Raw genomic sequence first — 55,237 nt, 5'->3', positions numbered from 1 at the left:
CTTTCACTTCGCCAAGACCTACCGTGCGCTGACCGGGCATGCGCCGATTCAGGAGTTTATTCAGCTAAAAATGGCCCACGCCTGCCGCCTGCTTGATGAAGGCGAGCAGGGCATTCGCCAAGTGGCGGAGCAACTGGGATATGACGATGTGTATTACTTCTCGCGGCTGTTTCGCAAAGTCGTGGGCATGGCGCCCAGTCATTACCGGGCGCTGCATCAGGGCTAAGTTCGCTGTTAGCCCGCCGCGAGAGTGCGGCTGTCGGCCATCTACAGCGCTGTTAAGCCCTGGCGCCTGGAGTGCCGCGCGCGTTCTTCTTCTGCAGGATCATCGACGCTTCGTCGTAGGCCTTTTGGAAGGCGTCACCGCCGATCCACTCCACCGCAGTGTCTTCGTCTTCATCATGGAATATCCCGCGATAGGTGATCAGCAGGCCCATCATAAAGTCGGTGGCCGCATCTTCCGCTTCCTCCGCCACCACCAGCTCCAACACCGGGTATTGCAGGAACACCACGCACATGGCGAGCAGGCTGATGCCTTCGCCAACTTTCATCGCTTGGAACAAATCGTCGAAGTGCGCCGGGTCGAAACCGTTCTCTTCGATGTCTTTGAAGTCGAAGGTGCTCAGGTCGATGTCGACATCATCGAACGGCTCGTTAATCAACGGATTGGCCAGCACCGGATGCACGACAGTGGCTTTGGGCTTACCTGCGCGGTTTTGCTTGGCCTTGGTTTTGGCTCGCTGGGCGCGTTTGTGCTGTTTGTCTGGGGAAGCCATTCAGGCGAGTTCCTTGTGCGTGCAGCCATGGTTATGGCCCGGGATAATCGGGGGCGTAGTGTATTCAGTCTTGGTGGGGTTAGGTCGTTCAAAGGGGGGTGTATTTAGTTTTTCTGGCCTGAATGTACGGTTTCGTTCAGGCGCAGCCTCTCAGTATCAATTTCGCAGTCTGGCCCGATTTCAGCGCATGCGTAGGATGGATTGAGTGAAACGATACCCATCAGGTTCACAGACGAACCAAGGTGCTGAGCCGGCAGCAGTATGGGTATCGCTGCGCTTAACCCATCCTACGAGCTATTTAGGCGATGTCGCCCCTGGCTTCGTATGCCCCCAGCGCTTAGTCATGCGCATGACCGTGGCTTTCAACATCAGACTGAGTTTCCGGTTCACCGCCGCCACATGCGGACAGTAAGCCCAGCAGGCCAAATAACAGCAGGCAACGACTCAGGGCAGTTGTGGTTGTCATCGTGTAATCCTTTCAATTCCGATCATGGTTGTAGATGCCCCTGCGCCCGATGGCGAAGGGGCATGCGCCTTAGATGACTCGCTTGAGGCTCAGGTACTCGCCCTTGGTCTTTAGCGTGATGGTCACGTCGCTGTTGCTTCGATTACGCCAGAACCAGCCGTGGGTGCCGTCGAAGATGGCGGTGAATTCGCCTTTGTCACCCTTGACCTGCTTGCCCTTGCTGTAGCTGTGAAAATAACCACTCGGGCCGTTGTAGGGCTCACCGTGGGTGTCGTGGTTGACCGGTACGCCATTAGTCGTCCACTCGTAGCTGACCATGGCCTTGTCCAGCATTTCCAGCTTGATTTCACTGGCCTCGCCCGGCTTTAGCGTGACAGTCACCTCATCGGACTTCAGGGCTAGCTGAGGCTCTGCTGCCGGTTCAGCCACGGCTGCTGCCGCAACGTGTTGTTGAGGTGCCGGCTGAGCAGGCGCGGGGGCCTGTACGACGGGGGCCGTCGCTGGCTGAGCAGCTGCATCCGCTGCCGCTTCTTCGGACAGGGTTATTTTCAATTCGCCCATCTGGGTCAGGCCGAGCATGCGGCCAGCTCCGGTTGGGTCGATGGCGTATTCCGCTGGCATCACCACGGTGCCCAATAAGACGGCGGCAACACCCAAGGCGATCACGGTAGAGCGCAGCAGTTGGCGGCTGGTCGGCAATTCGCTGTGGGTTGGAAGCTTGGTATTGAACATGCGGAGAATTCCTTATTGAGACACGATCAGGGCGGTGAGCTGGTAACCCATCAAGAGGAAACCGGCGCTCATCATGGCGACGTTGGCGGTGTAGGCATGACGCCAGAAGCTGGCGGTGCGCCGCCAATAGCCCATAACAATCAGAATGGCGCTCAGGGCCAGCAGCTGGCCGATCTCGACGCCGACGTTGAAGGCAATCAGGTTGGGGATCAGGCCATCTGCCGAAATCTCGTACTCCTGAATTTTGGTCGCCAGACCGAAGCCGTGGAGGAGACCAAAGAGCAGCGTTGCCGCCTTAGTGTTTGGTTGGTAGCCGAACCAGCGCTGGAACGCGCCCAGGTTATCCAGCGCCTTGTACACCACCGAGAAGCCGATAATGGCGTCGATCACGTAAGAGCTGATGCTGATTTCCGCCAATACGCCGAGCAGCAGCGTCACGGTGTGCCCCACGGCGAACAGGGTGACGTAGAGCCCTACGTCTTTCAGGCGGTAGAGAAAGAAGATCACCCCGAAGAGGAACAACAGGTGGTCGTAGCCGGTGATCATGTGCTTTGCGCCCATGTAGATGAACGGCAGCGCCATCACCCCGGAGCTTTCCTGGATAAAGCCCTTGTCGCCCTCGGCAACAGCGTGGGCCAATGCTTCAGGTATGCCGAGAAACAGCAATGCCGTGAACAGCAGCAACAGTAGTAACGAGCGATTCGGGCGCACGGCAGATGCGTCCATTGCGCCCATAGATAGCGAATGCATGGTTGAGTCCTAAATTAAAGGGGTCTTGGGCCGCACGGCGGCCAGTGTCAGAGCACGAATATGGGACGTGGTGGCCGTTCGATCAGAAAGATCGGGCTGGGGGGAATGGAGTAGCGAGGGGCTTCTATCGGCTGCGCACGATCTGGCCGTGTAGTGATACTCAGCAGCGTGGTCAGGTGCGGCGTTTCATGCAGATGATCAGCTGTCAGCGAGGAGTGGTAATGATCCGAGCATACTGCGCAGGCAAATGCGCCGTCGCCGTGCGCATGCGAATGAGCACTGTCATTGCCGCCCCATGCTGGCTGGCTCGATCCCATAAACAGCGCAGATGTATGCCCAGCCCAGGCCAGCAAGATGGCGAGAGCAAGGGCAAAAATCACCTGGGTGCTGATGGGGCTGCTGAGCATGTTTGGGTTCTTTCAATGCCTAGACTGTTGGCTTTTCTGGAGGGGTTACAGGTTTGACCATATCCCCCCAGGGGGGATAGGATGCGAGCGTAATTCATCGACGCATGAGACTCAAGGCATGAGCGATCACGAACACGGCCATCAGCACCAAAGTCATAGCGATATCGTCAAAAGGTTGAAGCGTGCGGAGGGCCATCTGCGCAGCATCGTCACCATGATCGAAGACCATCGGGCCTGCGTCGACATCGCTCAGCAGTTGCATGCTGTGGAAAAAGCCGTCTGCCAGGCCAAGCGTGTGCTTATCCAAGATCACATCGACCACTGTCTGGAGCACACAGTCGAAGCACTCGCGGCAGGCGAGCGCACATCCCTTGAAGACTTCAAGCAAATCACCAAGTACCTCTAGCAAAGAGCACCATCAACAGTGTCCTGGGAGGTACAAGATGACCTGGGTTATCAGCAAATATTTTCTGACTGCAATCGTGGTAGTCGTCGTTTCAGAGGTGGCGAAACGTAGCGATAAATTTGGGGGGTTGATTGCAGCTTTACCACTAATCACCGTTCTGACACTGATCTGGCTAAACGTTGAAAACCAAGCCACAGACAAAATTGCTAATCATGCCTGGTACACCTTTTGGTACGTATTACCCACTCTACCGATGCTGCTCGCGTTCCCCTTTCTTCTACCTCGATTTGGTTTCTGGCCAGCGCTGCTGATCTACATTGTTGCCACCGCGGGTTGTTTCGGTTTGTTTGCCCTGTGCGTCCGCCGGTTCGGTGTTGATTTGCTCTGATCAATAAACGGTGATGGGTCGATATAACTAAACAGCTGCTCTGGGTCGAAAACAGCCCATCACTCAGGTTCGCGGTGGGTGATCTCTGAACGCTAGCTTCGGCGAGATTAATCGCACTGGTCGTTGGGATTTGCCATGCACCGCGTTGCTCGACAAACTCTCGCTCCGCTGCGGCCACAGGTGCCGGATGCCGATGCTGAAAAGGGGCTGGAGTTGAACGAACAGACATTGTCTATGCGCCTAGAGCGTGTGGCTGCGTATGTGCCAGCAGGTGCGCGCTTGGCTGATATTGGCTCGGACCACGGCTATCTGCCGGTGGCGTTGCTGGGTCGTGGTGCCATCGCGGCTGCGGTGGCAGGGGAGGTGGCCTTGACGCCATTCCACGCGGCGCAACGCACTGTGCGCGAGAGTGGCCTGAGCCAACTGGTCAGCGTACGTCTGGCAGATGGTTTGGCGGCGATCGAGCCGGGAGATGCCATCACTGCCATCACTCTCTGCGGCTTGGGTGGCGAGAAGATCCGCGACATCCTCGACAGCGGTAAGGCCCGCCTGAGTGGTCAGGAGCGGCTGATTCTGCAGCCCAACGGCGGTGAGCAGCCGCTGCGCCAATGGCTGATGGACAATGGCTACCGCATCCTCTGTGAGGAAGTGCTACGGGAAAACCGCTTTGCCTACGAAATCATCGTTGCCGAACGCTCCGGGCCGGTGATTTACAGCGCCGAAGAGCTGTACTTTGGCCCGTTGCAGATGCAGAGGCGCAGCCCGGCGTTCCTGGCCAAGTGGCAACGTATGTTACGTTTGAAGCAGCAGACCCTGGCCGACCTCGCTCAGGCGCGACAGGCGGTGCCCGAGGAGAGGGTGCAGAAGGTTACTCGACAGACGCAGTGGATTATTGAACTGCTAGCGTGAGCTTGGTGCAGGCGGCGAGGTGATAGCAGCGCACCAGGCGTATATAACGCTAGGCATCGGTCTGGTGCAGCGCGTGATCAGCGCCAGTGGATGGCTTATGCGAAGCCATGCGGCATGGCCGTTCGCCTTGACTTGCCCGGGCACCTTCCTTAGCGTGCCGTCTCCGTTGGTACAGGCAGGACACAGGCATGAGCGCTGCAGATAACGTCAAACTCGAAGCCGGCTGGAAAGCCGCGCTGCATGATGAGTTCGAGAAGCCCTATATGCGTCAGCTGGGCGACTTTCTGCGGGCGGAGAAGGCGGCGGGCAAGGAGATTTATCCGCCGGGTGCGCTGATCTTCAACGCATTGAACTCCACGCCCTTGGCCGAGGTTAAGGTGGTGGTGATCGGCCAGGACCCTTATCACGGCCCGGGGCAGGCCCATGGCCTGTGCTTCTCGGTGCAGGCGGGCGTGAAGACGCCGCCGTCGCTGCTCAATATCTACAAAGAGCTCAAGCGCGACCTGAATATCGACATCGCCAGCCACGGCAATCTGCAGCACTGGGCGGAGCAGGGTGTGCTGCTGCTCAACACGTCATTAACCGTGGAGCATGGTATTGCCGGCTCCCACGCCAAGATCGGTTGGCAGACGTTTACCGACAAGGTGATCGAAGTGGTCAGCCAGGAGCAGGCGCGGCTGGTGTTTCTGCTGTGGGGCGCGCATGCGCAGAGCAAGGAAAAGCTCATCGATAGCAGCAAGCACCTGGTATTGAAATCCGTGCACCCGTCGCCGCTGTCGGCGCATCGCGGCTTTATCGGCAATGGTCACTTCAGCCGCTGCAACAAGTTTCTCCAGCAGCATGATTTGCCCCCGGTGAGTTGGCGTTTGCCTGAGGCTTAAGTGCTTTTGCGCAGATAAAAAAAGCCCGCACAGGGCGGGCTAAACGTGGTCTTTAACGGGCTTAGCCGTTGCGTTGCCAGAGCCTGAACAACGGCTCAGCGAGAAACATCACCAGAAACAGCCGCAGCACCTGCAGCGCAGTGACCACGGCCACCGACAGTTGCAGGGCTTCGGCCGTTAAACACAGTTCAGTGATGCCACCGGGCATCATGCCGAGCATCAGCGAACGCTGGTTTTCCCCGGCCAGCCAGCCTAAGCCTTGCCCTAGGCCGGCGGCAGCGAGCATGGCGAGCAGGCAGAACAGCAGAATGCGCGCGAGAAAGCCCGGCGCGCTGCGAAAGAACGTGCGGTCGAAGTGACAGCCCAGGGCGCAGCCGATCAGCCACTGGCCGATTTGGCCCAGGCCATTGGGCAAACCCAGGTGCAGGTCGAAGCTGACGCTGGCCACCGCGCACACGGTTAACGGCCCGAGCATCCATGGGTTGGGCTGGCCTAAGCGTCCCCACAACCAGGCCAGCAGCGCGCCAGCGGGCAGCAGCACGGCTAGCCATGGCCAGCTCACCGGTGCCGGCAGCGGTGGCGCGATCGGTGGCATGCTCCAGGTGAAGATGGCTGGGATCAGCAGCACCACCAGCAGCAGGCGCAGGCTGTGCGCAGCGGCCACCTTGGCGGTTTCGGCGTTGTGCCGCTGGGCCAGGTTGACCATCTCACTGGCGCCGCCCGGCATGCTGGCAAAAAATGCGGTGGCGCGGTCGAGGCCCGCGCGGCGCAGCAGGGTGATGCCGATCAGGCTGAGCAGCAGGGTGATCAGCGCGCCAAGCAGAATGATGGTGAAGTGGCTGAGCAGTTCAGTGAACACTTCTTGGGTGAAGTGCAGGCCGATAGCGCTGGCGACCAGCCACTGACCGGTCTTGCGCCCGCCTGGTACTTCGCTGACCAGCCAGCCACTGCAGCGCGCCACAATAACCGCTAGCAGAGAGCCGATGATCCACGGCAAAGGCCAGCCGATCAGGCTGGCCAAGGTGCCGCCGGCCAGGCCGATCAGCGGGGTAGCCCACCAACCGTGCCAGCCGGTGAGCACAGCGTGCTTAGGCACTAGCCAGTTGCGCGGCACGACGGGCGCGCCACCAGCGTAGCCCTGGCATGCCCAGCATCAATGCAGTCAGGGCCCACAGGCACAGGCTGATCGGGCTGCTCCAGAGGATGTTCAGGTCGCCTGCCGAGATCGACAGGGCGCGACGCAGGTTGTCTTCCATCAGTTCACCGAGGACGAAGCCGAGAATCAAGGCCGACAGGGGGAAGTCCAGCTTACGCAAGATATAACCGAATACGCCGAGGCCGACCATCAGCACCAGGTCGAAGGTGGTGCTGTGCACCGCGTAGACGCCGACCATGCTGATCACGGTAATCGCCGGTACCAGCACCCAGTTAGGCACGCTGAGCATGCGCGAGAACAGGCCGACCAGCGGGATGTTCATCACCAGCAGAATCACGTTGCCGATAAACAGCGAGGCGATCAGGCCCCACACCACATCCGGTTGCTGCTCAAACAACAGCGGGCCGGGGGTGATGTTGTACAGGGTCAACGCGCCGATCATCACCGCCGTGGTGCCGGAACCCGGTACGCCGAGGGTTAGCATGGGGATCAGCGAGCCGCAGGCCGAGGCATTGTTGGCGGCTTCTGGAGCGGCGAGGCCGCGCAGGTCGCCGTCACCGAATTTACCGTTGCTGCCGGCCATGCGCTTTTCGGTCATGTAGGTCATGGCACTGGCGATGGTCGCGCCGGCACCCGGCAATACGCCGATAACGAAACCGGCCAGGGCGCTGCGCACCATGGTCCAGAAGGTGAAGCAGAACTCTTTGAAGTTGAACAGCAGGCGGCCGCTGGCTTTCACGGCTTTCTGGCCGTTGTGGGTTTTTTCCAGCATCAGCAGCACTTCACTGACGCTGAAGAAACCGATCACCACGATCACAAACTGGATGCCGTCGGACAGGCTGACGCTGCCGAAGGTAAAGCGGTAGACACCGGTGGTGGAGTCCACGCCGACTGTGGCCAAGGCCAAGCCGATGAGCGCCGCCATCAGGGTTTTTACCGGTTTGTCGCCGACCATGCCGCCGAGGCAGGCGATGGCGAAGATCATCAGCACAAAGTATTCGGCGGGACCAAAGGCCACCGCCCACTTCGCCAGGATCGGCGCAAACAGCACCACCCCGCAGGTGGCGATGATGCTGCCGATAAACGAGCTGACCGCCGACAGTGACAGGGCGATCCCGGCCTTGCCCTGGCGGGCCAGCGGGTAGCCGTCGAGGGTGGTCATTACCGCGGCGGCGTCGCCCGGCACGTTGAGCAAAATGGCGGAAATGCGCCCGCCGTACTCACAACCCAGGTACACCGCAGCCAGCAGAATCAGCGCGGTTTCCGGCGACAGGCCCAGGGCAAAGGCCAGTGGCAGCAGCAGTGCCACGCCATTGATTGGGCCCAGGCCCGGCAACAGGCCGACGATGGTGCCAACAAAGGCGCCGAACAAGGCGACCAACAGGTTTTCCGGTCGGGTGGCGACCTCAAAGCCCTGCATCAAGAAATTCAGCGTTTCCATTTTCAGCTCTCCACAAAGGCTTCGAACAGGCCGAGGGGCAGCGGCACATCCAGCAGGTAGTCAAACAAGCCATACAGCAGCACGCCCATCAGCACGGCGCTGATGGCGCAAGGAATCAGGCGGCCGGTAAACAGCAGGCCAAGGGCAAAGGCGGCGAGGGCGGTGCTGATGACAAAACCGAGGGTTTCAAACAGCAGGGCATAGGCCAGCAGCGTCAGTACACAGAGCGTGGCGCGTAAGGCCGCACGGCTGTTGAGCTGCTGTTCAAGCATGCCGGGCTTGAGCAGCAACCACAGGCTGCCCGCAGCCATCAGCGCCAGCAGCAGCAAAGGGTAAGCGCGTGGACCCACCGGGTCGTAGGCGAAGGGCGCCTGGAAGCCCCAGGCAATAACGGCGAGCACGGCGCAAAACAACAGCCAGCTCGCGGCGAACAGGCGAACGTACATGGCGGGTTACCTAGTCGGAAATCGGGAGGAGCGTGGAGTCGTAGGATGGGTTACACCGCTGCGCGGTTAACCCATCCTACGAATTGCACGTTTGGCGTTACTGAACCAGGCCGAACTCACCAGCCAGCGCCTTGTATTCTTCAACTTGCTTGAAGACCAGGGCTTGCAGTTCATCACCGGTGACGGCGAGTGGCAGCAGGTCACGCTGTTCGCGCAGGGTGGCGAAGTCTTCACGGGCGAGCAGGGTGTCGAATTGCTGCTTCCACCAGTTGTACTGCTCGTCAGTCACCTCTGGGCCCATGTAGAAGCCACGGATCACCGGCCAGCTGATGTCGTAGCCTTGTTCCTTGGCGGTCGGGATGTCGGCCAGTTTGCCCGGCAGGCGCTCATCGGCGAGTACCGCGAGAATGCGTACCTTGTTCGCTGCCAGTTGCGGGGTGACTTCGCCCAGGCCGCTTGAGGTGACCTGTACATGGCCGCCGAGCATGGCGGTGAGGGTTTCGCCGCCGCCTTCGAACGCTACGTAACGCAGGTTTTTCGGGTCGATGCCGGCCAGGCGGGCGATCAGTGCGGTCTGCATCCAGTCCTGGCCACCGATGGTTGCGCCGGCGCCGAAGACGATGCTGCCCGGGTCTTTTTTCAGTGCTTGCACCAGGTCATCCAGGCTCTGGTAAGGCGAGTCAGCCCGCACGGTGATCGCGCCATAGTCGGTGCCGACAGCCGCCAGCCAGCGCACGCCAGTTTCGTCGTAGCGGCCGAACTTGCCTTGCGCCAGGTTGAGCAACGAGCCGCTGGAGAAGGCCGTGATGGTGCCCGCGTCATCGGCGCGCTGGGCAATCACCGCGTTATAGGCCACCGCGCCAACGCCGCCGGGCATGTAGGTCACGCGCATCGGCGCTTTCAGCAGGCCGCTGTCTTTCAGGCCGCTTTGCGCCAGTTTGCAGGTCAGGTCGAAGCCGCCGCCTGGCTTGGCCGGGGCAATACATTCCGGGCGCTTGGGTTCGGCGGCTAACAGCTGGCCGGCAAAGGTCAGGCAGGCGGTGGCAAGGGCAATACGGGTGAGGGCAGTTTTCATTATTGAATCCTCTAAATTGTTATTTTTGATCAAAAAATCGGCAGGGTGTAGCCGATGACTACACGGTATTCGTCCGAGTCGCGGGCGAAATCGGAGCGGAAGTTGGCGTTACGCAGACGCACGAAGAGATTCTTCACCGGGCCGCTTTGCACCACGTACTTGACCTCGAGGTTGGTTTCCTTTTCGTCGCCGCGTTCGTTGCTGCCTATGATTCGCGCGTCACTGCCTTTGATATAGCGAGCGTAGGCCGTCAGGCCAGGCACGCCCAGGGCGGCGAAGTCGTAGTCGTAGCGGACTGACCAGGATTTTTCCTCAGGGTTGGCGTAGTCGTTGGCGGAATCGTTGACCAGATAGGGGTCGCTGCCCGCGATATAGGCATAGCCGGTGTCGCCGCTCATGTCCTGATAGCCCAGGCTCAGCTTGTGGCCGCTGTGGGCGTAACTGAGCACACCGTTCAGTGCGCGGTTGTCCACTTCGCCGGCCTTGGCTGCGCCACTTTCGTCGCTGAGCATCAGGCGCAGATCGGCAGCCATGGTGCCGCCGGCCAGGGGGTAGGAGGCCAGCACATTGAAGAAGTTCTGCCGGTAGACATCCTCAAGTTCGCCATGGAAGTAGCGGCCTTTGAGGTTCTGGTTGAACTCGTAGTCGAAACCCAGCAGGTCGAGGTGGTCGGCGGTGACCCCGGCGTAGCGTCCATTCTTGCTTTCGAGCTGCAAATCCTCGGCGTCGGTCGAGGCGCGGTCGATGGCCTTGCCCAAACGCCCGCCAGTGAAGGTCAGGCCCTTCACCTCGGAGGAAGTCAGCAGGCCACCCTCGAATACCTGCGGCAGCAGGCGGCTGTCGTTGGCCACTACCACCGGCAGGACGGGGCTGTGCGAACCGTAGCGCAGCTCGGTGGCAGAGACCTTGACCTTGGCGGTCAGGCCCAGACGACCAAACGCATCCGGTGCCTTGCCATCGTCATGCCTTGGCAGTAGGCCGGTTCTGGTGCGGTCGGCGCTGGAGTCCAGTTTGATGCCGAGCAGGCCCTGGGCGTCGAGGCCGAGGCCGACTGGGCCTTCGGTGTAACCGGACTGTACGTTAAGCCAGAAACTCTGGCCCCACTCCTCGCGCTTGTTCTGGCCGGTGCCTTCGCGATAGTCACGGTTCAGGTAGATGTTGGTGGTCTTTAGGTTGGCAGAACTGTCGTCGATAAAAGCGGCCTGCGCTGCAGGGGCGAGCAGAGCAGTGGCGATTGCCAGGCTAAGCAGATGAACAGGCGAAAGTGCCCGATTTGATGCAGTCGGCATCTTGTGGTCTCCATTGTTGTTTTTGTCACGGCTGCGCGCCACAGCGTCAGTCGTTCAGGTAGGTGGGTCGAGCCACCTAAAATCGATGCTAGAAGGTCAAACTTTCACCAAGCTTTCAGCTTGAAAGAAAGTGCCTAGAACGTTCGCGGCAGCCTTTGCACCGTTACACTTGGCGCATAACAACAAGTTCGTGGAGTACTACTACCGTGCGAGTCCTATTAGTCGAGGACCATCTGCCCCTGGCTGAAAGCGTGGCCCAGGCCCTGCGTGGCATCGGGCTTAACGTGGACATGCTGCACGACGGTGTGGCCGCTGACCTGGCCTTGAGTAGCGAAGAGTACGCCTTGGCGATTCTCGATATTGGCTTGCCGCGCCTCGATGGTTTTCAGGTATTGGCGCGGTTACGTGAGCGTGGCAAAACCCTGCCGGTGCTGATGCTCACCGCCCGTGGCGAGGTCAAGGATCGGGTGCATGGCCTTAATCTGGGGGCTGACGATTACCTGGCGAAACCTTTTGAGCTGAGCGAGCTGGAAGCGCGGGTCAAGGCGTTGCTGCGCCGCACTGTGCTGGGCGGTGAGCGACAGCAGCGCTGCGGCAATCTGCTGTATGACCTGGATACCCGACGCTTCACCCTGGCCGATGGGCTGCTGGCCCTGACTTCCCGCGAGCAGGCGGTGCTGGAGGCGATGATCGCCCGGCCTGGACGGGTGATGAGCAAGGAGCAACTGGCCGCCCTGGTGTTTGGTTTGGACGAGGAGGCCAGCAGCGACGCCATCGAAATTTACGTGCATCGCCTGCGTAAAAAGCTTGAAGGCGGCGGGGTGAAAATCGTCACCTTCCGCGGTCTGGGCTATTTGCTGGAGGCACTGGGTGACAGCGCACAGTAAGCCCACAGTGGCTGCGCCCGGGAGCTTGCGTGGGCGCTTGATCCGCCGTCTGGCGTTACTGCTGACGTTGATTCTGCTGGTCAGCAGCCTGAGTGCTTACTGGAGTGCACGGCAGGCCGCCGATACCGCCTATGACCGCACCTTGCTGGCCTCGGCGCGGGCGATTGCCGATGGCCTGTACACCACGGCAGGGCGCTTGAATGCCAATGTGCCCTATGTGGCGCTGGACACCTTCGCCTATGACAGCGCCGGGCGCATCTATTACCAGGTGCTGGATGTGCAGGGCGCGCTGGTCTCCGGTTATGAAGGTTTACCGCCAGCCCCGCCTGGCACCAAACGTACCGATGATTACCCGGCCTTGGCGCATTTCTATGACGCGGAGTACCGCAGCCAGGGCGTGCGGGTGGTCAGCCTGTTGCAGCCCGTCAGTGAGCCGGGGCTCAATGGCGTCGCGGAAATTCGCGTGGCGGAAACCCAGGGTGCACGTGAGCGCATGGCCCGCGAGCTGCTGCTCGGCACCCTGTGGCGCATGGGGTTGCTGTCGTTGAGTGCCTTGCTGCTGGTGTGGTTGGCGGTGAGTGCCGCGCTGCGCCCGTTGGATGCCTTGCGTCGCAGTGTGGCGGAGCGTACCAGCGACGATCTGCAGCCATTGTCAGAGCTCGGCATGCCGCGTGAGCTGCGCCCGTTGATCGATGCGCTGAACCAGTTCAATGAACGCCTGCGTAATCTGTTTGAGCGCCAATCGCAGTTTATTGCCGATGCCTCCCATGAACTGCGAACGCCGCTGGCCGCGCTCAAGGCTCGGGTTGAACTGGGGCTGCGTACTGAAGAGCCCGCCGTGTGGCGCAGTACGCTGGAGGACGCCGCGCAGAACACCGATAAGCTGACCCATCTGGCCAATCAGTTGCTCTCATTGGCGCGTATCGAAAGCGGTGCGCGGGCCATTGCCGAAGGAGGTGCGCAGCGTCTGGATTTAAGTCAACTGGCCCGCGAACTGGGGATGGCGCTGGCACCGTTGGCCCACGCAAAAGGCATCGCCCTGGCGTTGGAAGCCGAACAGCCGGTATGGCTTAGCGGTGAGACAACCTTGCTCAACGAACTGCTGTGCAACCTGCTGGATAACGCCCTCGCACACACCCCGGCCGGCGGCAATGTGGTGCTGCGGGTGCTGCCGAATGCGGTGCTGGAGGTCGAGGACGACGGCCCAGGTATTCCGCCGGAGGCGCATGAGCGGGTATTTGCCCGCTTCTATCGGCACAGCAGTAAGGGTTCGGGGGCGGGCTTGGGGCTGGCGATTGTCGGTGAGATTTGTCGCGCTCATCAGGCGCAGATCAGCCTGCATCAGGTGCAACCACAGGGGTTGCGGGTGCGCGTTGAGTTTGCTGCAGCGGCCGAGTGAGTGGGCGCTGCAGCAACCGTGCGGGCTGTGCTGCGCCGTTACTGCAGCATGCTCATGGCCGCTTCCATCGCCGCTGACAGGTCTTCGTCGTCATTGATGTTCTGGCTCGGGTCTAGGCCGAGCTTGCGGAACGCGGGGATCTGGCTCCAGTCCAGCTGAGTGTAGGGGTGCTCGCTGCCCAGGTAGCTCTGCAGGGTGGCGACCTGGACGATATCGACATAGTCGACCTTGGCGCTGTCGCGGGTGAAGTCGAGGTACTGGCTGGGCACCATGGCAATCTGCTCAGGGAAGTCCCAGGCGCGCAGGATCTTGTCACCGATCAGCGGGTGGATCTGCTCAATCACATGGTTGAGGCTGATCGAGTCGGCCAGCAGTTCGCTGTGTTCTTCGGCGTAGGTGAGGATCGGCAGGACGCCGATCTGGTGCACTAAGCCCGCGAGCGTGGCTTGGTCGGGCAGCAGGCGGGTGTAGTGCTTGCACAGTACGTGGCAGATGCCGGCGATTTCCGTGCTTTTATTCCACACTTCGCGCATTTTACGGTCAACCACGTCGCTGGTTGCCTGGAACATCTGCTCCATGGCGAGGCCCGTGGCGAGGTTGCAGGTGTAGTTGATGCCGAGACGACCTACGGCCATTTGCAGGTCGGTGATTTCTTTGTTGGTGCGCAGTAGCGGGCTGTTGACCACCTTGATGATGCGCGCCGTCAGCGCCGCGTCGTTGCCGATGACTTTGCTCAGTTGCGCAATGCCGATATTCGGGTCCTCTGCTGCCTCGCGGACTTTTAGCGCGACCTCCGGCAGGGTCGGCAGTACCAGTTCATCGTTGTCGATGGCCTGGCTCAGTTCCTTCTGGACTTTCTCGGCAAGCTTACTCATGGACAATTCTCTTTAGGCGGTGAGGCAAGTAAAAGTAATAAGAAATGCGCGATGCTCAGCGCTGTATGTCGCGGTCTGAATCCAGGGTATACGGCAAATCAAGCACGCTCAGCGGGCTGCCCTCGGCAGAGCCTAGATGAACCTGGCCATTCAGTGCGGCATCGTCCTGCAGCACGGCCAGCAGTTCGACACCCGTTTCACTGCGGGCCGCCAACACGACCTCACCGACACTGGATGCATGGCTGGGCGAGAACAGCCCAGTAGCCGGCTCTGGCACTTGCTTGTCATGCAGCTCAAGGCGATACAGGCGGCGTTTGAGTTTGCCCAGGTATTGCATGCGCGCGACGATTTCCTGGCCGGTGTAGCAGCCTTTCTTAAAACTGACCCCGCCCACCGCCTGCAGGTTGATCATCTGCGGGATAAACAGCTCGCGGGTACTGCCCATGACCTGACCAATCCCAGCGCGCACCTGCGCCAATAGCCAGTCATTGAGCGGTGCTTCTGGTAGCTGGCTGGCCAGTTGGGCTTGGACGGCTTCGGCCTGGGCAGCGGGTATCCACAGCTCGGCGCGGCCATCGCTCAGGCGCAGGGCCAGCAATTCATTGTAATGCGCCACGCTGTCGGTAGCTGCTGGCAGTTCCAGGCCCAGGCTGTGCAGGGCGTCATCACCACCGCTCAAGCCAAGGCGTAGCCAGTCCTGGCTTTCGTCGGTTAGCTTGGACTTGCTGAAGGCGGCGTATTTCTTTAGATCAGCTAGCTGTGCGTCAAGCAGTTCGCTGGCCATCGCCAGCAAGTAGCCGTCACTCACGCTGACAATGCGAAAGCTCGACTGCATGCGGCCTTTGGGCGTGCAGCGCGCGCCGAGGCTGGATTGGCTGGCGCTCAGGTAGTTGAGGTTGCAGGTGACTTGGCCCTGGAGGAATTTGCTGGCGTCCGGGCCGCGTACGGCGAGGATGCCTTCGTGGCTGAGGGTGCAATAAAACGCGGTGTCGGCCATGGTCGGTTTGGTATCGCTGGATAAAAGAGAGGGGGCTTATCATAGAGCGCGCCTCGCACCTTGTCAGCGCTTGCCGCTGCTTCGTCGTGGCGCATTGCATGCATGCGGTCAACAGGGGCGCTTTTCATCGGTATACTGCGCGCCTTATCCAAGGAGCATACCCATGGTCGACTCGGTTGAACTCAATCGTCTGTTTTGGCACAGCCGCCGCGGCATGCTGGAGTTGGATGTGCTGTTGGTGCCCTTCGTCAGAGAGGTTTATCCGCAGCTCGATGAGGCGGATCGCGAGCGATATCGCAAACTGCTCGAATGTGAAGACCAAGACATGTTTGGTTGGTTTATGCAGCGTGGCGAACCGGAAGATGCCGACCTCAAGCGCATGGTTCGAATGATTCTGGACCGTGTCCAGCCAAAGTGATGGCTTCGAATGCCAGTGGCAGCCTTCGCGCTGGCTGCTGGCGTGCTATGCCCTGATCCAGGGGCTGGCGCTGCTCAGTCTGAGCTGGGTGGACATCCCATTGTGGGCGCGCGGGCTGGGGCTGTTGTGCTGTCTGGTGCACGCTACCTGGGTCGTGCCGCGCCACCTGCTGTTGATGTCGCCCGCTGCCTATCGGGCGCTGCGTTGCACGGCGGATGGTTGGCAGGTGCACAGTGCCGCGCAGGGCTGGCAGTCAATCGAGCTGCATCCAGATAGTCTGGCGTTACCGCTCATGGTATTGCTGCGCTTTCGTCTGCCCGGGCAGCGGCGCGTGCGCTCGCTGTGCGTCGTCCGCGACAGCCTGTCGCGCGATCAGCACCGGCGCTTACGCGTGCGGCTGAAATTCAGTCGTCATAGGTGGGCGGCAGCAAAATAGTGTCTTTGGCTTCGGCCAACTGCTGTGGGTAGTCCAGGGTGTAGTGCAGGCCGCGGCTTTCATGGCGCAGCATGGCCGAGCGAATCATCAGTTCGGCGACCTGAGCCAGGTTGCGCAGCTCGATCAGGTCGCGGCTGACCTTGTAGTTGCTGTAAAATTCGTCAATCTCGTCGAGCAGCAGGCGCACCCGGTGCTCGGCACGCTGTAGGCGTTTGTTGGTGCGCACGATACCGACGTAGTCCCACATAAAACGCCGTAGTTCGTCCCAGTTGTGCGCAATGATCACGTCTTCGTCCGAATCGGTGACCTGGCTGGCATCCCAGCTGGGCAGTGCTGCGGGTGTTTGCACTTGGTCCAGCTGGCTGACGATGTCGGCCGCCGCCGCGCGTGCGTACACGAAGCACTCCAGCAGTGAGTTACTGGCCATGCGGTTGGCCCCGTGCAAGCCGGTAAAACTGGTTTCGCCGATGGCATACAAGCCGGGCACGTCGGTATGGCTGTGCTGATCGACCAGTACGCCGCCGCAGGTGTAGTGCGCGGCGGGCACTACTGGAATGGGCTCTTTGGTGATGTCGATGCCGAAGTCCAGGCAGCGCTCGTATACGGTTGGGAAGTGCGACTTCACAAACTCAGCCGGTTTATGGCTGATATCCAAGAAGACGCAGTCAATCCCTAGGCGCTTCATCTCGTGGTCGATGGCGCGGGCGACGATATCCCGTGGGGCCAGTTCGGCGCGCTCATCGAAGCGCGGCATAAAACGTTCGCCGTTGGGCAGTTTGAGTAGTGCGCCTTCGCCGCGCAGCGCCTCGGTGACTAGAAAGCTTTTTGCCTTCGGGTGGTACAGGCAGGTTGGGTGGAACTGGTTGAATTCCAGGTTGCCAACTCGGCAACCGGCGCGCCAGGCCATGGCAATGCCGTCGCCGCAGGCGCCGTCCGGGTTGCTGGTGTAGAGGTAGACCTTGGCCGCACCGCCGGTGGCGAGAATCACAAAGCGCGCGCTGAAGGTGTCAACTTCGCCGCTGGCGCGGTTGAGCACGTAAGCGCCGAGGCAGCGCTGGCCATCCAGGCCGAGTTTACGTTCGGTGATCAGGTCGACGGCGACGCGTTGCTCCAGCAATTCGATATTGCTGCGCTGTTTGGTTTGTTCGAGCAGGGTGTTAAAAATCGCCGCGCCGGTCGCGTCGGCGGCGTGAATGATGCGCCTATGACTATGGCCACCTTCGCGGGTCAGGTGGAATTCAAAGCCGCCATCTTCGCGAGCAGTCTGGTCGTCACGGGTAAAAGGGACGCCCTGATTAATCAGCCACTGGATGGCTTCGCGACTGTGTTCCACGGTAAAGCGCACGGCATCCTCGCGGCACAGGCCGCCGCCTGCGTTGAGGGTGTCTTCGACATGCGATTCGACTGTGTCGGTGTCATCCAGCACCGCCGCCACGCCGCCTTGCGCCCAGTAAGTGGAACCGTTGGCCAGGTTGCCCTTGCTCAGCACGGCAATGCGTAGATGCGCTGGCAGCGTCAGGGCCAGGGTCAGGCCGGCGGCGCCGCTACCGATAACCAAAACGTCGTGTTGGTAATGTTGGCTCATGTTCGAATTCCGCGAAAAGCGGCCCCTAGTATATAGAGGGGGTGGGCTGCACAATAGCCGGCTTATGACCAAGTGCGTTGCTCGGGAACTTTTTAAGTGTTTCGAGTTCCATAGGCGGTTATTTAGGTGCCAATTCGTCGTGTCAGACGGCTTTACAATGGGCTTGCAGCTTTTGCATGGCCTGCGGGTGGTCGAGACTAAAAGTGCAGCATCGGAGTCCCTTTGCTGCGCTATTCCGTGCAGGGCTTTTAAGTGATCTGCAGGAAGCTTGTTTGAAGGAGAGAACTTTTGCGCAATGCCCAAGTCTACTTTGGCAGACCGATTCACGGGTCGGCTTGCGCTCCTTCAAACCTAATGAGGAGTTTTCATGCTAACCCAGGAAGATGATCAGCAGCTGGTCGAGCGCGTACAGCGCGGCGACAAGCGTGCATTTGATCTATTGGTGCTCAAGTACCAGCACAAGATTCTCGGGTTGATCGTGCGTTTTGTGCATGACACCCATGAGGCACAGGATGTAGCGCAGGAAGCCTTCATTAAGGCCTACCGGGCGTTGGGTAATTTTCGCGGTGACAGTGCGTTTTATACCTGGCTGTATCGCATCGCCATCAACACGGCGAAGAACCATTTGGTGTCGCGTGGCCGCCGGCCGCCAGACAGTGATGTAAGTGCTGAGGATGCCGAGTTCTACGATGGCGATCACGCCCTGAAGAATATCGAGTCGCCGGAACGTGTGTTGTTGCGTGACGAGATCGAGGCCACGGTGCACCGCAGTATTGAGCAATTGCCAGAAGATTTACGCACAGCGCTAACCTTGCGTGAATTTGATGGTCTGAGTTACGAGGACATTGCCAGCGTCATGCAGTGTCCAGTTGGCACCGTGCGTTCGCGAATTTTCCGGGCACGCGAGGCCATTGATCGATCCCTGCAGCCGTTGTTGCAGGAAACCTAAGGCAGCGGCGTCAGCCAAGAGAGGAACCGCCATGAGTCGTGAAACCCTGCAGGAATCGCTGTCCGCGGTGATGGATAACCAAGCGGATGAACTTGAACTAAGGCGAGTGCTGGGGGCCAGTGATGACCCTGCGTTACGTGCAACCTGGTCGCGCTACCAAGTCGCTCGCGCAGTCATGCACAAAGAGTTGCTTGAGCCGCGACTGGATATTGCCGCTGCGGTATCTGCAGCCCTGGCTGATGATGCTGCACCGGTTGCACCGCAAGCGCAGCGCGGTCCGTGGCGCACAGTTGGGCGTTTGGCAGTTGCTGCTTCGGTTACCGTGGCCGTGCTGGCTGGCGTGCGACTGTACAATCAGGATGAGATCGCGGGTACGCAGTTGGCGCAGCAGGCTAATCAGTCGATGCTTGCCATTCCCCAAGTCAGTGGCCCAGCTATGTTGGCAGGTTTTAATACCTCTGAAGAGCAAGCGGCCTCGACGGCTAGCGCTGTAGGTCAAGGTCAGCCTGGCTGGCATGAGCAGCGCCTGCCAGCGTATTTGCGTCAGCATGCGCAGCAAGCAGCCGTTAGCACCGGCGACAGTGCGCTGCCATATGCGCGCGCAGCCAGCCTAGAAAGCCGTTAACGCCCGTTGTTAAGGAGTCGCATGCGCCTTATTGCTTTAAGCGCCCTGTTTCTGGGCAGCTGGCTGGCGTTGCCGGTAATGGCAGCTGAAGGGCCGGCGTTGCTGCAGCGTTTAGTCGATGCTGAGCGCGCTCTGAGCTTTCAGGGCACCTTTGTTTACGAGCGCAATGGCAGCTTTTCAACACACAGCATCTGGCATCGAGTTGACGAGGGCGGCACGCTGCATGAGCGCCTGCTGCAGCAGGATGGCTTGGCGCATGAGGTCGTGCGTGTCGATGGTCAGGTGCAGTGCGCCAGTGGGGCGCTGGCCGACCAATTGATCGACAGCCAGTTGTGGCCCAGCAGGGCGCTGAATGTCGAACAGCTGAGCCAGTGGTACGAGCTGCGTGTGCTCGGCAACTCTCGTGTGGCGGGGCGCACCAGTCGTGTACTGGCGCTGGTGCCGCGAGATCAGCATCGATACGCCATTGAATTGCACCTTGATCAGCAGACGGGCCTGCCGTTGAAGTCGTTGCTGGTCAACGAAAAAGGGCGCTTGCTTGAGCGCTTTCAGTTTACCCAATTACAGGTTGCGGCTCCTGCAGCCACCGATCTCGCGCCTGGTAGCGGATGTCGCTCGGTGCGTTTGTCGCCGGTGCATGCAGGGGCTGCACAGGCATGGCAGTCGGATTGGTTGCCGCAGGGTTTTAGTCTGAACTCGGTTACTCAGCGCCGCAGCCCTGCATCGGATGAGTTGGTTGCCTGTCAGGTGTATGGCGATGGGTTAGCACGGTTTTCGGTTTTTATGGAGCCGTTGCGTGGCGCGCAGGTTGATGATTTACGTACTCAATTGGGGCCAACCGTGGTTGTTTCACGGCGACTAAAGACCGGTGATGGCGATGTCATGGTCACGGTGGTAGGCGAAATACCGTTGGGGACCGCTGAGCGCGTCGCCCTGTCGATGCGAGCGGCTACCGAGGCTGTGCAGTGATTGAGGAGCAGGGGCGGGTCGTCGCTGTCGAGCCAGGCGCTGTCTGGGTTGAGACTCTGCGTAAAAGCACCTGCTCCAGCTGTTCGGTTAAGGCCGGTTGCGGCCAGGGCTTGCTTGACCAGCTTGGTGCCGGTGGGCGGCGCGGTTATGTGCGAGCGCTGTCGGATCTGCAGCTGGCTGTTGGCGATGCGGTGATCATCGGTGTGCGCGAAGACTTGCTGGTACGTGGCTCGTTGTTGGTTTATCTGCTGCCGTTGATCGGGCTTTTTGCAGCGGCAGTGTTGGCTGAACAGCTGGGTTTGAGTGAGCCTTGGGTGATACTCAGTGCGCTGCTCGGTTTTCTGCTTGCCTGCTGCGCTGTACGCTGGCGTAGCCGTATTACCGCCGGTGATCCGGCGTTACAACCTGTGGTGTTGCGTGCATTGCTTGTGGGTACCACGACAGCGCTTTAAGAACTTTGCTGACTTGATGGGGAGTTGTATGTCGAAGCCTGCTCTGAAATCTACCTTTACAGCCATATTTGCCTTGCTGCTGATGGGGCAAGCGTTGCTTGCCCAGGCAAGCCTGCCGGATTTCACCGAGTTGGTTGAGCAGGCGTCACCGGCGGTGGTCAATATCAGTACCCGGCAGAAGCTGCCGGAGCGCCCAGTGGCTGGTGCGGGTCAGCTCAATGTGCCTGATCTGGAAGGCCTGCCGCCGATGTTCCGCGAGTTCTTCGAACGCAACATTCCCCAAGTGCCGCGTACGCCCGGTGGCGGACGCCAGCGTGAGGCTCAGTCGCTAGGCTCAGGCTTTATCATTTCCGCAGATGGCTATGTGCTGACCAACAATCATGTGATTGCCGATGCCGATGAAATCATCGTGCGCCTGGCGGATCGTAGTGAGTTGGAGGCAAAACTGATTGGTACTGATCCGCGCAGCGATGTGGCCTTGCTCAAGGTTGAGGGTAAAGGCCTGCCGACCGTCAAGCTGGGCAAGTCGGAAGAGCTGAAAGTTGGCGAGTGGGTGTTGGCGATTGGCTCGCCATTCGGTTTTGATCACTCGGTGACCGCTGGTATCGTCAGCGCCAAAGGCCGTAGTCTGCCGAACGAAAGCTATGTGCCGTTCATCCAGACCGACGTGGCGATTAATCCGGGTAACTCCGGTGGCCCGCTGTTCAACCTGGCCGGCGAAGTGGTGGGTATCAATTCACAGATTTTCACTCGCTCCGGCGGCTTTATGGGCTTGTCGTTTGCCATTCCAATGAGTGTGGCCATGGATGTGGCTGATCAGCTCAAGGCCGATGGCAAGGTTAGTCGCGGCTGGCTGGGTGTGGTGATTCAGGAAGTGAACAAAGACCTGGCTGAGTCGTTTGGTCTGGATAAGCCGGCCGGTGCGCTCGTGGCGCAGGTGTTGGAACAGGGGCCGGCGGCCAAGGGCGGTTTGCAGGTCGGTGATGTCATCCTCAATCTGGACGGTAAGCCGATCATCATGTCTGCCGATTTGCCGCATCTGGTGGGTGCGCTTAAGCCGGGCACGCGTGCCGAGTTGGACGTGGTGCGCGATGGTGCACGCAAAAAATTGCAGTTGACCATCGGGGCGCTGCCTGAAGATGGCGAGCCCTTGGCGGGTAATACCGCATCCGGAGTCGAGCGCAGCAGCAACCGTCTTGGGGTTAAGGTGGTTGAGTTGACTGCTGAGCAGAAAAAGAGCCTCGATCTTAACGGTGGCGTGGTGATTTCCGAGGTGCTCGAGGGGCCGGCGGCGCTGATTGGCCTGCGCCCAGGCGATGTGATCACTCACCTGAACAATCAGGCGATCAATTCGGCCAAGACCTTTACCGAGGTGGCGCAGGCCCTGCCGAAGAATCGTTCGGTGTCGATGCGCGTGCTGCGTCAGGGGCGTGCGAGCTTTATTACCTTTAAGCTCGCCGACTAACGGTGTTGATAGAGTAAACGGGCGACTTCGGTCGCCCTTTTACATAGAGTCGCTTTGCGGCCTTGGTGACGTGTAAGGTGGCTTTCGGGTACACTTCGCGGCTATTTTCGGCGGGCAGTCGCCTGCGACCTTTTCGAGTGTTGATCCGTGAGTGATTTGAGTCATATCCGCAATTTCTCCATCATCGCCCACATTGACCACGGCAAGTCGACCCTGGCTGACCGTTTTATCCAGATGTGTGGCGGTCTGGCTGACCGTGAAATGGCAGCCCAGGTACTGGACTCCATGGATCTTGAGCGCGAGCGCGGGATCACCATCAAGGCGCACAGCGTCACGCTGTATTACAAAGCGCGTGACGGCATTACCTATCAGCTGAACTTTATTGACACCCCAGGTCACGTCGACTTCACCTACGAGGTCAGCCGTTCCCTGGCAGCTTGCGAAGGTGCGCTGCTGGTGGTCGATGCCGGGCAGGGCGTGGAAGCGCAGTCGGTGGCCAACTGTTACACCGCCATTGAGCAGGGCCTTGAGGTCATGCCAGTGCTGAACAAAATTGACTTGCCGCAGGCCGACCCGGACCGCGTCAAAGAAGAGATTGAGAAGATCATCGGTATTGATGCCACCGACGCTGTGACCTGCAGCGCCAAGACCGGTCTGGGTGTCGATGAGGTGCTCGAGCGTCTGGTGCATACCATCCCTGCGCCGACCGGTAATGTCGAAGATCCGCTGCAAGCCTTGATCATCGATTCCTGGTTCGACAACTATCTTGGGGTTGTGTCCCTGGTACGCGTGCGCCACGGGCGAATCAAGAAGGGTGACAAGGTGCTGGTGAAATCCACCGGCAAGATTCACTTGGTCGACAGTGTCGGTGTGTTCAACCCGAAGCATACTGCTACCGCTGATCTGAAAGCCGGTGAAGTGGGCTTTATCATCGCCGGTATCAAGGATATTCACGGTGCGCCAGTGGGTGACACGCTGACCTTGAGTTCGACGCCTGACGTTGATGTGTTGCCAGGCTTCAAGCGTATCCAGCCGCAGGTTTACGCCGGTCTGTTCCCGGTTAGCTCCGATGACTTTGAGGACTTCCGTGAAGCCCTGCAGAAGCTCACGCTGAACGACTCCTCCTTGCAGTACACCCCGGAAAGCTCTGACGCATTGGGCTTTGGTTTCCGTTGTGGCTTCCTCGGCATGCTGCACATGGAGATCATTCAGGAGCGCTTGGAGCGCGAGTACGACCTGGACCTGATCACCACAGCGCCGACGGTAATTTTCGAGCTACTGCTCAAGACCGGTGAGACGATCTACGTCGATAACCCGTCGAAACTGCCAGACTTGTCGGCAATTGAAGATATGCGCGAGCCGATCGTGCGCGCCAATATCCTCGTGCCGCAGGAGCATTTGGGCAACGTGATTACCCTGTGCATCGAAAAGCGTGGTGTGCAGCACGACATGCTGTTCCTCGGCTCCCAGGTGCAGGTGACTTATGACCTGCCGATGAACGAAGTGGTGTTGGACTTCTTCGACCGCCTGAAGTCAACCAGCCGTGGTTATGCCTCGTTGGATTACCACTTCGATCGCTACCAGTCAGCCAATCTGGTCAAGCTGGATGTGCTGATCAATGGTGAGAAGGTCGATGCCCTGGCGTTGATCGTGCACCGCGACAACGCGCACTACAAAGGTCGTGCGTTGACCGAAAAGATGAAAGAACTGATCCCTCGGCAGATGTTCGATGTGGCGATTCAGGCTGCCATTGGTGGACAGATCGTGGCGCGGACTACGGTCAAGGCGCTGCGCAAGAACGTATTGGCCAAGTGCTACGGTGGTGACGTTAGCCGTAAACGCAAGCTGCTGGAAAAGCAGAAGGCCGGTAAAAAACGCATGAAGCAGGTCGGTAACGTGGAAATTCCACAGGAAGCCTTCCTCGCTGTGCTCAGGCTGGATAGTTAAGGTCCTATGTCGATCAATTTTCCGTTATTGCTGGTTATCGCCGTCGCCGTTTGTGGCGTACTGGCGTTGTTCGACCTGATCTTTCTGGCCCCGCGCCGGCGAGCGGCGATTACCACCTACCATGGTCAGGTCAGCGAACCTGATGAGGTGGTGGTGGCACGCTTGAACAAAGAGCCGCTGCTGATTGAGTACGGTAAGTCGTTCTTTCCGGTGCTGGCGATCGTACTGGTGTTGCGCTCGTTTCTGGTCGAGCCCTTCCAGATTCCGTCCGGCTCGATGAAGCCGACGCTGGAAGTGGGCGATTTCATCTTGGTCAACAAGTTCGCCTACGGCATTCGTCTGCCTGTGCTGGACACCAAGGTGATTGAGGTGGGTGACCCACAGCGTGGTGATGTGATGGTGTTCCGCTACCCCAGCGATCCAAACATCAACTACATCAAACGCGTGGTAGGTCTGGCCGGCGACCGTATTGTCTACAGCAGTGACAAGCGCCTGACCATCAATGGTCAGTCTGTGGCGCAGCAGTTGATCGGCGACGAGCCCGGCAGCCTCGGCAGTGCGACGCTGTATAACGAGAAGCTTGGTGAGGCAGAACACCAGATCCGCAAGGAAATGCAGCGCTATCGCCTGGAGCCCGGTCGCGAGTGGGTGGTGCCGCAAGGGCATTACTTCATGATGGGTGACAACCGCGACAACTCCAATGACAGTCGCTATTGGAATGACCCAGCCATCCCCAAGCCGCTGCTGGGCATGGTGCCGGATCAGAATATCGTCGGCAAAGCCTTCGCTATCTGGATGAGTTGGCCGGATCCGAAGTCGCGCAACCTGCCCAATTTTACCCGCGTAGGTCTGATCCACTGACCTGCTGACGGATTTGCGACGCTGTTAAACGCAGCGTTGCAGGCTATATATAGTCTTGCCTCCAGCCGTAATGGCTTTTACAACACTCGAATTTGGGGACAAATATGAAATCAGCGCATTCGCAAAAAGGAATGTCGATTCTCAGTTGGTTGATGGTGCTCGCGGTTGTCGCCTTTTTGGCCAGTGCTGCCTTTAAAGTGCTGCCGCACTACTTCGACAACATGGCACTGGAGAAAATGATTACTTCAGTTGAAACCGATAAAGCCGTCGATGTGCGTAGCGTTAGCGATTTCTACAGCCATATCAGCAAAGGTATGCAGGTCAACAGCATTCGTGATTTGAATATGCAGGACGCGTTGAAGATAAAAGTGGAAAACAACGAATTTCGGGTGCACCTGAAATACGAGAAGCGTGAGCCATTGATCGAGAATATCGATCTGGTGGTGCGCTTCGATAAAGAATTCCGCGTGCGTATGCCGTGAGTGCGTCGTTAGCCCGCCTCGAGCGGCAGCTCGGATATACCTTCAAGGACCAGGAGCTGATGATCCTGGCGCTGACCCACCGCAGCTTCGCTGGGCGCAATAACGAGCGCCTGGAGTTTCTCGGCGATGCGATCCTCAACTTTGTCGCTGGCGAAGCGTTGTTTCAGCGCTTTCCCTTGGCGCGCGAGGGGCAGCTGTCACGCCTGCGCGCCCGCTTGGTTAAGGGTGAAACGCTGGCAATAATGGCTCGCGGCTTTGACCTGGGTGAGTACTTACGCCTGGGTTCGGGCGAATTGAAAAGCGGTGGCTTTCGCCGTGAGTCGATTCTGGCCGATGCCCTGGAAGCACTGATTGGTGCCATCTACCTGGACGCCGGAATGGACGCGGCCCGCGAGCGGGTTCTGGCCTGGCTGACCAGCGAGATTGAAAGCTTGACCTTGGTCGACACCAACAAAGACCCGAAAACCCGCCTGCAGGAGTTTTTGCAGTCGCGCGGCTGTGAGCTGCCACGTTACGAAGTGGTGGATATCCAGGGCGAGCCGCACTGTCGGACGTTCGTTGTCGAGTGCCAGATTACCTTACTGAATGATAAAACCCTGGGGCAGGGGGCGAGCCGGCGGATAGCCGAGCAGGTGGCAGCCGCTGCCGCGTTGATTGCCCTGGGTGTGGAGAATGGCAATGACTGATTTACCTGTTACACGCTGTGGCTATGTCGCCATCGTCGGCCGGCCCAACGTGGGTAAGTCGACCTTGCTTAACCACATTCTCGGGCAGAAGCTGGCGATTACCTCGCGCAAGCCGCAGACCACGCGCCACAACATGCTCGGGATTAAGACCGAAGGTGAAGTGCAGGCGATCTATGTGGATACGCCTGGCCTGCACAAGAACAACGAGAAAGCGCTAAACCGCTACATGAACAAAAACGCCTCGTCGGCGCTGAAAGATGTCGACGTGGTGATCTTCGTGGTCGATCGCACCCGCTGGACCGATGAAGACCAGATGGTCCTGGAGCGTATTCAATACGTTGAAGGTCCGGTGATTCTGGCAATCAACAAAACCGATCGCCTCGAAGATAAGGCCGATCTGATGCCGCATGTGGAGTGGCTGGCTACTCAGTTGCCGAATGCCGAGATCGTGCCGGTATCGGCCCAGCATGGGCACAACCTCGAGACCCTGGAAAAACTCGTGGGTGAGCGCTTGCCGGAAGGTGTGCACTTCTTCCCGGAAGATCAGGTGACCGATCGCTCCAGCCGCTTCTTCGCTGCTGAGTTGGTACGTGAGAAAGTCATGCGTCAGCTGGGTGCCGAGCTGCCGTATCAGGTCACCGTGGAAATCGAGGAGTTCAAGCGCGACGGGCGCATCCTGCATATCCATGCGCTGATTCTGGTCGAGCGTGACGGGCAGAAGAAAATCATCATTGGCGACAAGGGTGAGCGGATCAAGCGCATTGGCCAGGAAGCGCGCAAGGACATGGAGGTGATGTTCGACTCCAAGGTCATGCTCAACCTTTGGGTCAAGGTCAAAAGTGGCTGGTCCGATGATGAGCGCGCCTTGCGTTCACTGGGCTACGACAATATTTGATGCGCCTGCGGGCACCCCGTGTGCCCGCCATTTCGAGTAAGCCCTGATGCTTGCCCCTAGCCAGTCAGCCTTTGTGCTGCACAGCCGTGCTTACCGTGAAAGCAGTGCGCTAGTGGATTTCCTCACGCCGCAGGGGCGGTTGCGCGCGGTGTTACGTGGCGCGCGCGGTAAAGCCGGCAGCTTGGCGCGACCGTTTATTCCGTTAGACGTTGAGTTTCGTGGACGCGGCGAGCTGAAAAACGTTGGCCGCCTTGATCCTGCGGGTATCCCCAACCTGTTGGTCGGTGAGGCCCTGTTCAGTGGCATCTACCTCAATGAGTTGCTGATTCGCTTGCTCCCTGCTGAAGCGCCGCATCCGGCCGTCTTCGAACATTACGCCATGACGGTATTGGCCTTGGCCGAGGGGCGCGCCTTGGAGCCGTTGCTGCGTTCTTTTGAGTGGCGTTTGCTGGATGAGCTGGGCTATGGTTTTGCCCTGAATCTGGACAGCGAAGGCCAACCCATCGCCGAAGCAGGCCTGTATCGACTGCAAACCGAAGCCGGCCTGGTGCCGGTTGGGCATTTGCAGCCTGGGGTTTTTCATGGGCTAGAGTTGCTGGCCATGGCCGAGGCCGACTGGACCACGCCGGGTGCTTTGGCGGCTGCCAAGCGTCTGATGCGCCAGGCCTTGGCCCCCCATTTAGGCGGCCGACCGCTGGTTAGCCGCGAACTTTTTATGACGTTCAAGGAGCCAAACCGTGACTGATGCCAATCGTATCCTGCTGGGTGTAAACATCGACCATGTGGCGACCTTGCGTCAGGCCCGTGGCACCCGCTACCCAGACCCGGTCAAGGCCGCGCTGGACGCTGAAGAGGCCGGGGCTGACGGCATTACCGTGCACCTGCGCGAAGACCGTCGACATATCCAGGAGCGTGATGTACGGCTGCTCAAGGAGGTTATGCAGACGCGGATGAACTTCGAAATGGGCGTTACCGAAGAGATGCTCGCGTTTGCCGAAAGCATTCGTCCCGAGCACGTCTGCCTGGTGCCGGAAACCCGTCAAGAGCTGACCACTGAAGGAGGCCTGGACGTGGCGGGCCAGGAAGCGCGCATTCGTGCGGCGGTCGAGCGCCTGAGCAAGATCGGTTGTGAGGTGTCGCTGTTTATCGACCCGGACCCGCAGCAGATTGAAGCGTCCAGGCGCGTCGGGGCGCCGGCTATTGAGCTGCACACTGGCCGTTATGCTGATGCGCACAGCCCTGAAGAGGCGGCGCGTGAGTTGGCGCGGATTCGCGACGGTGTAGCCTGTGGTTTAGCCCATGGTTTGATCGTCAATGCCGGCCATGGCCTGCATTACCACAATGTCGAGCCAGTGGCGGCGATCGCCGGGATCAATGAGCTGAACATCGGCCACGCGTTGGTGGCGCACGCGTTGTTTGTCGGTCTTAAGCAGGCGGTGGTGGAGATGAAGCAGCTGATCACCGCCGCGGCCGCTCGCGGCTGATCAGGAAACGAGTTGTAGGATGGGTTGAGCGCAGCGATACCCATCTCTACGTGTGATGGGTTACGCCGCTGCGCGTCTAACCCATCCTACGGCTTACGCGCGATCAGTACCGCGCGGCACGGCGCCGGCAAACCTTCGACCGTGCGACTGTGGTCGGCCGGATCAAGGAACTCGGGCAGCGACTGGAAGCGCATCCACTCGGTTGAGCGCTGTTCGTCGACGCTGGTGGTGCTGACATCCACGCAGCGCACATCGACAAAGCCGGCACGGCGCAGCCACAACTCCAGTGCCGGCACCGACGGCAAGAACCAGACGTTGCGCATCTGCGCGTAGCGATCCTCGGGCACCAGTACCTGCTGCGCATCGCCTTCCACCACCAAGGTTTCCAGCACCAGCTCACCATTCTTGATCAGGCAATCCTTGAGGTCGAGCAAATGATCGATAGGTGAGCGGCGGTGATACAGCACGCCCATGGAGAACACCGTGTCGAAGCCTTGCAGCTTGCCGGGCAGCTCTTCGAAGGCCAGCGGTAGGTGCCAGGCGGGCAGGTCGGGCAGGTAGTTCTTCATGGCCAGGAACTGGCAAAGGAACAGCCAGTTGGGGTCGATGCCCACCACGCTGTCCGCGCCGGCGCCGAGCATGCGCCACATGTAATAACCGTTGCCGCAGCCGACATCCAGTACGCGTTTGCCCTTCAGCTCCAGATAGGGGGCAACCCGCTGCCATTTCCAGTCTGAGCGCCATTCGGTGTCGACGTGCACGTCAAATAGATGAAACGGCCCCTTGCGCCAGGGAATCAGGCCCTGCAGGGCGCTTTTCAGCGCAGCGCGCGTCGGTTCATCGCAGCGGCCGTTGAAACTGAAATTGTGCAGTAACTCCAGCTGTTCGACGTTCAGCTCGGGCAGCGCCTGGACCGCGCCGTACCAGCGCGCCAGGTCGCCATGACCGATGGCCAGTTTCGCATCGATCTGCCCAGGCAAGCCCGCGGACCAGTCTTGCAGTGGCGTGCCGGCAAGAGCCGCTTGTAGAGCGTCGAGGTCGAGGCGGCTGATCATGGCAGGGCAATCATCGAGGCAAAGTTAAGGCACTGGAACCACGGCACCACCTGGCTAAAGCCGGCGGCGAGCAGGCGCTCACGATGTTGCTCGAGGCTGTCGGGGAGCATGACTTTTTCGATGGCGCTGCGCTTCTGGGCGATTTCCAACTCGCTGTAGCCGTTGGCGCGCTTGAAGGCGACATGCAGGTTGCTGAGCAGGGTGTGCTGCGCGGCGTCTTCGAACTGCAATTTTTCCGAGAGGATCAGCGCGCCGCCGGGCAGTAGGGCCTGACGGATCCGTGTGAGCAAGGCGAGGCGCTGTTCGGGCTGGATAAATTGCAGGGTGAAGTTCAGCGCGACCAGTGAAGTGGGCTGGAAGTCGAGGCTGAGAATATCGGCTTCGATCACCTCGACCGGCAATAACTCCTGAAACATCGAGTCTTGCGCGTGCAGGTATTCGCGGCAGCGCTCGACCATGGCGCTGGAATTGTCCACGGCAATCACCCGGCAGTCGGCGATTTGCACATGCCGGCGCAGCGCTTGGGTGACAGCGCCCAGCGAGCTGCCGAGGTCATACAGCACGCTGTGGGGCTGGGCGAATTGGCCAGCCAGTACGCCGATGTTCTCGACAATAGTCGGATAACCCGGCACCGAGCGTTTGATCATGTCGGGAAACACCCGCACCACATCCTCGTTGAAGGCGAAGTCGGGCACCTGAGCCAGGGGCTGGGCGAAGAGGCGATCGGGTTGTTTGCTCACGTTGGCTGCGCACTGGTCGATAAAGCCGGGCATTTTAGCCAAGAGTTGGCCATAGCCAAACGTTGATTACATCTTTTGGTCGGAAATCAACGCGGCAGGTTATGTGTGGCGGTAACGGGAGTCTTGTTGATGCGCTTGAATGCCGACGCTGCAATAGCCCACTGGCCCACCCAGTAACTGAGCATGGTGGCTACAGGCGCAGCATTGAAGTGCACGCCAAAGCGCTTGAGGCCGACTCTATCTGTCGGATAGCACGGCCAAGGGCACCAGCGGCGGTCAGGCGCGTTGTGCTGGTTATCGACTGCGGCTGCCACGGCAATCTTTCGCGCCAGTACTAGCGGGCGTTTATCCTGCAGTCAAAACGTTGCGCGGGCACCACGCCAACCTCCCAGGGGCGTTCATAGGTCAGGGCCAGCTGGCCTTCACCCGCCGTGGCTACACGGAAGCGCCAGGTGGAAATGCCAGCGCTGCCGACCAATCCGGCGTCTTCAGGGTTGCTGTAGACCTCTGGGCCGAGGCTTTGCAGTACCTGTGGCGCGGAGTCGCGCAGCAGCCAGCGAAAGCCAGTGGTGGGGTTGCTCGGCAAACGCAGAATAAATTGCTGGCCTACCTGTAGCGACAGTGGACATTTGCTCTGCTGCTTCTGCTCCAGGGTTACGCTGCTGGGTGTTTGCGCGCAGGCGGTGAGCAGTGCAAGGCCGAGCGCGAGTGTCAGGCGGGGAACAAACATGGTGAGCTCCTGGCGAAAGTCGAGGCGGCCAGCATAGCCGTTACGGCCGCCTGCGGAAATCAGCCCCCAGTACTTGGCTCCGCTAGAGGGAGGCGCAGGCGCTCGGTGCATTCGTCGATTAGGGGCGTGAGCAGGGCAAAACATTCGTGGGGTGCCAGGCGCACTGGGTCGCTATTAGTCAGCTCATGCGTTAGGCGCTGGAGTACCTGTTGCAGCGGCGGGTCGATGGCGGGTTTTTCCAGTTCAAGGCAGAGCTGCAGAATCTGCTGTTTCAGGCGTTGCGGGCATTGCCTGTAATTGGCCGCACGCACACTCAGGCCGCGCAGGCGAGCGAGGCGCTCTAGGCCATGACAGGCTTTTGCGATGCCTGGCACGTGCAGACTGTCAGCCTGGCAGAGGCGTGTTTCGAGGGTTTCGATGACCTCCAGCAAACCGTCGATAACCAGGCAGTGCGCGGCGAAATCCGCCGGGTTGCGGCGCAGCTGTGGCCAATCTTGTTGCAGTGGCGCGAGCCCCAGGCTGGGGCCGGGCCAGTTCAGCCAGAGCTGGTCGAGTTGACGGGCCAAGGTATTGCGTTGGCTGGTGCTCAGTAGATCTTGCTGAGCACCCAGGCCGCGGTGTTTTTGCAGTGTCTGTAGCAGCTCGATAGCACGTTGTAACAGCGCACCTTGTAGCGCGTTGAGGTGTTGCTGATGGCGCTTTGCCGCGAGCTGACTGAGGCAGTGGCCAGTGACTAACAGCGCCAATGCCAGGGCGAGAGCAATGCTGAGGGCCATAAATTGGTTTCCTGAACCCGTACGGTATGCCGGGGGCAGGTGAGTTGAGCAAATCCCTTGCCAGGCACCGCAAGGCCCGCAATCAGGCGTTAGTCATGCATGGGGAGTTGAATCTGTGCTCCATATTTGGGCGGGTCTAATCGGGTCGCCCATTTGTCGTGCAGGCTGCAGTTTTACTGATCAAACGGTTAGAGTTGCACCTCTGTAATTCCGGGTTGCACTTTTAATGCTCAACGCGCGCTTGATACGTCTTGATGACCAGGCCCACGAACACACTCATGATCACCACCAGTTGGTGCTGTCGCTGGCTGGGCGCGCTGAATTTGAGGTCAATGGCCGTGGTGGTGAGGTGTGCCGGATGCGCGCCTGCCTGGTGCCAGGCGATGCCGACCACCAGTTTGCCGGTATGGGCGACAACCGCATGCTGATTGTCGATCTGGATGAGCAGGGCATCTCTAGCGAAGACCGGCAGCTGCTGACGGGCCTGTTCGAAACGCCGCGTTACCCTCAATTGGATGCCGATTTTCAGCATCTGCTGAGTTACGCCGGTGCTGAACTTGAGCGCTACGGTGCTGATCCGCTGCTGGCGCGAGCGCTCGGTGGCGTCCTGCTGCGGGCTTTGCACCTGCGGCTGTTTGGCGAGCCGCCTGCACGGGCTGCTGGTGCCTTGAATGTGGAGCGCCTCGACAGTTATATCGTCGAGCATCTGGCGCGGCGTATCAGTGTGGCGGAGCTGGCTCAGGTGGCCTGCCTGAGCCCCAGTCATTTTCATGCGCAGTTCAAGGACTGTGTCGGCATGACACCGCACCAATACTTGCTAAAAACCCGTCTTGATCGTGCAGTGCGGCTATTGCGCGAGAGCGGGCTGCCGCTGATCCGCATCGCTGAAGAGTGCGGGTTCTCCAGCCAGAGCGCCCTCACCACGGCCATGCGCCGTTACCTTGGCCTGACCCCCAAGCGTTTGCGCAGCGCCGAATAGGCGCCAGCGGCCAATCACTGCGTGAACTTACCCACATGGCCGGCTAAGCTGTGGCTCACAGAGGCATCACTGTGCCAGGCAGGATGCTGTTCATAATCAAGTGAGCCCCTCGAGTAGTTTGGATGAGCCAATACCTGCATATATCGTTCGCGCGCTCACTGCTGAGCATGTTGCTGTTGAGCGCACCGCTGCATGCCGCCAGCTTGCAAGCCGAGTTGCGCGATAGCCAAGGGCAGCCCCTGGCCAATGCCGTGCTCAGCTTACGGAGTACCGTGAGTGCGCCGACGGTGCCGGCTACAGCCATCATGGATCAACGTTCACAACAGTTCGCACCGAATGTACTGGCGGTGCGTAGCGGTACGTCGGTGGCGTTTCCCAACAGCGACAACATTCGCCACCACGTCTATTCCTTCTCCCCGGCCAAGCGTTTTGAGCTGCGTCTGTACCAGGGCACGCCAAGTGAACCCGTGATCTTCGATACACCCGGCGTGGTGGTGCTTGGCTGCAATATCCATGACTGGATGCTGGGCTATGTCTATGTCACTGACGACCCCTGGTTTGCGGTTAGTGATGAGCGCGGGCGGTTGAACCTGGAGCAACTGCCGGCGGGTGCTTACACGGCCAGCCTCTGGCATCCACAAGCACCGGACATGCTGCCGCAGGCTTTGGGCGAACTGCAGTTGGCTGAGGGCGGTAATCAGCAACGTTTTACCCTGGCGATGCAGGCCCCAGTCATTCAGGCTAGGCCGAGTGCACCGATCAGCGCTTTTGGCGATGCGTTTAAGAAGGCTCGCGATGCTGCGCAATAGTTTCCAGGCTCGGATTGCTGGGGTACTGGTCCTGCTGCTGTTGGTGGTGGTCGGCGCGCTCTATGTAGCCGTGCAAGCGGCCACCAATACGGCCGTGCGCAGCCAGGCGCGCGAGCAACTGGATGTCGGCAGCCTGGTGTTTCAACAGCTGCTCGAAGTGCGTGGCCGGCAGTTGCACGATGCGGTGCAGGTGCTGGCCGCTGATTTTGGTTTTAAGGATGCCGTGGCCAGTGGTGATACCGAAACCATTCGCTCGGCGCTGACCAATCATGGGGCGCGGATCAATGCCAGCGCCGTGATGATGCTGAGCCTGGACGGCAGCCTGGAGATCAGCAGCGACCGTCAGATCAGTGGCGAGACGGCGCAACGCCTTAGTGCTCAGGTGATGCAGCGCCAGCGCGAGGGTGTCCAGATTTTCCTCATGCCGATTGCCGATAAAATCTACCTGTTGGTACAGGCCACGGTCACCGCGCCGCTGCCGATTGCCCGCGTGATGATGGGTTTTCAGGTGGATGATGCATTCGCCGCCGAATTGCGTGAATTGACGCACCTGGACTTGACCCTGCTGGCGACCCAGGACGGTGCGGCCGATATCTGGATCAGCACCCTGCAGCCGCCACAGCTTGAGCAGTTGCAAGACGATATGGCCGAGCCGGCGAATGAGGCCGTCAGCCTGATCGGCACTGAGTCCTACCTTAATCAAACCCTGCTGCTGGCCAGTGGTGACGGCTTTGCGGTGCGCGCGCTGTTGCATAAATCCTTGAGTCAGGCGCAGCAAGCGTTTGCCCCGCTTGATCAGGATATTCTGCTGATTGCGCTGGTGGCATTGGCCGCTTCCCTGGGCGGTGCATTGCTGTTGGCGCGCTCCGTGTCGCAACCGGTGCAGCAACTGGCGGCGCTTGCCGAACGGGTGCGTCAGGGCGATTACCAGGTCAGCCTGGATCTGCAACGCAGCGATGAGTTGGGGCGTTTGGCCACGGCCTTTAAGGCCATGCAGCAAGGTATTGCCGAGCGTGAGCGGCAACTGGCGCACAACGCCCTGCACGATCCGCTAACCGGCTTGCCCAATCGCGCCCTGGCGCTGGAGCGTTTAGGCAGCGCGATTATGGCGCAGCGTCCTACGGCATTGTTGTACCTGGGGGTGGCGGATTTTCGTGCAGTCAATCAAAGCGTCGGGCCGCAAGGTGGTGACGTGGCGCTGCAGCAGCTGAGCCAGCGCCTGCAGGGGACGCTGCGCCCAGGTGACAGTGTGGCGCGGATTATTGGCGATGAATTTCTCATGCTCCTGGAAAATACCGACAGCGACAGTGCAGTGGGCATTGCTGACAGGGTTCAGCAGCTGCTGATCACGCCTTTGCGCGTAGCCAACCATGAATTCGCCATGGCGTGTCGCATCGGCATTGCGTGCTACCCGGCGGATGGCAATGCCCCTGAAGAGCTGCTGCGCCGGGCGACCATTGCGATGCAGGATGCTGCGAGCATGGCCAGCCATCTGCAGGTTTACCAGCGCGGCCGCGATGATGCCCAGCAGCGGCAGATTCGTCTGATTCGCGACCTGCGCCATGCCCCGGATAAGGCCGAGTTGCAGTTGCACTATCAGCCAAAGCTGAACATTGCCGACAGTCAGGTAGGCCAGGCCGAAGCCTTGCTGCGTTGGCAACATCCTGAGTTGGGCATGGTTTCGCCAGGTGAGTTTATCCCGCTGGCCGAACGCACCGGCAGCATCAAGCTGTTGACCGCCTGGGTGATCGAGGACGTCATGCGCCAGTTGCGGGAGTGGGCCGGGCGCGGTCTGCGCGTGCAGGTGTCGTTGAATATTTCCACCGAAGACCTGATCGACCCGCAGTTGCCGGAGCGGGTCAGGGCACTCTTGGCCGAGTATCAGGTGCCGGCCGAGCAGCTTGTTTTTGAAATTACCGAAAGCGGGGTGATGCTTAATCCCGAGCTGGCTCTGCAGGTGTTGCATGGCCTGCGTGAGTGCGGCATTAGCCTGTCGGTGGATGACTTCGGCACGGGGTACTCGTCCCTGGCTCAGCTCAAGCGTATGCCGGTGCAGGAACTGAAGATCGACCAATCGTTTATCCGTGACCTGGACGATGGCAGCGAAGACTCGGTGATCGTGCGCTCAACCATTGAGATGAGCCATAGCCTGGGCCTCAAGGTGGTTGCCGAGGGGGTCGAGTTTGAGCGCAGCCTGCAGCTGCTGGCGCGCTGGAATTGCGACACCGCTCAGGGGTATCTGATCAGCCGGCCATTGGCGGCGCAAGCCTTTGAAGCCTGGATGGTGCAGCACATGCACGGTGCTTCGAGCGTGGCGCCTTGAGCATGCTAAACCTGCCGCGTGGCATCGTGCTGTTACTCACCTTGCTGGCCAATCTGACCTGGGCCGATGGGCGCATGCTGGCCACTGGTGGTGCCAGTAGCCTCGAAGGCGCGGCCGGCGGCGGCATCACGCCCTGGGCGGTGCTGTCCGGTTATGGTGAGCGTGGCGAATGGGGCGCTGACGTCTTCGCCACACGGGTGCAAACCGGCGATTACCGTCTGGATGTGGCGGGTGTTGGCGTAGCATTCGATAACCGGATTGAGCTGTCCTATGCCCGCCAGCGCTTTGATCTGGGTAACTTGGCGCGCAACCTGAATTTGCCGGAAAACAGCCTGAGTCAGGATGTTTTCGGCCTTAAGGTACGTCTGTTCGGTGACCTGATCTACGACCAGCTGCCACAGGTGGCAATCGGCCTTCAGCACAAACGGCAGAAGGACTTTCTGATCCCTCGTTTGGTGGGCGCGCAGCGCAGTGAGGACACCGAAGCTTATCTCAACGCCAGCCGGTTGATCCTCGGCGGTGCCTTTGGCTACAACCTGCTGCTCAACGGCGGCATCCGCTACAGTCGGGCCAACGAGCTGGGCCTGCTGGGCTTTGGTGGTGATCGGCGTGATCGTCACTCGGTGCTTAAAGAGGGCTCCATCGCCGTGCTGTTCAATCCGCGTTGGGCGCTGGGGCTGGAGTATCGAGAGAAGCCGGATAACCTCAGCTTTGCTGGAGAGAGTGACTGGGCCGATCTGTTTCTCGGCTACTTCCCCAACAAGAACCTGGCGCTGGTGCTGGCCTATGCGCGCCTCGGTGAAATCGCCACGCTGGATAATCAGAACGGCGTTTACCTCTCCGTACAGGGGAGTTTTTAAACATGCGCAGCCTGCTGATACTATTTTTTTTGCTCCTGAGTGGCTGTGCTCAGCAGTCAGCTAGAGACGACAGCCTCTACAGTGACCTCGGCGAGCAAGCCGGAATTACCCGTATCGTCGAAGGCATGCTGTTGAATATCGCCGCTGACCCACGCATCGTTCGGCACTTCGAGAACATCGACATCGTGCGCTTGCGCGACAAACTGGTGGAACAGATCTGCGTTGAAGCCGGTGGCCCCTGCACCTATACCGGCGATAGCATGGCGGAAAGCCATAAGGGCCAAAATCTTACCCCGAGCGATTTCAATGCTCTGGTCGAGAACCTGCAAACGGCCATGAGCAGCCAGGGCGTCGCCATGCCCGCGCAGAATCGCTTATTGGCCCGTCTCGCGCCGATGCGGGCGCAGGTAATTGATCGTTAGAGGAGTGGCTCAGCGCAAGGTTTGCGCAATCGCCAGGATCTCGGCGCGGTGACTGCTCAGTAGGCTGAGTGCACCGTTCTCGTCGATCATGTCTTGTGGTGGCAGCAGTTTCTGATACGCCGCCAGTTCCTCTAATGGCGGTAAGTCGGCATTCGGCTCGCGCGCTTTAATCGTGTGATAACGCGCTAGGTTGACCAGATCCAACAATTGCAGCGTGTCTTCCGGGCTGAACTGCCAATTGCCGGTGTTGCGGATAAGCTCGATATAGTCGTCATCTACCGACCATTTTTTCAGCACGATGATGCCGAGTGACTGGCTGTATTCGTTGCACAGCTTGTCATACAGCTCGGTAGAGGGTGTGATGGTCTCGCTGCGAAAGGCTGAGAGCACGGCCAGGGTGCCCACCTCACTGAGTAGGCTGGCCAGCAGGGCGTGCTCCGCCGTCACCCGGCCCAGCAGGCGCGCCAGCATGGCGCAGGTACTGGCCTTGATCACCAGGCGCTCCCACGCTTCGATAAATAGTCGTTTATGCCCAGGGCTATGCAGGGTGAACAGGCTTTTGATGCTGTGCGCCATGGTAATCCGGTCGACTTCGCTCATGCCGAGGCGGTTGATGACCTCAAGCAGCGATTTAGGCGGGGTGGTATGGCGATACAGCGCGCTGGAGGCATGCTTCATCAGCAGAGCGCTGAGCGCAGGATCGTGACTGACTAAACGCGCCAAGGCATTAAGAGAGATATTAGGATCGCCCAGGGCCCGGCGGATCTCCATGGTGATGGTCGGCAGGCTGGGCAATTGCTCTTCACCCTGCATCAGTTGCGAGACTAAACGCCGGTAGATTGAGTAATCGGATGTTTCGCTCTGCAATGTACACCTCCATGTTTATGCAGGCAGTCTAGAACGGCACTGTGCGGGTATGCTAGCGCGCTAGGTGGGAAGACTCGCTTTAAACAAACGTTTGCCAGAAGTTCCCGGCCTGGAGGATTTTGCAAAAACTCCAGAGCTTTTTGTAAGAAGCGCTTATGCCTCTGCCACTAAATTCCGTTCCCGGCTTATGCCGTGCACAGATGTCTGCCACAAGATGTCCCGCCAAGTTGCTGCAATTGGGCTAGACCTAATACAGGTAGCGTGCCACTAAAGGACATTCGTCTGGTCGCGTGCGAGGCTGATCTTGCGCAGGCTCTGTATGCCTGTGATGTTAAGTTGTTAGCAGTGCGCAGTATTTATCAGCGGTTTAAGCGCGTGCTGAGTCTGGCTGGGTGTAAGGCTCTAGCAGGCAATTAAAGGAGTTTTACGGGCGACTGTTTTTGCGGCATGCGCGCGTTTTTGGAGTGGGGCCTTGCGCTCCGACTGCGGTAACCGGCTTTACCTGCACCGCAGGTATGAAATGCCACGTTGGCAATGGGGCTACTCCCTGTTGCCGCAATAACAACAATCAAGAGGTAATCCCCTAATGACTGCAAGTACTCCGATGCTTGTCACCTTCGTGGTGTACATCGCGCTCATGGTGCTGATCGGCCTGTTCGCTTATATGCGCACCAAGAACCTTTCTGACTACATCCTCGGTGGTCGTAGCCTCGGTAGCTTTGTCACCGCCTTGTCGGCGGGTGCATCGGACATGAGCGGCTGGCTGCTTATGGGCTTGCCGGGTGCGGTATACCTGTCCGGTCTGTCTGAAGGCTGGATTGCCATCGGCCTGGTGGTCGGGGCTTACCTGAACTGGTTGTTTGTCGCTGGCCGCCTGCGCGTGCAGACCGAGCACAATGGCAATGCCTTGACCCTGCCGGATTACTTCACCAACCGCTTCGAAGACAGCAGCCGCCTGCTGCGTATCTTCTCCGCGCTGGTGATTCTGGTGTTCTTCACCATCTACTGCGCCTCGGGTGTGGTAGCGGGTGCTCGACTATTCGAAAGCACCTTCGGCATGTCCTACGAGACCGCCTTGTGGGCCGGCGCTGCGGCGACCATTGCCTACACCTTCATTGGTGGTTTCCTCGCGGTAAGCTGGACTGACACCGTACAAGCCACGCTGATGATCTTTGCCCTGATCCTCACTCCTGTTGTGGTGATGCTTGCCACAGGGGGGGCTGATACCACCTTCGCGGCTATCGAACTGCAGGACGCGACCAACTTTGACATGCTCAAAGGTGCGACCTTCGTGGGTGTTATTTCACTAATGGCGTGGGGCCTGGGCTACTTCGGCCAGCCGCATATTCTGGCGCGTTTTATGGCGGCTGATTCGGTTAAGTCGATCCCTGCGGCCCGTCGCATCTCCATGACCTGGATGGTGCTGACCCTGAGCGGCGCTGTGGCCGTCGGCTTCTTCGGTATTGCCTACTTTGCGGCTCACCCGGACCTTGCAGGCCCCGTGACCGAGAACCCGGAGCGGGTGTTTATTGAACTGGCCAAGCTGCTGTTCAACCCATGGATCGCCGGTATTCTGTTGTCTGCCATCCTGGCGGCAGTGATGAGTACCCTGAGCTGCCAGCTGCTGGTGTGCTCCAGCGCCCTAACCGAAGACTTCTACAAAGCCTTCCTGCGTAAAGGTGCCTCGCAGACTGAGCTGGTATGGGTCGGACGTAGCATGGTGCTGCTGATTGCCATTGTCGCCATCATGCTGGCCTCCAATCCGGAAAACCGCGTGCTGGGCTTGGTGTCCTATGCGTGGGCAGGCTTCGGTGCGGCGTTTGGTCCGGTCGTGATCCTGTCGCTGGTATGGAAGCAGATGACCCGCAATGGTGCCCTGGCTGGCATGGTGGTCGGTGCCCTGACCGTGATCCTGTGGAAGAATCTGCTCGGCCATCTGGGGCTGTACGAAATCATCCCAGGCTTTATCCTCGCCACTCTGGCCATCGTCGTGTTCAGCAAAGTCGGCAATGGTCCTTCGGTCAGCATGGTCAAGCGCTTCGACGAAGCGGAGAAGGAATACCAGGACGCCCATCGCGCCTGAGAAGACCTATCCAGTCGCTGCAGATTACTGCGGCAGGCTGAGTGATTGAAGAAACTGCGCCGGCCATACCTTCGGGTATTGGGCCGGCTTTTTTATGCCTGAAAAATTCCAGCGGCTACAGCGTGTCACGCCCCAAGGCTGCTCGAGTGTATGCGCGGGGCGCGGAGCCGCACCTGGCTGTCATTCCTATACTCGCCGACTATCCTTGTGCTAACCGCTTGGCTTCCCTATTGAGTGGCGCTGCGCTTTGCGCAAGGAGGTGTGCAGTGAAACCCGGCGCATTTATAGGGTTGGGCGAGCCAGCCCCCTGGTTCACCTGCCGCACGCTGAACAAGGACCGTTTCGTCTTCGATACGGTGGCTGGGCGTTACATCGTGTTGTGTTTCTTCGGTTCTGCGGCCGAGCCGGGTAGCGCTCGACTACTTAGGCGGCTTGCCAAGTTGCGCCCGCGTTTTGATGACCAGAGCCTGTCCTTCTTCGGGGTCTCGGTCGACCCAGCGGATGAACGTCAACAGCGGGTGGCCAGTTCACTGCCCGGCGTTCGCTATTTTTTGGATTTCGAACGCAAGGTCAGTGCCTTATATGGGGGTTGGCAGGAATCTGGGGATTATCAGCGCGTGACTTATGTGCTCGACCCTTTGCTGCGGGTGGCGGCCGTCTTGCCGTTTCAGGGCGAGGAAGAGGCTCACATGACCGCTCTGTTGGCAGTGTTGCAGCGTTTACCGCCGATCGCTCCTGCGTACCCGGCCAGTGGTGAGGCTCCGGTGTTGGTTCTGCCGCGGGTGTTTGAGCCGGCGCTGTGTCAGGCCTTGATCGACTACTACGGCACCCAGGGCGGCACTGCTTCGGGTTTTATGCAGGAGGTCGATGGTAAGACTGTGCAGGTGTTTGGCCGTGACCATAAGGTTAGGCGCGACTGCACGCTAGAAGAGCCGTTGTTGCGAGCAGCGTGTCAGCGTCGTATTCAGGAGCGGGTGGTACCACTGTTGCAGCGGGCGTTTCAGTTCAAGGCAAGCTGTATGGAGCGTTATCTGATCGGCTGTTATGACGCCCAAGAGGGAGGGCACTTTCGCGCGCACCGCGACAACACCACCAAAGGTACGGCACACCGGGGGTTTGCAGTGTCACTGTTTCTCAACAGTGGCGAGTACGAGGGCGGTTATCTGCGCTTCCCTGAGTTTGGTTCAGGCCTGTACGCCGCGCCTACGGGAGGCGTAGTGGTGTTTTCCTGTGGCTTGCTGCATGAGGCAACGCCGGTCACCGCCGGGCGGCGCTATATGTTTCTACCTTTTCTCTATGATGAGGCCGGCCGGCGTGTCAGGGAGGAGAATCTGGTGTTTCTAGAGGACACGCCCCCACCAGCCGTAACGGGGTGAGTAGGGCGGCAGCTATCATCCGCGTCAGCTCGCGCATTTGCGCGGCTGGAGCTTTCGCTTATCGCGCTGCGCGGCTAAGGTGGCGCACTTTCACGCATCCCCGTACAGGTTCCGCATGGCTAACACTGCAAAAGATCCGCTGCATGGCGTCACCCTTGAAACTGTCCTCAGCGCTTTGGTGGCTCAGTACGGCTGGGACGGTCTGGCGCAACGGATCGACATTCGTTGTTTCAAGAGCGACCCGAGCATCAAGTCCAGCTTGACCTTTTTGCGCAAGACGCCTTGGGCGCGCGAGAAGGTTGAGGCGCTGTATATCCGCTCGCAGGCACGTAAATAGGCGCTGAGCGCTCACGCGATAACCTGGCACCCTTGTTGCAATACCTCTGCAAACGCCGCAAAGCGTCAAAAAACTGCGGCCAGTGGAGGTAGAGATGAGCCAGGGTGTTGAATTCAATCGTTTGATGCTGGAAATGCGTTCCATGCAGGCCGACGCCATGGTGCGTCAGAAGCCTGTCGCCAGCACGCCTGAACCTGGTGCGCCGAGCTTTTCCGAGATGCTCGGGCAGGCGGTGGGCAAGGTCAACGAAACCCAGCAGGCCTCCAATAAACTGGCCACTGCCTTTGAAATGGGCACCAGTGGTGTCGATTTGACTGACGTGATGATCGCCTCGCAGAAAGCCAGCGTTTCCTTCCAGGCCATGACCCAGGTCCGCAATAAACTGGTTCAGGCTTATCAAGACATTATGCAGATGCCGGTTTAAGGGTAGGGCTGAATCATGGCTGAAGCTGTCGCCGCAAACGTACCTGCCACCACCGCTGGTGAGCCGAAAAAACCATTGTTCGGCCTGGCCTTTCTGGAAAACCTCGCCGATATGTCGATGTTGCGGCAGATCGGGCTGCTGGTCGGCCTGGCCGCCAGCGTGGCTATCGGTTTTGCCGTGGTGTTGTGGTCGCAACAGCCTGATTACCGTCCGCTGTATGGCAGCCTTGATGGTATGGACGCCTCGCAAGTGATGGAGACGTTATCCGCTGCCGATATCAAATACACCGTGGAGCCCAGCTCCGGTGCATTGCTGGTTAAGGCTGATGACCTGGCGCGGGCGCGTATGCGTTTGGCTGCGGCAGGGGTGTCGCCGAAAGACAACAGTGTCGGCTTTGAGATTCTTGACCAGGAGCAAGGCCTGGGCACTAGCCAGTTTATGGAAGCTACCCGCTATCGTCGCGGCCTGGAAGGCGAGCTGGCGCGCACCGTCTCCAGCCTGAACAACGTCAAAGCTGCGCGCGTGCATCTGGCAATCCCGAAAAGCTCGGTGTTCGTGCGCGATGAGCGCAAGCCCAGCGCCTCAGTGCTGGTCGAGTTATATTCCGGGCGCGGTCTGGAGCCGAGCCAGGTGATGGCCATCGTTAACCTGGTTGCCAGCAGCGTGCCGGAAATGGACAAGGCCCAGGTCACCGTGGTCGACCAGAAAGGCAATCTGCTCTCGGACATTCAGGAAATGTCCGAGCTGACCATGGCCGGCAAACAGTTCGACTACAGCCGCCGCATGGAAAGCCTGTTCACTCAGCGCGTGCACAATATTCTGCAGCCGGTACTGGGCTCCGGTCGCTACAAGGCCGAAGTGTCTGCGGATGTGGATTTCAGTGCAGTGGAATCCACCTCGGAAATGTTCAACCCGGATCAGCCGGCGCTGCGCAGCGAACAACAAGTCAACGAGCAGCGCACCAGCAGCCTGCCGCCGCAAGGCGTGCCCGGTGCCCTGAGTAATCAGCCGCCAGGTGCCGCTGCCGCGCCGCAGCAGGCGGGTGCGGGTGCAGCGGCTGCGCCGGCAGCGATTGCCCCGGGGCAGCCGCTGCTCGACGCCAACGGCGCGCAGATCATCGACCCAGCAACCGGCCTGGCCATGCTAGCGCCTTACCCGGCGGACAAGCGTGAGCAGTCCACGCGTAACTTTGAACTGGACCGTTCTATCAGCTACACCAAGCAACAGCAGGGGCGTCTGCGCCGCTTGTCGGTGGCTGTGGTGGTGGATGATCAGGCCAAGGTCGATGCGGCGACCGGCGAGGTCACTCGTGTGCCGTGGAGCAGTGATGACCTGGCGCGTTTTACCCGTCTGGTGCAGGACTCGGTGGGCTTCGACGCCAGCCGTGGTGACAGCGTCAGCGTGATCAATACGCCGTTCTCCATCGAGCAGGGCGAGGAAATAATCGACATTCCGTTCTACACCCAGCCGTGGTTCTGGGATGTGGTCAAGCAAGTGCTTGGCGTGCTGTTTATTCTGGTGTTGGTATTCGGTGTGCTGCGCCCTGTGCTGAATAACATCACCGGTGCCGGCCGCGCACTAGGCGATGGCCGTGGCCGCGATGTCGAACTCGGTGAAATGGGTGGCCTGGGCGGTGATTTGGCCGAAGACCGGGTCAGCCTAGGCGGGCCGCAAAGCATCCTCCTGCCTAGCCCGAGTGAAGGGTATGATGCCCAGCTAAACGCCATCAAGAGCCTGGTCGCGGAAGATCCGGGCCGCGTCGCCCAGGTTGTCAAAGAGTGGATTAACGCCGATGAGTGAGAATCGAACCGCTGCTAAATTGAACAAGGTCGACAAGGCCGCGATTCTCCTGCTATCCCTTGGCGAAACCGATGCGGCCCAGGTCTTGCGTCACCTTGGGCCCAAGGAAGTGCAGCGCGTTGGCGTGGCCATGGCCGGTATGCGCAATATCCAGCGCGAGCAGGTCGAGCAGGTGATGGGTGAGTTTGTCGACATTGTCGGCGACCAGACCAGTCTGGGCGTTGGTGCCGATGGCTATATCCGCAAGATGCTGACGGCGGCGCTGGGCGAAGACAAGGCTGGCAACCTGATCGACCGCATTCTTCTGGGTGGCAGTACCAGTGGTCTGGACAGCCTGAAATGGATGGAGCCGCGTGCCGTGGCGGATGTGATTCGTTACGAGCACCCGCAGATTCAGGCTATCGTCGTCGCCTACCTCGACCCGGATCAGGCCGGTGAAGTGCTCGGTCACTTCGATCATAAGGTGCGCTTGGATATCGTGCTGCGCGTGTCCTCGCTGAATACCGTACAACCAGCCGCGCTGAAAGAGCTCAATCAGATTCTCGAAAAACAGTTTTCTGGCAGCTCTAACAGCACCCGTGCGGCACTCGGCGGAGTCAAGCGTGCCGCCGATATCATGAACTTCCTCGACAGCTCGGTTGAAGGCCAGCTGATGGACTCGATCCGCGAAGTCGACGAGGACCTGTCCAGCCAGATCGAAGACCTGATGTTTGTCTTCGACAACCTGGCCGATGTCGATGATCGTGGTATCCAGGCGCTGATGCGCGAGGTGTCCTCGGACGTGCTGGTGCTGGCGCTCAAGGGCGCTGACGAAGCGATCAAGGAAAAGGTCTTCAAGAACATGTCCAAACGTGCCGCCGAACTGCTGCGCGACGACTTGGAGGCCAAAGGCCCGGTGCGCGTCAGCGACGTGGAAACTGCGCAGAAGGAAATTCTCACCATCGCCAGGCGTATGGCCGAAGCCGGGGAAATTGTCCTGGGCGGCAAGGGTGGCGAGGAAATGGTGTAAGCCATGTCGAGTAAAGAGCCGGCGAGTGAGCTGATTCGCGCCAAGGATCTAAAAGGCGTTGACGTCTGGGCGCTGCCCAGTTTTGACCCGCATGCGCCAACGCCTGAACCTAGCGCAGCAGAACAGGCCGCTGCGGCCAGCGAGCAGGCGCAAGCCGACAGTGAAGAGGTGGCCCTAGAAGACGTCAAGCCCTTGACGTTGGATGAGTTGGAAGCGATCCGCGAAGACGCCTACAACGAAGGCTTTGCCACTGGTGAGAAAGACGGCTTCCATGCGGGGCAGCTGAAAGCCAAACAGGAAGCTGATACGGCTTTGGCGGCAAAAATCGCTGGGCTGGAGCAGCTGATGACGCAGCTGTTTGAGCCGATTGCCGAGCAGGATCAGCAGGTCGAAGAGGCGATGATCAAGCTGCTTGAGCACATGGTGCGTCAGGTGGTTCAGCGTGAGCTGAACAGTGACTCCAGCCAGATTCGCCAGGTGCTCAGTGAGGCGCTCAAGCTGCTGCCGATGGGGGCGGGCAATATCCGTATTCATCTCAACCCGCAAGATTTCGAGATGGTCAAAGCCTTGCGCGAGCGCCATGAAGAGAGTTGGCGAATTCTCGAAGACGCTGCCTTGCTGCCTGGCGGCTGTCGGGTGGAAAGCGAGCTGAGCCGCATCGATGCAACCATGGAAACGCGCCTGAGTCTGGCCGTCAAACAGTTGTTCGAGCAGCAGCGTGAGCAGGCCATGCATCCGCTGGAGGCCGACCTGCAGACCGAGCTGGATGCCCCTGAGGCAATTGCTGAGGCGATGCAGGATGCGCCTTGATCGGGTCAGCTTTGCCAAGCGCTTGGCCGGTTACAACGATGTCATAGCGCTGCCGGCCCAGCCGCAGGTAGAGGGGCGTTTATTGCGCATGGTCGGCCTGACCCTCGAAGCTGAAGGTTTGCGCGCCGCACTGGGCAGCCGCTGTCTGGTGATCAATGACGACAGCCATCACCCGGTGCAGGTTGAGGCCGAAGTGATGGGTTTTTCCAACGGCAAAATTTTTCTAATGCCGGTCGGCAGCCTGGCGGGTATCGCCCCGGGTGCGCGCGTGGTGCCGTTGCCGGATACCGGCCGTTTGCCCATGGGCATGTCGATGCTTGGCCGGGTGCTCGATGGCACTGGCCGCGCCCTCGATGGCAAAGGCGGGATGAAGGCCGAAGACTGGGTGCCGATGGATGGCCCGACGATCAACCCGCTCAAGCGCCACCCCATCAGTGAGCCGCTGGATGTGGGGATTCGCTCAATCAACGGTCTGTTGACGGTAGGCCGCGGCCAGCGACTTGGTCTGTTTGCCGGTACAGGGGTGGGTAAATCGGTGCTGCTGGGCATGATGACGCGCTTTACCGAGGCCGACATTATCGTGGTTGGGCTGATCGGTGAGCGGGGCCGGGAAGTAAAAGAATTTATCGACGAAATTCTCGGCCACGAAGGCCTCAAGCGCTCGGTGGTGGTGGCCTCGCCGGCCGATGATGCGCCGCTGATGCGCCTGCGTGCAGCGATGTATTGCACGCGAATAGCCGAATACTTCCGCGATAAAGGCAAGAACGTCTTGCTGCTTATGGACTCGCTAACCCGTTTTGCCCAGGCCCAGCGTGAGATCGCCCTGGCCATTGGTGAGCCGCCGGCAACCAAGGGTTATCCGCCGTCAGTATTTGCGCGCCTGCCAAAACTGGTGGAGCGTGCTGGTAATGCGGAAGAGGGCGGCGGTTCGATTACTGCGTTTTACACCGTGCTCAGTGAGGGCGATGACCAGCAGGACCCGATTGCTGACGCCGCGCGTGGTGTGCTCGATGGGCATATCGTGCTGTCGCGGCGCTTGGCTGAGGAGGGGCATTACCCGGCCATCGATATCGAAGCCTCAATCAGTCGAGTGATGCCCCAGGTGGTCAGTGCCGAGCATCTGCGTCTGTCACAGCGCTTCAAGCAGTTGTGGTCGCGCTATCAGCAGAGTCGTGACCTGATCAGCGTGGGTGCCTATGTGCCCGGTGGCGACCCTGATACTGACCTGGCCATCGCCCGTCAGCCGGCCATGGTCAAGTACCTGCGGCAGGGGCTGCAGGATAATGAAAGCCTTGAACATAGCAGTGCGCAGCTGGCCGCGACCTTCAATCCTGCTGCGACTGGAGCGTAAGCCATGGCGCAAAGCCGCGCCGCGCGGCTGGCTCCTGTCGTGCTCATGGCCGAGCGCGCCGAGCGCGAAGCGGCGTTGCAGTTGGGCCATTGTCAGGGGCTGCTGCGCCAGGCCGAAGTGCAACTGGGGGACCTGGAGCGTTACCGTGGTGATTACCAGCAACAATGGATCAGTGAAGGCCAGCGTGGTGTTTCCGGGCAATGGCTGATGAACTACCAGCGCTTTCTTAGCCAGCTGGAAGGCGCCATCGGCCAGCAGCGCAACAGTGTCGATTGGCACCGCGCGAATATGGACAAGGTGCGCGAGGTCTGGCAGCAGCGCTACGCGCGCATGGAAGGCTTGCGCAAGCTGGTCAAACGCTATCAGGACGAAGCGCGTATGGCCGAAGACAAACGCGAGCAAAAACTGCTCGATGAGCTCTCGCAGCGTCTGGTGGCGCGTGAGTCCCAGTATTAAGCGCCGCTAAACCACCTTCAATGACCACTCAATAGCGCCTAAACAGTTGCTGCGTGGGCATTGCGGTGCTACATCTTGACTATGCATAACCTGCAGCTTGGCTCACTGGAACGTGCGGCCTGGTCTTTTCGTTAAAAGGAGTAATGCATGGCTATCACCTCGCAGCCCTCAGCTGATGGGCAAGAGCTGACCATTGTGATTCAGGGACGCTTCGATTTCGGTGCGCATCAGGAGTTTCGTAATGCCTATGAGCGCGTCAGCAGCCCGCCGCAGTGCTATGTCGTAGACCTTCAGGGCACCACCTATCTGGACAGTTCGGCGCTCGGCATGCTGCTGTTGCTGCGTGATCACGCCGGTGGCGACAGTGCGCAGATCAGCCTGCTTAACTGCAACCCGGATGTACGCAAAATCCTCGCCATCTCGAATTTCGAGCAGCTGTTCAAAATTACCTGACTGGGGCGCGTGCTATGCCAGAGCGCCTGTCCATACTGATCGCCGAGGACAACGCCGCCGATCGCATGCTGTTGTCGACCATCGTTAGCCGTCAGGGGCACCGGGTGCTGACGGCCAGCAATGGCATGGAGGCGGTGGCTTTGTTCGAGTTGGAACGCCCACAGCTGGTGCTGATGGACGCCTTGATGCCGGTAATGGACGGCTTCGACGCCGCACGGCGAATCAAACAGGCAGCTGGCGAAGAGCTGGTGCCGATCATCTTTCTCACCTCCCTGACCGAAGGCGAAGCGCTGGTGCGTTGCCTGGAGGCCGGTGGTGATGACTTTCTCGCCAAACCGTATAACCGGGTCATTCTCGAAGCCAAAATCAAGGCCATGGACCGCTTGCGCCGCCTGCAAGACACGGTGTTGCAGCAACGCGACCTGATTGCCATGCACAACGAACACCTGCTCAACGAGCAGCGTGTGGCTAAGGCGGTATTCGACAAGGTGACCCACTCCGGTTGCCTGGATGCCCCGAACATTCGCTACCTGCAATCGCCCTATGCGGTGTTTAACGGTGATCTGCTGCTGGCTGCGTTCAAGCCTTCGGGCGGCATGCATGTGCTGCTGGGCGATTTCACCGGTCACGGCTTGCCTGCCGCGATAGGCGCGATGCCACTGGCCGAGGTGTTTTATGGCATGACGGCCAAAGGCTATTCGCTGGTCGAGGTGCTGCGTGAGATCAACGCCAAGCTCAAGCACATCCTTCCGGTCGGGGTATTTTGCTGCGCTACCGTGCTCAACATCAGCTTCCAGCGCCAGGTGGTCGAGGTGTGGAACGGTGGTTTGCCGGATGGCTATTTGTTACGCGGCAATGGCCAGCGTATACCGCTGGTGTCGCGGCACTTGCCGCTGGGGGTGTTGGAGCCAAGCGCGTTCAATGACAAGTACGAGGTCTATCCGCTGGCGCTCGGTGATCGGGTTTTCCTGCTCTCAGATGGCGTGCTGGAGGCTTGCAGCAAGCAGGGGGAGTTGTTCGGTGAAGGGCGTTTGCTTGAGGTGTTCAACGCCAACCGACAACAGGCGACGCTGTTTTCTGAGATCCAGCAGGCGCTGACCCACTTCAGCGGCGAGCAGCAGGATGATGTCAGCCTGGTTGAGGTTAGCCTGGTCGATCAGGCAACGTTGAGCCGGCCGCCACTGGCCTTTGCCGACAATGGACAGAGCCATTCACTGGATTGGTCGGCAAGCTTCGAGTTTCGCGGTGAAACCCTGCGGCATTTCAATCCGCTGCCATTTCTCTTGCAGTTGTTGCTCGAGGTGCAAGGGCTGCGGCCCCAGGGTGGTGCCTTGTTCAGTGTGTTGGCCGAGCTGTATTCGAATGCCCTGGAGCATGGCGTGTTGGGGCTGGATTCGGCGCTCAAGGCGAATGCCGAGGGATTTGCCGAGTATTACCGTCAGCGCAGCGTGCGCCTGGCGGCGCTAACCAACGGGTTTGTGCGTTTTCATCTGCAGTTACTGCCCGAGGGGGCGGGCGGGCGTTTGATTGTGCGGGTCGAGGACAGCGGCTCTGGTTTTGATGCGCAGCGATTGCCGACGTCCCCCCGAAATGTCCATAGCTTAAGTGGTCGTGGGCTGGCTCTGGTCAGGCATCTGAGTGAGCGTTGCAGTTGGGGCGATGGTGAGCCTGGGGTGCGCGTGGAGTTTTCCTGGTCGCCTGGGGCATAATCGGCAGCATAACGCCCAGGGAGTGAGCCGTTGTCCGATATTCACCTTGATAGCACAGTGTTGTTGGCCTTGCAGGACGTCATGGAAGATGAATATCCGGTGCTACTGGATACTTTTCTGATCGACTCTGAAGAGCGCCTGCTGGTGCTGCGGCAGGCTGAGCAGGTGGCGGATGCGCAGGGTTTGCGTCTGGCGGCGCACAGCTTTAAGGGCAGTTGCAGCAATATGGGCGCACTGATGCTGGTTGGGTTGTGCAAACAACTGGAGGAGGCCGGGCGGCGCGAGCAGTTGGAGCCAGCCGCTGAGTTGGTTGAGCAGATTGAACGTGAATTTGCCATCGTGCGCATCCTGCTTAAGTCCGAGCGTCAACGTTATCGGCGCTAGTGTTACTGCGCTCGGCGCGCTTCTGCGGCATTGCGCCATCGCGGATGCTTGCGTCAACAAGTTGGCCCGCACCTTGCAAAAACCTCTGCACGACCAACCCCGAGCGGAGAGTATCCATGTCCGTTGCCCCCGATTTGTTGCTCAAGTCGGCACCTGAAGTAAAGCCCAGGGCTGCTGCATCAAAACCGCCGGAAAAAACCGCGCAGACCAATAAGAACGAGGCCTCCAGCTTCTCCCAGGTGTATGCCAAGGAGCGACAGGCTAAGGCCGCAGAGCGTAACGACGCATCTGCCAAACCGGCGCGCGAAAGCAAAACCACAGAAAAGCCAGACGATGATCCGCAGGTCGTTGCCGCCACCGGGCAGAGTGAGGTTGCCGATAGCGGCAAGCCTTTGCCGAGTGAGCCGGAAAACCAGGGGGCTGCGCTTGATCCGCTGTTATTGCTCGGTATCACCGGCGAGTTGCCGGCGGAAGAGGCGCAAGAGCTCACCCTCGATAGCCAGCCGGCGCCCTTGTTGGTGACTAGCGGGTTGACCAGCTCGGGGCCGGCGAGCCTGACCGAGGCCAGCTTCGATGCTGAACTGGATGCGCTCAACCAATTGCCAGCGGTGCGCATGGCGTTGGAAATAGGCGCGAAGGAAAAAGCCCTGGCGGAGCAAGCGGCTTCACCGCTGGGTCAGGCCAGCCTGGCGAGCCAAAGTGCCAGCCAGAACATGCTGGCCAGTCAGGTGGTGCAAGACGAGATGCCCATAGGGGGAGATGCGCTTGAGTTGCCGGAGCTAGAGCTTGAAGTCCTCACAGGCAAAAGCCTTGAGGCCCTGAAGGAAGGCACGGCGAACAATACCCCAGAGAACTTCGTCAGCAAGCTCAATGCGTTGACTCAGGCCATTGGCCAACAGAATTCGCTGTCTGCACGAGCGCCGGTGGTTGGGCAGCCGGTGCCAATGCAGCAGGGCGGTTGGAGTGAGGCGGTGGTGGATCGCGTGATGGTGATGTCCAGCCAGAACCTTAAGTCCGCCGAGATTCAGCTCGACCCCGCTGAGCTGGGGCGTCTGGAAGTGCGTATCAGCGTCAGCCAAGAACAAAGCCAAGTGACCTTCGCCAGCCCGCATGCAGGGGTGCGTGAGGCGCTGGATGCGCAGATGCATCGCCTGCGTGAGCTGTTTGCCCAGCAAGGCATGAACCAGCTGGACGTAAGCGTCTCCGATCAGTCGCTCAGCCGTGGCTGGCAAGGGCAGGGTGGTGGCGATGAGCGAGGGCGTGGAGGTGCCTCCGGTGAGTCGCTTGGCGGGGATGAGGAGCTGCATTTGAGCGCAGTTGAATCAACCCGCGCGACCTCTGGCGGTGTTCGTGGCTTGGTTGATTACTACGCCTGAGGTGCTTGCCGCTGTAGTTGCGTGACGCACTGATCTAAACTGCATTTCGCCCGACGCCCACTGTGTGGGAGTCGGGCGATTTTGTTTGGGGCGTGCGCTTACCCGATGCCTTGGCCGAACACCCTCAGGTGCTGGCCACCCGTATTGAGCAGGTTTGTTGACAGACTGGCATAACACTTGCTCTTAACCCTTTGATAACGGATCAAACTCCGAATAACGACGGATTATTGGCATGGCTAAGAATGAAGCAGCGCAAACGCCAGCAGATGGTGAGGCGAAACCAGCCGGTAAAATGAAGCTGATCATCATCATCGCGCTCGCCGTGCTGCTGGCTGTTGGCCTTTCAGTGGGCGGCACGTGGTTCTTCTTGAGCAAGAAGGACGCAGGCGCTGAAGAAGCCAAAGCCGGCGCCAATGCCGAGCCTGCGGTACCCGTCAAGCTGGCGGCGATCTATGAAGAGCTGTCGCCGGCATTCGTGGTGAATTTCAACTATCAGGGGCGCGCCCGCTATATGCAGGTCAGTGTGGCCCTGATGACCCGCGATCAGGCGGCGCTGGATGCCCTGAAAGTGCATATGCCGGTGTTGCGTAACCGTTTGGTGATGCTGTTTTCCGGCCAGGATTTTGCCTCCTTGATCACCCCGGTGGGCAAGGAAATGCTGCGCCAGCAGGCGACCGCTAGCGTGCAGGAACTGGCTGAGAAAGAGACCGGCAAGGTCACGGTCGAGCAAGTGTTGTTCACCAACCTCGTATTGCAGTAACCAGGAGCGGCATATGGCTGTGCAAGACCTGCTTTCCCAAGATGAAATCGATGCCCTGCTGCATGGTGTTGATGACGGCTTGGTTGAAACCGAGGACGAGGCCGAACCGGGAAGCGTCAAGCAATATGACCTGACCAGCCAGGACCGGATTGTCCGTGGGCGTATGCCGACGCTGGAGATGATCAACGAGCGCTTCGCCCGGTATACCCGCATTAGCATGTTTAACCTACTGCGCCGTTCCGCCGATGTGGCGGTGGGCGGCGTGCAGGTGATGAAGTTCGGTGAATACGTGCACTCGCTGTATGTGCCGACCAGCCTCAACCTGGTGAAGATGAAGCCGCTGCGCGGCACCGGCTTGTTTATTCTGGACGCCAAGCTGGTGTTCAAACTGGTGGACAACTTCTTTGGCGGCGACGGCCGTCACGCCAAGATTGAGGGGCGTGAGTTCACTCCGACCGAGCTGCGTGTGGTGCGCATGGTGCTGGATCAGGCGTTTATCGACCTGAAAGAAGCCTGGCACGCGGTGATGGATATCAACTTCGAGTACGTCAATTCGGAAGTCAATCCGGCGCTGGCCAACATCGTCAGCCCCAGTGAAGTGATTGTGGTGTCGACCTTTCATATCGAACTGGATGGCGGCGGCGGCGACCTGCATATCACCATGCCGTACTCAATGATTGAGCCGATTCGCGAGATGCTCGACGCTGGCTTCCAGTCCGATGTCGACGATCAGGATGAGCGTTGGATCAAGGCCCTGCGTGAAGACATCCTCGGCGTCAGTGTGCCGTTGAGTGCCACCGTGGCCCGGCGCCAGCTTAAATTACGCGACATTTTGCATATGCAGCCGGGGGATGTGATTCCCGTTGAGCTGCCAGACCATATGGTGCTCTGTGCCAATGGTGTGCCTTCGTTCAAGGTCAAGTTAGGTGCCCATAAAGGCAACCTGGCGTTGCAGGTGATCGACCCGATCGAGCGTCTGCGTTAACTGCTAACCCTATTCACGCCAGCCGAGGAAGAACCATGGCAGACGCAAACGAAAATATAGAAGACGGCGAAGAAGCCAGCTCCCCTGAAGAACAGGCGCTGGCGGATGAGTGGGCAGCTGCATTGTCCGAGGCCGGCGATGCCGGGCAGGATGATATCGACGCCATGCTCGCCGCGAGCAATTCCGCGCCGGCGGTTCCGCGCGCCCCCATGGAGGAGTTTGGTAGTGCGCCGAAGATGAATCTGCCAGTGAACCTAGATGGGCCGAATCTGGATGTGATTCTGGATATCCCGGTGTCGATTTCCATGGAAGTCGGCAATACCGATATCACCATTCGCAACTTGCTGCAGTTGAACCAGGGCTCGGTGATTGAGCTGGATCGTCTGGCCGGTGAGCCACTGGATGTTCTGGTCAACGGCACCCTGATTGCTCACGGCGAGGTGGTGGTGGTGAATGAGAAGTTTGGCATTCGCCTGACCGACGTGATCAGCCCCAGCGAACGCATCAAGAAGTTGCGCTAAGCATGTATAGAACCCTTCTGCTGGGCCTGGCTTTGCCCTTGACGGCAATGGCTGCTGAACCCGCCGCACAAACGGCTACACCGCTTGCCAGTGCCGGGATGGGTGGACAGTTGGTGCAGCTATTGCTGGGCTTGCTGCTGGTGATTGGGTTGATCTTTCTGCTGGCCTGGCTGATGCGCCGGGTGCAGCAGATTGTGCCGCGTGGTGGCCAGGTGATTAAAATCGTGGCCACCCAGTCCCTGGGGCCGCGTGATCGCTTGGTGCTGGTGCAGGTGGGTGATGAGCAGGTGTTGCTGGGGCTGACACCAGGCAACATCACCTCGCTTCATGTTATGCAGGAACCGGTGCATTTGCCGGATGCCGAGCCAGCTTCGACCGAGTTCGCCCAGCGTCTGATGGAGCTGTTGGGCAAGGACCAGAAGGACAAGTTGTGATGCTGCGTGTGTTGCTGGTACTGATTTTTAGCTTTGGGGCTTCGCTTGCGCTCGCCGCCGATCCGCCGACTGCCAGCACGTTGATTCAGTCGGGCAGCAGCCCCCTGTCAATTCCGGCGATCACCCTGAGTACCGATACCGAAGGGCAGCAGGAATACTCGGTTAGCCTGCAGATTCTGCTGATCATGACGGCGCTGAGTTTTATCCCGGCGTTTGTCATGCTGATGACCAGCTTTACTCGGATCATCATCGTCTTCTCGATTTTGCGTCAGGCTCTAGGGCTGCAGCAGACGCCGTCGAACCAGATACTGGTTGGCCTGGCGCTGTTTCTGACCATGTTTATCATGGCCCCGGTATTCGAGCAGATTAACCGCGAAGCCCTGCAGCCCTACCTGAGCGAGCAGATGCCGGCGCAGGATGCGATTCTCAAGGCCGAAGGGCCGATCAAGAACTTTATGCTGTCGCAGACCCGCGAAAGCGATCTGGAGCTGTTTGTACGCCTGTCGAAACGTACCGATATCGCCACGCCAGAAGATGCGCCGCTGACCATTCTGGTGCCGGCCTTCGTCACCTCCGAGCTGAAAACCGCCTTCCAGATCGGCTTTATGATCTTTATCCCGTTCCTGATTATCGACATGGTGGTGGCCAGTATCCTCATGGCGATGGGCATGATGATGCTCTCACCGCTGATCATTTCCCTGCCATTCAAGATCATGCTGTTTGTGCTGATTGATGGCTGGGCGCTGATCATGGGCACCCTGGCCGCCAGCTTCGGAGGCACCTAGCCATGACGCCTGAAGTCGCAGTGGATATTGTGCGCGGTGCCTTGTGGCTGACCGCTAGCATTGTCGCGATCCTGGTTGTACCCAGCTTG

The 55,237-nt window shown here is 59.5% G+C and carries 64 protein-coding genes (2 of these 64 only partly in view); 45 read left to right on the top strand and 19 right to left on the bottom strand.

Annotation, left to right across the window (positions count from 1 at the left end; translation table 11 throughout):
• A protein-coding gene (locus Q0V31_RS19640; RefSeq protein WP_298190806.1) for an AraC family transcriptional regulator crosses the window boundary here: on the top strand, positions 1-226 show its 3' end. 656 nt of this gene lie to the left of the window's left edge; 226 of the gene's 882 nt are visible here — the last part of the coding sequence; its start codon lies beyond the left edge, outside the window; the stop codon is at positions 224-226.
• A gap of 52 nt (positions 227-278) precedes the next feature.
• On the opposite strand, the gene Q0V31_RS19635 is transcribed toward Q0V31_RS19640, so the two are convergent.
• The 5 genes from Q0V31_RS19635 to Q0V31_RS19615 form a co-directional block, all read right to left on the bottom strand.
• Positions 279-776: a hypothetical protein gene (locus Q0V31_RS19635; protein WP_298190804.1), complete on the bottom strand. Its 498-nt coding sequence runs from the start codon at positions 774-776 to the stop codon at positions 279-281.
• Positions 777-1,113: 337 nt separating this feature from the next.
• On the bottom strand, positions 1,114-1,242 hold the full coding sequence (locus Q0V31_RS19630; RefSeq protein WP_298190803.1) for a hypothetical protein: 129 nt from the start codon (positions 1,240-1,242) through the stop codon (positions 1,114-1,116).
• A gap of 69 nt (positions 1,243-1,311) precedes the next feature.
• Positions 1,312-1,974 carry a transmembrane anchor protein gene (locus Q0V31_RS19625; protein WP_298190801.1) on the bottom strand — a complete coding sequence of 221 codons (663 nt, stop codon included), beginning with the start codon at positions 1,972-1,974 and terminating at the stop codon, positions 1,312-1,314.
• A gap of 12 nt (positions 1,975-1,986) precedes the next feature.
• Complete coding sequence (locus Q0V31_RS19620; protein ID WP_298190799.1) at positions 1,987-2,724, bottom strand: HupE/UreJ family protein; 738 nt, start codon at positions 2,722-2,724, stop codon at positions 1,987-1,989.
• Positions 2,725-2,771: 47 nt separating this feature from the next.
• On the bottom strand, positions 2,772-3,131 hold the full coding sequence (locus tag Q0V31_RS19615) for a hypothetical protein (protein ID WP_298190797.1): 360 nt from the start codon (positions 3,129-3,131) through the stop codon (positions 2,772-2,774).
• A gap of 118 nt (positions 3,132-3,249) precedes the next feature.
• On the opposite strand from Q0V31_RS19615, the gene mreA reads away from it, so the two are divergent.
• The 4 genes from mreA (at position 3,250) to ung (ending at position 5,715) form a co-directional block, all read left to right on the top strand.
• A complete protein-coding gene (gene mreA / locus Q0V31_RS19610; RefSeq protein WP_090509882.1) occupies positions 3,250-3,537 on the top strand; it encodes a metal-sensing transcriptional repressor MreA in 288 nt (95 codons plus the stop codon).
• A gap of 37 nt (positions 3,538-3,574) precedes the next feature.
• On the top strand, positions 3,575-3,925 hold the full coding sequence (locus Q0V31_RS19605; protein ID WP_298190792.1) for a DUF3147 family protein: 351 nt from the start codon (positions 3,575-3,577) through the stop codon (positions 3,923-3,925).
• Positions 3,926-4,138: 213 nt separating this feature from the next.
• A complete protein-coding gene (locus Q0V31_RS19600; RefSeq protein WP_298191170.1) occupies positions 4,139-4,834 on the top strand; it encodes a tRNA (adenine(22)-N(1))-methyltransferase TrmK in 696 nt (231 codons plus the stop codon).
• A gap of 188 nt (positions 4,835-5,022) precedes the next feature.
• The gene (ung, locus tag Q0V31_RS19595; RefSeq protein ID WP_298190790.1) at positions 5,023-5,715 is read left to right on the top strand and encodes a uracil-DNA glycosylase; all 693 of its coding nucleotides are present in this window, start codon (positions 5,023-5,025) and stop codon (positions 5,713-5,715) included.
• A 61-nt stretch (positions 5,716-5,776) separates the two neighbouring features.
• Here ung and Q0V31_RS19590 read toward each other — a convergent pair whose 3' ends face one another.
• From Q0V31_RS19590 to Q0V31_RS19570, 5 genes are all read right to left on the bottom strand, one after another.
• Positions 5,777-6,811, bottom strand: coding sequence for an AbrB family transcriptional regulator (locus Q0V31_RS19590; RefSeq protein WP_298190789.1), 1,035 nt, complete (start codon positions 6,809-6,811; stop codon positions 5,777-5,779).
• On the bottom strand, positions 6,804-8,312 hold the full coding sequence (locus Q0V31_RS19585) for a tripartite tricarboxylate transporter permease (protein ID WP_298190787.1): 1,509 nt from the start codon (positions 8,310-8,312) through the stop codon (positions 6,804-6,806). The genes Q0V31_RS19590 and Q0V31_RS19585 overlap by 8 nt, the downstream gene beginning before the upstream one ends.
• A gap of 2 nt (positions 8,313-8,314) precedes the next feature.
• The gene (locus Q0V31_RS19580) at positions 8,315-8,758 is read right to left on the bottom strand and encodes a tripartite tricarboxylate transporter TctB family protein (RefSeq protein ID WP_298190779.1); all 444 of its coding nucleotides are present in this window, start codon (positions 8,756-8,758) and stop codon (positions 8,315-8,317) included.
• 97 nt (positions 8,759-8,855) lie between these two features.
• On the bottom strand, positions 8,856-9,833 hold the full coding sequence (locus tag Q0V31_RS19575; protein WP_298190777.1) for a tripartite tricarboxylate transporter substrate binding protein: 978 nt from the start codon (positions 9,831-9,833) through the stop codon (positions 8,856-8,858).
• Positions 9,834-9,862: 29 nt separating this feature from the next.
• The gene (locus Q0V31_RS19570; protein ID WP_298190775.1) at positions 9,863-11,122 is read right to left on the bottom strand and encodes an OprD family porin; all 1,260 of its coding nucleotides are present in this window, start codon (positions 11,120-11,122) and stop codon (positions 9,863-9,865) included.
• 206 nt (positions 11,123-11,328) lie between these two features.
• On the opposite strand from Q0V31_RS19570, the gene Q0V31_RS19565 reads away from it, so the two are divergent.
• Both Q0V31_RS19565 and Q0V31_RS19560 read left to right on the top strand, forming a co-directional pair.
• Entirely contained in the window at positions 11,329-12,009 is a 681-nt protein-coding gene (locus Q0V31_RS19565) for a response regulator (protein ID WP_298190773.1), read from the top strand.
• A gap of 7 nt (positions 12,010-12,016) precedes the next feature.
• Complete coding sequence (locus Q0V31_RS19560) at positions 12,017-13,408, top strand: sensor histidine kinase (protein ID WP_298191168.1); 1,392 nt, start codon at positions 12,017-12,019, stop codon at positions 13,406-13,408.
• 38 nt (positions 13,409-13,446) lie between these two features.
• Here Q0V31_RS19560 and Q0V31_RS19555 read toward each other — a convergent pair whose 3' ends face one another.
• Both Q0V31_RS19555 and Q0V31_RS19550 read right to left on the bottom strand, forming a co-directional pair.
• Entirely contained in the window at positions 13,447-14,283 is an 837-nt protein-coding gene (locus Q0V31_RS19555; RefSeq protein WP_298190771.1) for an HDOD domain-containing protein, read from the bottom strand.
• A gap of 55 nt (positions 14,284-14,338) precedes the next feature.
• Positions 14,339-15,280 carry a folate-binding protein YgfZ gene (locus Q0V31_RS19550; protein ID WP_298190769.1) on the bottom strand — a complete coding sequence of 314 codons (942 nt, stop codon included), beginning with the start codon at positions 15,278-15,280 and terminating at the stop codon, positions 14,339-14,341.
• 163 nt (positions 15,281-15,443) lie between these two features.
• Between Q0V31_RS19550 and Q0V31_RS19545 the strand changes: the two genes are divergently transcribed.
• A complete protein-coding gene (locus Q0V31_RS19545) occupies positions 15,444-15,698 on the top strand; it encodes a succinate dehydrogenase assembly factor 2 (protein WP_298190765.1) in 255 nt (84 codons plus the stop codon).
• Positions 15,682-16,134 (top strand): protein YgfX, encoded by a 453-nt coding sequence (locus Q0V31_RS19540; RefSeq protein ID WP_298190759.1) that lies wholly within the window; start codon positions 15,682-15,684, stop codon positions 16,132-16,134. The genes Q0V31_RS19545 and Q0V31_RS19540 overlap by 17 nt, the downstream gene beginning before the upstream one ends.
• Here the strand turns inward: Q0V31_RS19540 and nadB are convergent.
• Entirely contained in the window at positions 16,103-17,719 is a 1,617-nt protein-coding gene (gene nadB / locus Q0V31_RS19535; protein WP_298190757.1) for an L-aspartate oxidase, read from the bottom strand. The genes Q0V31_RS19540 and nadB overlap by 32 nt on opposite strands.
• A 367-nt stretch (positions 17,720-18,086) precedes the next feature.
• Between nadB and rpoE the strand changes: the two genes are divergently transcribed.
• From rpoE to pdxJ, 12 genes are all read left to right on the top strand, one after another.
• Positions 18,087-18,668: an RNA polymerase sigma factor RpoE gene (gene rpoE, locus Q0V31_RS19530; protein WP_090244955.1), complete on the top strand. Its 582-nt coding sequence runs from the start codon at positions 18,087-18,089 to the stop codon at positions 18,666-18,668.
• A 31-nt stretch (positions 18,669-18,699) separates the two neighbouring features.
• Positions 18,700-19,293, top strand: a complete 594-nt coding sequence (locus tag Q0V31_RS19525; RefSeq protein WP_298190753.1) for an anti sigma-E factor RseA C-terminal domain-containing protein — start codon at positions 18,700-18,702, stop codon at positions 19,291-19,293.
• 21 nt (positions 19,294-19,314) lie between these two features.
• Positions 19,315-20,262 carry a MucB/RseB C-terminal domain-containing protein gene (locus Q0V31_RS19520; RefSeq protein WP_298190751.1) on the top strand — a complete coding sequence of 316 codons (948 nt, stop codon included), beginning with the start codon at positions 19,315-19,317 and terminating at the stop codon, positions 20,260-20,262.
• A complete protein-coding gene (locus tag Q0V31_RS19515; RefSeq protein WP_298190747.1) occupies positions 20,259-20,714 on the top strand; it encodes a SoxR reducing system RseC family protein in 456 nt (151 codons plus the stop codon). The genes Q0V31_RS19520 and Q0V31_RS19515 overlap by 4 nt, the downstream gene beginning before the upstream one ends.
• Positions 20,715-20,742: 28 nt before the next feature.
• Positions 20,743-22,179 (top strand): DegQ family serine endoprotease, encoded by a 1,437-nt coding sequence (locus Q0V31_RS19510; RefSeq protein ID WP_298190746.1) that lies wholly within the window; start codon positions 20,743-20,745, stop codon positions 22,177-22,179.
• A gap of 147 nt (positions 22,180-22,326) precedes the next feature.
• Positions 22,327-24,126 carry a translation elongation factor 4 gene (gene lepA, locus Q0V31_RS19505; protein WP_298190744.1) on the top strand — a complete coding sequence of 600 codons (1,800 nt, stop codon included), beginning with the start codon at positions 22,327-22,329 and terminating at the stop codon, positions 24,124-24,126.
• 6 nt (positions 24,127-24,132) lie between these two features.
• Entirely contained in the window at positions 24,133-24,987 is an 855-nt protein-coding gene (gene lepB, locus Q0V31_RS19500; RefSeq protein WP_298190742.1) for a signal peptidase I, read from the top strand.
• 104 nt (positions 24,988-25,091) lie between these two features.
• Positions 25,092-25,469 (top strand): DUF4845 domain-containing protein, encoded by a 378-nt coding sequence (locus tag Q0V31_RS19495; RefSeq protein ID WP_298190740.1) that lies wholly within the window; start codon positions 25,092-25,094, stop codon positions 25,467-25,469.
• The gene (gene rnc, locus Q0V31_RS19490; protein WP_298190738.1) at positions 25,466-26,155 is read left to right on the top strand and encodes a ribonuclease III; all 690 of its coding nucleotides are present in this window, start codon (positions 25,466-25,468) and stop codon (positions 26,153-26,155) included. The genes Q0V31_RS19495 and rnc overlap by 4 nt, the downstream gene beginning before the upstream one ends.
• Positions 26,148-27,050, top strand: coding sequence for a GTPase Era (era, locus tag Q0V31_RS19485; RefSeq protein ID WP_298190733.1), 903 nt, complete (start codon positions 26,148-26,150; stop codon positions 27,048-27,050). Before rnc ends, era begins: the two co-directional genes overlap by 8 nt.
• A 46-nt stretch (positions 27,051-27,096) precedes the next feature.
• The gene (gene recO / locus Q0V31_RS19480) at positions 27,097-27,795 is read left to right on the top strand and encodes a DNA repair protein RecO (protein ID WP_298190731.1); all 699 of its coding nucleotides are present in this window, start codon (positions 27,097-27,099) and stop codon (positions 27,793-27,795) included.
• Entirely contained in the window at positions 27,788-28,534 is a 747-nt protein-coding gene (pdxJ, locus tag Q0V31_RS19475) for a pyridoxine 5'-phosphate synthase (RefSeq protein ID WP_298190729.1), read from the top strand. Before recO ends, pdxJ begins: the two co-directional genes overlap by 8 nt.
• A gap of 86 nt (positions 28,535-28,620) precedes the next feature.
• Here the strand turns inward: pdxJ and cmoB are convergent, their stop codons facing one another.
• Genes cmoB through Q0V31_RS19450 form a run of 5 tightly spaced genes read right to left on the bottom strand, consistent with a single transcriptional unit; the run spans position 28,621 to position 31,835 of the window.
• A complete protein-coding gene (cmoB, locus tag Q0V31_RS19470) occupies positions 28,621-29,589 on the bottom strand; it encodes a tRNA 5-methoxyuridine(34)/uridine 5-oxyacetic acid(34) synthase CmoB (RefSeq protein WP_298190727.1) in 969 nt (322 codons plus the stop codon).
• A complete protein-coding gene (gene cmoA / locus Q0V31_RS19465; protein ID WP_298191166.1) occupies positions 29,586-30,362 on the bottom strand; it encodes a carboxy-S-adenosyl-L-methionine synthase CmoA in 777 nt (258 codons plus the stop codon). Before cmoA ends, cmoB begins: the two co-directional genes overlap by 4 nt.
• Before the next feature lie 53 nt (positions 30,363-30,415).
• A complete protein-coding gene (locus Q0V31_RS19460; RefSeq protein WP_298190725.1) occupies positions 30,416-30,643 on the bottom strand; it encodes a hypothetical protein in 228 nt (75 codons plus the stop codon).
• A gap of 20 nt (positions 30,644-30,663) precedes the next feature.
• Positions 30,664-31,059: a protease inhibitor I42 family protein gene (locus tag Q0V31_RS19455; protein WP_298190723.1), complete on the bottom strand. Its 396-nt coding sequence runs from the start codon at positions 31,057-31,059 to the stop codon at positions 30,664-30,666.
• Positions 31,060-31,118: 59 nt separating this feature from the next.
• Entirely contained in the window at positions 31,119-31,835 is a 717-nt protein-coding gene (locus tag Q0V31_RS19450; RefSeq protein ID WP_298190721.1) for a hypothetical protein, read from the bottom strand.
• A gap of 226 nt (positions 31,836-32,061) precedes the next feature.
• Here Q0V31_RS19450 and Q0V31_RS19445 point away from each other — a divergent pair, with 226 nt between their 5' ends.
• From Q0V31_RS19445 to Q0V31_RS19425, 5 genes are all read left to right on the top strand, one after another.
• Positions 32,062-32,814 (top strand): AraC family transcriptional regulator, encoded by a 753-nt coding sequence (locus tag Q0V31_RS19445; RefSeq protein ID WP_298190719.1) that lies wholly within the window; start codon positions 32,062-32,064, stop codon positions 32,812-32,814.
• Positions 32,815-32,936: 122 nt separating this feature from the next.
• Positions 32,937-33,623 (top strand): methylamine utilization protein, encoded by a 687-nt coding sequence (locus tag Q0V31_RS19440; protein ID WP_298190717.1) that lies wholly within the window; start codon positions 32,937-32,939, stop codon positions 33,621-33,623.
• Positions 33,610-35,946, top strand: a complete 2,337-nt coding sequence (locus Q0V31_RS19435) for an EAL domain-containing protein (protein WP_298190715.1) — start codon at positions 33,610-33,612, stop codon at positions 35,944-35,946. Before Q0V31_RS19440 ends, Q0V31_RS19435 begins: the two co-directional genes overlap by 14 nt.
• 74 nt (positions 35,947-36,020) lie before the next feature.
• Positions 36,021-36,806: a DUF3034 family protein gene (locus Q0V31_RS19430; protein ID WP_298191164.1), complete on the top strand. Its 786-nt coding sequence runs from the start codon at positions 36,021-36,023 to the stop codon at positions 36,804-36,806.
• A 2-nt stretch (positions 36,807-36,808) separates the two neighbouring features.
• Positions 36,809-37,228, top strand: a complete 420-nt coding sequence (locus Q0V31_RS19425; protein WP_298190714.1) for a group 1 truncated hemoglobin — start codon at positions 36,809-36,811, stop codon at positions 37,226-37,228.
• Positions 37,229-37,237: 9 nt separating this feature from the next.
• Here Q0V31_RS19425 and Q0V31_RS19420 read toward each other — a convergent pair whose 3' ends face one another.
• Positions 37,238-38,095 (bottom strand): HDOD domain-containing protein, encoded by an 858-nt coding sequence (locus Q0V31_RS19420; RefSeq protein WP_298190712.1) that lies wholly within the window; start codon positions 38,093-38,095, stop codon positions 37,238-37,240.
• 586 nt (positions 38,096-38,681) lie between these two features.
• Here Q0V31_RS19420 and putP point away from each other — a divergent pair.
• The 19 genes from putP to fliQ form a co-directional block, all read left to right on the top strand.
• Positions 38,682-40,178: a sodium/proline symporter PutP gene (gene putP / locus Q0V31_RS19415; protein ID WP_298190710.1), complete on the top strand. Its 1,497-nt coding sequence runs from the start codon at positions 38,682-38,684 to the stop codon at positions 40,176-40,178.
• Between the two features lie 266 nt (positions 40,179-40,444).
• The gene (locus Q0V31_RS19410) at positions 40,445-41,554 is read left to right on the top strand and encodes a redoxin domain-containing protein (protein ID WP_298190707.1); all 1,110 of its coding nucleotides are present in this window, start codon (positions 40,445-40,447) and stop codon (positions 41,552-41,554) included.
• A 115-nt stretch (positions 41,555-41,669) separates the two neighbouring features.
• Complete coding sequence (locus tag Q0V31_RS19405; protein ID WP_298190705.1) at positions 41,670-41,891, top strand: VF530 family protein; 222 nt, start codon at positions 41,670-41,672, stop codon at positions 41,889-41,891.
• Positions 41,892-41,985: 94 nt separating this feature from the next.
• Complete coding sequence (gene fliE / locus Q0V31_RS19400) at positions 41,986-42,315, top strand: flagellar hook-basal body complex protein FliE (protein ID WP_298190702.1); 330 nt, start codon at positions 41,986-41,988, stop codon at positions 42,313-42,315.
• A 15-nt stretch (positions 42,316-42,330) separates the two neighbouring features.
• Entirely contained in the window at positions 42,331-44,115 is a 1,785-nt protein-coding gene (gene fliF / locus Q0V31_RS19395; protein ID WP_298190700.1) for a flagellar basal-body MS-ring/collar protein FliF, read from the top strand.
• The gene (fliG, locus tag Q0V31_RS19390; RefSeq protein ID WP_298190698.1) at positions 44,108-45,124 is read left to right on the top strand and encodes a flagellar motor switch protein FliG; all 1,017 of its coding nucleotides are present in this window, start codon (positions 44,108-44,110) and stop codon (positions 45,122-45,124) included. Before fliF ends, fliG begins: the two co-directional genes overlap by 8 nt.
• A 3-nt stretch (positions 45,125-45,127) precedes the next feature.
• The gene (gene fliH / locus Q0V31_RS19385; RefSeq protein WP_298190696.1) at positions 45,128-45,934 is read left to right on the top strand and encodes a flagellar assembly protein FliH; all 807 of its coding nucleotides are present in this window, start codon (positions 45,128-45,130) and stop codon (positions 45,932-45,934) included.
• Entirely contained in the window at positions 45,924-47,285 is a 1,362-nt protein-coding gene (fliI, locus tag Q0V31_RS19380; protein ID WP_298190694.1) for a flagellar protein export ATPase FliI, read from the top strand. The genes fliH and fliI overlap by 11 nt, the downstream gene beginning before the upstream one ends.
• Before the next feature lie 3 nt (positions 47,286-47,288).
• Positions 47,289-47,741 (top strand): flagellar export protein FliJ, encoded by a 453-nt coding sequence (fliJ, locus tag Q0V31_RS19375; RefSeq protein WP_298190691.1) that lies wholly within the window; start codon positions 47,289-47,291, stop codon positions 47,739-47,741.
• Between the two features lie 147 nt (positions 47,742-47,888).
• Positions 47,889-48,194: an STAS domain-containing protein gene (locus Q0V31_RS19370; protein WP_298190689.1), complete on the top strand. Its 306-nt coding sequence runs from the start codon at positions 47,889-47,891 to the stop codon at positions 48,192-48,194.
• Between the two features lie 14 nt (positions 48,195-48,208).
• Entirely contained in the window at positions 48,209-49,903 is a 1,695-nt protein-coding gene (locus tag Q0V31_RS19365; protein ID WP_298190687.1) for a fused response regulator/phosphatase, read from the top strand.
• 30 nt (positions 49,904-49,933) lie between these two features.
• Positions 49,934-50,287, top strand: a complete 354-nt coding sequence (locus Q0V31_RS19360) for an Hpt domain-containing protein (protein ID WP_298190685.1) — start codon at positions 49,934-49,936, stop codon at positions 50,285-50,287.
• 116 nt (positions 50,288-50,403) lie between these two features.
• Entirely contained in the window at positions 50,404-51,663 is a 1,260-nt protein-coding gene (locus Q0V31_RS19355; RefSeq protein WP_298190684.1) for a flagellar hook-length control protein FliK, read from the top strand.
• Between the two features lie 232 nt (positions 51,664-51,895).
• On the top strand, positions 51,896-52,423 hold the full coding sequence (fliL, locus tag Q0V31_RS19350) for a flagellar basal body-associated protein FliL (RefSeq protein WP_298190682.1): 528 nt from the start codon (positions 51,896-51,898) through the stop codon (positions 52,421-52,423).
• 13 nt (positions 52,424-52,436) lie between these two features.
• The gene (fliM, locus tag Q0V31_RS19345) at positions 52,437-53,408 is read left to right on the top strand and encodes a flagellar motor switch protein FliM (RefSeq protein ID WP_298190680.1); all 972 of its coding nucleotides are present in this window, start codon (positions 52,437-52,439) and stop codon (positions 53,406-53,408) included.
• Between the two features lie 35 nt (positions 53,409-53,443).
• Positions 53,444-53,929 carry a flagellar motor switch protein FliN gene (gene fliN / locus Q0V31_RS19340; protein WP_298190677.1) on the top strand — a complete coding sequence of 162 codons (486 nt, stop codon included), beginning with the start codon at positions 53,444-53,446 and terminating at the stop codon, positions 53,927-53,929.
• A gap of 2 nt (positions 53,930-53,931) precedes the next feature.
• Positions 53,932-54,363 (top strand): flagellar biosynthetic protein FliO, encoded by a 432-nt coding sequence (gene fliO / locus Q0V31_RS19335; protein WP_298190675.1) that lies wholly within the window; start codon positions 53,932-53,934, stop codon positions 54,361-54,363.
• A complete protein-coding gene (fliP, locus tag Q0V31_RS19330) occupies positions 54,363-55,148 on the top strand; it encodes a flagellar type III secretion system pore protein FliP (protein ID WP_298190670.1) in 786 nt (261 codons plus the stop codon). Before fliO ends, fliP begins: the two co-directional genes overlap by 1 nt.
• A gap of 2 nt (positions 55,149-55,150) precedes the next feature.
• Positions 55,151-55,237, top strand: partial view of a flagellar biosynthesis protein FliQ gene (fliQ, locus tag Q0V31_RS19325; protein WP_090244862.1) — the 5' portion only. 183 nt of this gene lie beyond the right edge of the window; only the first 87 of its 270 coding nucleotides appear in the window; it begins with the start codon at positions 55,151-55,153; its stop codon lies off the right edge, out of view.

Source organism: uncultured Pseudomonas sp., from assembly GCF_943846705.1.
Classification (GTDB): Bacteria; Pseudomonadota; Gammaproteobacteria; order Pseudomonadales; family Pseudomonadaceae; genus Aquipseudomonas.
Note: the sequence above shows the minus strand (reverse complement) of the source record. Positions and strands in the feature narration are given on the sequence as shown.

Coding starts and splice junctions, on each gene's coding strand:
- Q0V31_RS19635 (WP_298190804.1), bottom strand. CDS start 776: ATGGCTTCCCCAGACAAACAGCACAAACGCGCCCAGCGAGCCAAAACC.
- Q0V31_RS19630 (WP_298190803.1), bottom strand. CDS start 1,242: ATGACAACCACAACTGCCCTGAGTCGTTGCCTGCTGTTATTTGGCCTG.
- Q0V31_RS19625 (WP_298190801.1), bottom strand. CDS start 1,974: ATGTTCAATACCAAGCTTCCAACCCACAGCGAATTGCCGACCAGCCGC.
- Q0V31_RS19620 (WP_298190799.1), bottom strand. CDS start 2,724: ATGCATTCGCTATCTATGGGCGCAATGGACGCATCTGCCGTGCGCCCG.
- Q0V31_RS19615 (WP_298190797.1), bottom strand. CDS start 3,131: ATGCTCAGCAGCCCCATCAGCACCCAGGTGATTTTTGCCCTTGCTCTC.
- mreA (WP_090509882.1), top strand. CDS start 3,250: ATGAGCGATCACGAACACGGCCATCAGCACCAAAGTCATAGCGATATC.
- Q0V31_RS19605 (WP_298190792.1), top strand. CDS start 3,575: ATGACCTGGGTTATCAGCAAATATTTTCTGACTGCAATCGTGGTAGTC.
- ung (WP_298190790.1), top strand. CDS start 5,023: ATGAGCGCTGCAGATAACGTCAAACTCGAAGCCGGCTGGAAAGCCGCG.
- Q0V31_RS19585 (WP_298190787.1), bottom strand. CDS start 8,312: ATGGAAACGCTGAATTTCTTGATGCAGGGCTTTGAGGTCGCCACCCGA.
- Q0V31_RS19580 (WP_298190779.1), bottom strand. CDS start 8,758: ATGTACGTTCGCCTGTTCGCCGCGAGCTGGCTGTTGTTTTGCGCCGTG.
- Q0V31_RS19575 (WP_298190777.1), bottom strand. CDS start 9,833: ATGAAAACTGCCCTCACCCGTATTGCCCTTGCCACCGCCTGCCTGACC.
- Q0V31_RS19570 (WP_298190775.1), bottom strand. CDS start 11,122: ATGCCGACTGCATCAAATCGGGCACTTTCGCCTGTTCATCTGCTTAGC.
- Q0V31_RS19555 (WP_298190771.1), bottom strand. CDS start 14,283: ATGAGTAAGCTTGCCGAGAAAGTCCAGAAGGAACTGAGCCAGGCCATC.
- Q0V31_RS19550 (WP_298190769.1), bottom strand. CDS start 15,280: ATGGCCGACACCGCGTTTTATTGCACCCTCAGCCACGAAGGCATCCTC.
- Q0V31_RS19545 (WP_298190765.1), top strand. CDS start 15,444: ATGGTCGACTCGGTTGAACTCAATCGTCTGTTTTGGCACAGCCGCCGC.
- nadB (WP_298190757.1), bottom strand. CDS start 17,719: ATGAGCCAACATTACCAACACGACGTTTTGGTTATCGGTAGCGGCGCC.
- rpoE (WP_090244955.1), top strand. CDS start 18,087: ATGCTAACCCAGGAAGATGATCAGCAGCTGGTCGAGCGCGTACAGCGC.
- Q0V31_RS19525 (WP_298190753.1), top strand. CDS start 18,700: ATGAGTCGTGAAACCCTGCAGGAATCGCTGTCCGCGGTGATGGATAAC.
- Q0V31_RS19520 (WP_298190751.1), top strand. CDS start 19,315: ATGCGCCTTATTGCTTTAAGCGCCCTGTTTCTGGGCAGCTGGCTGGCG.
- Q0V31_RS19510 (WP_298190746.1), top strand. CDS start 20,743: ATGTCGAAGCCTGCTCTGAAATCTACCTTTACAGCCATATTTGCCTTG.
- lepB (WP_298190742.1), top strand. CDS start 24,133: ATGTCGATCAATTTTCCGTTATTGCTGGTTATCGCCGTCGCCGTTTGT.
- Q0V31_RS19495 (WP_298190740.1), top strand. CDS start 25,092: ATGAAATCAGCGCATTCGCAAAAAGGAATGTCGATTCTCAGTTGGTTG.
- era (WP_298190733.1), top strand. CDS start 26,148: ATGACTGATTTACCTGTTACACGCTGTGGCTATGTCGCCATCGTCGGC.
- recO (WP_298190731.1), top strand. CDS start 27,097: ATGCTTGCCCCTAGCCAGTCAGCCTTTGTGCTGCACAGCCGTGCTTAC.
- cmoB (WP_298190727.1), bottom strand. CDS start 29,589: ATGATCAGCCGCCTCGACCTCGACGCTCTACAAGCGGCTCTTGCCGGC.
- cmoA (WP_298191166.1), bottom strand. CDS start 30,362: ATGCCCGGCTTTATCGACCAGTGCGCAGCCAACGTGAGCAAACAACCC.
- Q0V31_RS19455 (WP_298190723.1), bottom strand. CDS start 31,059: ATGTTTGTTCCCCGCCTGACACTCGCGCTCGGCCTTGCACTGCTCACC.
- Q0V31_RS19450 (WP_298190721.1), bottom strand. CDS start 31,835: ATGGCCCTCAGCATTGCTCTCGCCCTGGCATTGGCGCTGTTAGTCACT.
- Q0V31_RS19445 (WP_298190719.1), top strand. CDS start 32,062: ATGCTCAACGCGCGCTTGATACGTCTTGATGACCAGGCCCACGAACAC.
- Q0V31_RS19440 (WP_298190717.1), top strand. CDS start 32,937: ATGAGCCAATACCTGCATATATCGTTCGCGCGCTCACTGCTGAGCATG.
- Q0V31_RS19435 (WP_298190715.1), top strand. CDS start 33,610: ATGCTGCGCAATAGTTTCCAGGCTCGGATTGCTGGGGTACTGGTCCTG.
- Q0V31_RS19430 (WP_298191164.1), top strand. CDS start 36,021: ATGCTGGCCACTGGTGGTGCCAGTAGCCTCGAAGGCGCGGCCGGCGGC.
- Q0V31_RS19425 (WP_298190714.1), top strand. CDS start 36,809: ATGCGCAGCCTGCTGATACTATTTTTTTTGCTCCTGAGTGGCTGTGCT.
- putP (WP_298190710.1), top strand. CDS start 38,682: ATGACTGCAAGTACTCCGATGCTTGTCACCTTCGTGGTGTACATCGCG.
- Q0V31_RS19405 (WP_298190705.1), top strand. CDS start 41,670: ATGGCTAACACTGCAAAAGATCCGCTGCATGGCGTCACCCTTGAAACT.
- fliE (WP_298190702.1), top strand. CDS start 41,986: ATGAGCCAGGGTGTTGAATTCAATCGTTTGATGCTGGAAATGCGTTCC.
- fliF (WP_298190700.1), top strand. CDS start 42,331: ATGGCTGAAGCTGTCGCCGCAAACGTACCTGCCACCACCGCTGGTGAG.
- fliG (WP_298190698.1), top strand. CDS start 44,108: ATGAGTGAGAATCGAACCGCTGCTAAATTGAACAAGGTCGACAAGGCC.
- fliH (WP_298190696.1), top strand. CDS start 45,128: ATGTCGAGTAAAGAGCCGGCGAGTGAGCTGATTCGCGCCAAGGATCTA.
- fliI (WP_298190694.1), top strand. CDS start 45,924: ATGCGCCTTGATCGGGTCAGCTTTGCCAAGCGCTTGGCCGGTTACAAC.
- fliJ (WP_298190691.1), top strand. CDS start 47,289: ATGGCGCAAAGCCGCGCCGCGCGGCTGGCTCCTGTCGTGCTCATGGCC.
- Q0V31_RS19370 (WP_298190689.1), top strand. CDS start 47,889: ATGGCTATCACCTCGCAGCCCTCAGCTGATGGGCAAGAGCTGACCATT.
- Q0V31_RS19365 (WP_298190687.1), top strand. CDS start 48,209: ATGCCAGAGCGCCTGTCCATACTGATCGCCGAGGACAACGCCGCCGAT.
- Q0V31_RS19355 (WP_298190684.1), top strand. CDS start 50,404: ATGTCCGTTGCCCCCGATTTGTTGCTCAAGTCGGCACCTGAAGTAAAG.
- fliL (WP_298190682.1), top strand. CDS start 51,896: ATGGCTAAGAATGAAGCAGCGCAAACGCCAGCAGATGGTGAGGCGAAA.
- fliM (WP_298190680.1), top strand. CDS start 52,437: ATGGCTGTGCAAGACCTGCTTTCCCAAGATGAAATCGATGCCCTGCTG.
- fliN (WP_298190677.1), top strand. CDS start 53,444: ATGGCAGACGCAAACGAAAATATAGAAGACGGCGAAGAAGCCAGCTCC.
- fliO (WP_298190675.1), top strand. CDS start 53,932: ATGTATAGAACCCTTCTGCTGGGCCTGGCTTTGCCCTTGACGGCAATG.
- fliP (WP_298190670.1), top strand. CDS start 54,363: ATGCTGCGTGTGTTGCTGGTACTGATTTTTAGCTTTGGGGCTTCGCTT.